Raw genomic sequence first — 57,671 nt, forward strand, 5'->3', positions numbered from 1 at the left:
CCCGAAAAAGAAAAAATATGCCACGATGCTGATGGTTTCCGGACCCGGAATCGACAAAGATGCCGTTGTGGAAAAGGGCAGGCTGATAGACGAAGGGCCGACTTTCCTGCATGCAATCGGACTGAAATTTCCGGAAGCCACGGACGGAAGGGTCATCAATAAAATATTTCTGTAGTCAGAAGGATTCAATCGCCGCGGAACTTTTTCGATTTGAAGTGGGCACCGGCAAATGTGCCTAAGGTTGAGCTGCTTCTCCGATGCTTGTAAATATCAAGTAAAAATAATCCTGAATTGTAAAAATTATGCCACAATCTTTGCAAATCAGGATTTTTCCACTATATAAATGTAAACGTCAACATTTGAAGCACGGTGGAACGCCTGGTTTGTGAAATAAATAACGAAAACTATCTGTGTATTTTCATGTTCCTATTTGTAAGCGAATGCAGGCGGAATGGTGTAACGATAGGCTTATCGGGAGTGTCTCTCATTGTTTTCTAACCAAATGTTCATTTTTATGGATCAAGTAGATTCTATATAGTGATATTCGTGGCATATTTTAGTATAGCGTTTACAATGTTGTTTTTATGTAAAAAAACTATTAAGACTGATAGATTATTACTATCAAGGAGAAAAATGAGTTTCAATATATTTATTATGAATTATGGCAAAATCATCTTTAAAATGGTATTATGGATATATATTAATGAAAGGGCCTGGCATGATTAAATAAATCATTATTGGATCGTTTTGTTACAGCAATATAATTGTAAGGGAAGTGTCTGGATGAGTGCAAAAATGAACATACTTAAAGAGTTGGAAAAAGAGATGTATTTGTTCAACATCGGGGAACATCTTGAAAGTTACCGCTTTTTAGGAAGTAAACAACGGACCGAAAATGGGATTGAAGGATGGCGTTTCACAGTCTGGGCGCCCCATGCAAAAACTGTTTCCTTGGTCGGGGATTTTACTGAATGGAAACCCGTAGAAATGCAAAAAATCGGCAAAACCGGAGGCTGGTCTCTTTTTACGGAGGCTGCGGCACAAGGGGACTGTTACAAGTATTATATCGAGGACAAAAACGGCAAAAAGAAATATAAAATCGATCCCTATTCTTTCGCGTACGAAGTTCCTCCAAAAGACGCTTCTGTCGTGTTTGACATGCCCGAGAAAAAATGGAAAGACGGCAGATGGGCCGCAAACAAAAAAAGAAAGTCCATCTATCAAAAACCGCTTAACATTTATGAAGTGCATTTCAGTTCATGGAAAAAGCATGATGATGGCAGCTGGTATTCCTTTAAGGATCTTGCTGAAACGTTGATTCCATATGTGAAGGAAATGGGCTACACGCACATCGAATTCATGCCTTTGATGGAACATCCGCTGGAAGCTTCTTGGGGCTATCAAATCACCGGATACTTCGCGGTGGCTGCCCGTTACGGCAATTTGCTTGAGTTAAGGGATTTCGTGGAAGAAGCGCATAAAGAGGGAATCGGCGTCATCATGGATTGGGTTCCCGGCCATTTCTGCAAAAATGATTATGCGTTGTCCTATTTTGATGGTACACCGACTTTTGAGTATGCCGATCCGAATCGCGCCATCAACAACCGTTGGGGGACGTTGAATTTTGACTTGGGAAAAGCACAAGTGCACAGCTTCCTGATTTCGAACGCCATTTTCTGGCTGCAAGAGTTCCATTTTGATGGAATCCGTGTCGATGCCGTTTCGAATATGCTTTATCTTGACTATGATGAAGGTCCATGGACACCGAATGAAGATGGCAGCAATCACAATCGCCAAGGCATCGAATTCCTGAAGAAGATGAACACAAAAGTCTTCGAACGCCAACCGGACACTTACATGATTGCGGAGGAAAGCACTGCTTGGGCCAACGTCACGAAACCGATCGAGACAGGCGGACTGGGCTTCAACTATAAATGGAATATGGGTTGGATGAATGATACCTTGCGTTTCTTCGAAATGGATCCTTTGTTCCGAAAAGACAATTTCAATCTGATCACCTTCTCATTCATGTATGCCTTCAATGAAAACTTTATTCTGCCGATATCCCACGATGAAGTGGTCCATGGGAAACAGTCCCTGTTGGGCAAAATGCCAGGTGACCGCTATAAACAATTTGCGGGCTTACGGACGCTGCAAGCCTATATGATGGCTCACCCAGGCAAAAAATTGAACTTCATGGGTAATGAAATCGGACAATTCCTGGAATGGCGCTTCTACGATCAAATCGAATGGGGTGTCCTGAACAACGAGTTCAATCCGGAGTTCCAGCATTACATCAAGACCCTGAACCATCTTTACAAAGATACGAAAGCTTTGCATGAAGTCGATGATGCGCATACCGGTTTGGAAATTCTGGACGCGGACAACAACTTGGAGTCAGTCCTTTCCTTCATAAGAACAGGTGAAAAACCGCGCGATTTCCTGATAGTCGTGTGCAACTTCACGCCTGTCGAACGGCGCAATTTCCGAGTAGGTGTGCCATACGAAGGACATTACGAAGTATTGTTGAATACTGAAATGCAGGAATTCGGCGGTACTTGGACAGAAAATCTTCCGGAAATGATCACTAGCCTCGATGGTATGAATCGCCAACCTTTCTCGATTGAATTCACGTTACCCGCTTTAGGAGTATTGTTCATCAAACCGAAACGCGTTTTTGGTGTTAATAAATAGATCCACACATAGATATGATGATAAGGAGGCGAAAGGAAGAGGCAATCTTCCTGATACTATGAAAAATCAAATGGTAGCAATGATATTAGCCGGAGGGCAAGGCACTCGGCTTGGAAAATTGACGCGCGAAACTGCCAAACCGGCCGTTCCGTTCGGCGGAAAATATCGAATAATCGATTTTGCTTTAAGCAACTGTGCCAACTCAGGCATCAATAAAGTCGGGGTTGTGACACAGTATCAACCTTTGGAATTGAATGAACACATCGGAAACGGTGAACCATGGGGACTGAACGGCGGAGACGGCGGAGCTACTATCCTGCAGCCGTATTCGAGTGCGGATGGGGAAAAGTGGTTCAAAGGGACCGCACATGCGATTTATCAAAACATCGCCTATATCGACAGATACAATCCGGAATACGTACTGGTGCTCTCCGGCGACCATATCTACAAGATGGACTACTCCAATATGTTGGAATTCCATATTGCACACAAGGCCAGTTTGACAGTCGGCGTCATCCCGGTTCCGATGGAGGAAGCACCGCGCTTCGGGATCATGAATACGGATCAGACCAACCGCATCATCGAGTTCGAAGAAAAACCGAAAGAACCGAAAAGCAATCTGGCATCAATGGGGATCTATATCTTCAATTGGCAGGTGCTGCGTAAATACTTGGTGGAAGATCAAGCGAAACAACGCGAGATGGAAGATTTCGGAAAAAATGTCATCCCGACCTATCTGGAAAATGGCGAAAACTGCTTTGCTTATGCATTTGATGGTTATTGGAAAGATGTCGGTACCATCGAAAGCCTGTGGGAAGCGAACATGGAATTCCTGGATCCTGACCACATCCTGAACATCAGGGATGAAGAATGGCGCATCTATTCGAAAAATCCGGTTTCCCCTCCGCAGTTCCTGACAGAGACATCAGATGTGACGGATTCCATGATCGTTGACGGTTGCTATGTGGCTGGTGAAATCACCCATTCAATTCTTTCCCAGAATGTTCGGGTCGGCAATGGGTCAGTCGTACGCGACAGTTTGATCATGGCGAATGTAACAATCGGAGAGAATGTTACAATCGAGCATGCCATCATTGGGGAAAATGCAAAAATTGCCGACAACGCGAATGTCATCGGCAAGAACGGTGAAATCGAAGTTGTCGGATATGCTGAAGTTATTGGAGGACTGAAAGATGAAGATGAATAGAATCTGTGCCATTTTAAACTTGACCGAGGACGAGACAGCGTTGAAACCTTTGACGCGTATCCGCCCGATTGCTTCATTACCATTTGCGAGTCGTTATCGCTTGATCGATTTCAATCTTTCGAGCATCAGCCATGCTGAAATCCAATCAGTGGGCATGTTCATCGCCGGCAGCGGCCGTTCGATCTACGATCATATCCGCAGCGGTTCCGTTTGGAATCTTGAATCCGGCTTGACCGGCGGGATCTTTACCTATTCCCAACAGATGCTGAAAGCAGTTCAGGAACGAAACGGCGATGCACTGGATTTCTACATGAATCATAAAGAGTTCATCTATCGTTCTCAAGCGGAGTATGTTGTCATCATGGGCAGCAAAATCGTGGCGAACATTGACATCAAAGCGGTTATGCAACATCATCTGGCAAAAGATGGCGATGTCACCGTACTCTATAAGAGTGTGCCCCGAGCTTTCCTTGAAAACAGACCGCATGAAAAAGTCCTTCAGATTGATCGCGATGAATACTTGCTTCATTTGGTGGATGCAAAAGACGCATCTTCAGAACTGGATCGTTTCGCCATGAGCATGAACATGTACTTCATGAGAGCAGACAAGATGCTGGAATTGATCCAGCGTGCTGAACTTGAAGGGCTAAACCTCGATGCGGACAAGCTGATCGAACACTATCTGCCGGAATACCAAGTCAATACCTATGAATATACAGGGTATTTGGCTAATATCGACTCCATCCCGGCTTACTTCAACGCGAACATGGAAATGCTGGAAAAGAATAAATTTTCAGCGCTTTTCCACGGCAGCCAAAACGTCATCACCAAAGTGAAGAACGGCGCGCCGACCTATTATGCTAAAGAGGCACATGTGAAAAATGCCCAGTTCGCTACCGGCTGCGTCATTGAAGGCACAGTCGAGGATTCCTTGATCCACCGTAAAGTGAATATCGCTAAGGATGCCGAAGTCCGCAAGAGCATCATCATGCAGGGCGCAAAGATCGGTGAAGGATCAGTCCTGGAATACTGCATCCTGGACAAGAATGTAACCATCGGACCCGGCGTCACTTTGAAAGGTACGAAGGATAATCTTGTTGTAATCGAAAAAAATAAAACAATCACAGTTTAGAAAGAAGGATGCGCACGATGAAAATTTTATTTGCCGCAAGTGAGGCTGCTCCTTTTTTCAAAACAGGTGGTCTCGGCGATGTCGCGTACGCATTGCCGAAGGAGTTAGTAAAACAAGGCGTGGATATCAGGGTAGTGCTTCCGTACTACTCGACCATGCCTGCAAAATACAAAGCAGACATCAAGGAATTGATTCATTTCCGTGTGCAAGTCGGTTGGAAAAGCATGTATTGCGGTATCAAAACTTTGGAATTGGATGGCGTAACCTATTACTTCATCGATAATCAGGCCTATTTCGATCGTCCTTCCCTGTACGGCCAAATGGATGATGCCGAACGATTCGGTTTCTTCTCCTTGGCGATCTGCGAAATGATGGAAAAAATTGACTTCATCCCGGATGTCGTTCATGTGAATGATTGGCATACGGCCATGGTTCCGGTCCTGCTTGTGGATAAATACCACTGGATCCAAGCATACCAAAGCATCCGCAAAGTCATCACGATCCACAACATCCGTTTCCAAGGTGTCTACGATCCGTCCATCCTGACGAGCATCTTCGGGACAGGCATGAACATCTACCATGAAGCCGGCGTAAAGTATTATGAGAACGTCAACTTCATGAAAGGTGGCATCAATTTCTCTGATGTCGTCACGACGGTCAGCCCATCCTATGCGAATGAAATCCAGACGCAGGAATTCGGCGAAGGGCTGGAAGGGACGCTGCGGTACAACAGCTGGAAAATCAAAGGAATCATCAACGGAATCGATTACGATGTCAATGATCCCGAGACCGATCCAAAACTGGAATACCATTTCTCTGCCGACGATTTGACCGGCAAAGCAAAAAACAAAGCGGCCCTGCAGGAGCGTTTGGGATTGGAAGTGAATCCCGATATCCCGTTGATCACGAGCGTCGGACGCTTGACGGATCAGAAAGGCTACCAACTTGTGCAGGAAAAGACCGAAGAACTATTGAATGCCCGTGATGTACAGGTTGCGATACTCGGGACCGGCGAAGCGGAATACGAGAATTCATTCCGTTACTTTGCTGCCAAATATCCTGATCGTTTCGCGGCGGTCATCGATTTTGACATCTCCTTGGCGCAGCAGATGTACGCAGGCGCGGATCTGTTCCTGATGCCTTCCGCATTCGAACCATGCGGCCTGTCGCAGATGATTTCTTTGCGCTACGGCACTTTGCCGATCGTGCACGAGACGGGCGGTCTGAAGGATACGGTTGTCCCTTACAATGCTTATACGGGTGAAGGAACCGGCTTTACTTTCATGGATTTCAGCGGCTATGCGCTGTTGGGTACGATCTACCGAGCGTTGGATGTATATGAGAACCAACCGAAAGCATGGGCAGAAATGGTTCGCGAAGCGATGAGCCGCGATTTCAGCTGGGAAGAACCCGCTAAGGATTACCTAGACGTCTATCAGTCACTGGTCAACGAATAGAAGGAGTTGAAGCATATATGGCATTTGACGTCCAAGAGTTCAAAAAGGAATACCAAAAAACATTCGAAGAATTATTCGCCTATAGTTATGAGGATGGCTCGAAAACTGAGCAGTTCATTGCGCTGGGGGACTTGGTCCGCGGGCGTTATTCCGAGGACTGGATACAAACTATAACGAATTATAACAAGAAAAAGGAAAAGCAAGTCTATTACTTTTCGATGGAGTTCCTGCCCGGAAGGATGCTGAAAAGTAACCTCCTGAATATGGGCATATTGGACTGTGTTAAGCAAGGAATGGAAGAGATGGGTCTTGACTTGGATGAGGTGGCACGTGCTGAAGTCGATCCGGCTTTGGGGAACGGCGGCCTCGGACGGTTGGCTTCCTGTTTCATGGATTCCATCGCGTCGACCGGTCTTGCCGGCAACGGCAATGGAATCCGTTACCGTTATGGTCTTTTCAAACAAAAATTCATAAACGGCTATCAGATTGAATTGCCCGAGAATTGGCTGCGCAACCGGAACGTCTGGGAAGTCCGCAAAGAGAACAAGGCCGTCATCGTCCGTTTCGGCGGAGATGTCAGCTTTACGCAGGATGGAGAAGGCAAGTTGCGTGTGCGTCACGAAAATACCCGTGATATCCTAGCGGTTCCTTACGATACCGCGCAGGTCGGCTACAATAACGGCATCGTCAATAACCTGCGGCTTTGGTCAGCGGAAATTCCTTACGGGGATGAAGCGCGTTTTTCCACAGAAGAACAACGTGAAGAAGTCAAACGCATTACCGAAGTGCTGTATCCGGATGATTCCAACTACGAAGGACGGCTTTTGCGTGTCCAACAGGAATATTTCTTTTCATCCGCCGGTGTCCAGAGCATCGTCCGTTATTTCAAACGTCTGAACTTGGACTGGAGTCTTTTCCCGGATAAAATCGCAATCCATATCAATGACACCCACCCGACTTTGGCAATCCCTGAATTGATGCGGATTTTGTTGGACGAGGAAGGGTTGACTTGGGATCAAGCGTGGGAAATCACGAAGAAAACAGTCAGCTACACCAACCACACGATCCTCCAGGAAGCGATGGAGCGTTGGCCGGAAACGATGATTTCGGATCTGTTGCCGCGCATCTACCAAATCATCCAGGAAATCAACCGCCGTCATATCGACAAAAAAACGCCGTTATATGGCGAGGAATTAACTCAGCGCACTGCCATCATCGCCAATGGCCAGATCAAGATGGCCAACCTTGCTATAATCGGCAGCCATAGCGTAAACGGCGTCGCCAAACTGCATACGGATATCCTGATGGCTGACACGCTGCATGACTTCTACGTGATGTATCCGCAAAAATTCAACAACAAAACGAACGGGATCACGCAAAGACGCTGGGTTCAGATCGCAAATGAGAATCTGACCGCAATGCTTGATGAGACGATCGGTGCGGAGTGGAAGAGCGATCCGGAAGAAATCAAAATTCTGAAGGCGCACCGCGACAATAAAGCTGTCCTGGATAAGCTGGAACAAGTCAAACTGGCAAACAAAAAACGTTTTGCGGCCTATGCGCTAAAAGAAATGAATCTCGAAATCGATCCGACGGCATTGTTCGACGTGCAGATCAAACGATTGCACGCCTATAAACGCCAACTGTTGAACGTTCTGCATATTTTGGATAGATATCTGCAATTGAAGGATAATCCGAAAATCAACCTGCAGAAACGTGTCTTCATATTCGGCGCAAAAGCCGCACCTAGCTATTATTATGCGAAACAGATCATCAAGCTGATCAATGCGATTGCGGACATGATCAACAACGATCCTGCCCTCAACGACAAAATCAAGATTGTTTTCGTTGAGAATTACGGCGTGTCGTTGGCGGAATTGATCATCCCTGCAGCTGATATCAGCGAACAGATTTCTCTTGCCGGCAAGGAAGCTTCCGGCACCAGCAACATGAAGCTGATGTCGAATGGTGCCGTCACGATGGCGACCTTGGATGGGGCCAATGTTGAAATCAGGGATAACGTCGGTGAAGACAACATCTTCATCTTCGGTCTGAAGAGTGATGAAGTGCAGGAATATTACCGCAATGGCGTATACAATTCAAGAGATATCTATGAAAAGAATCCACGTTTGAAACGGATCCTGAATCTGCTCATTGATGGGACGATTCCTGGCGTCGAGACTGAAGCGCGGGATATCTTCGATTCGCTGGTCATGTACAATGACGAGTATTTCCTGCTTAAAGATTTCGACAGCTACCTGCAAGCTCAATATGAAGCGGATAAGGCGTTTTCTGACAGAGACAGATGGAACCGCATGGCGCTGATGAATATAGCGAGCTCGGGGCCGTTTTCATCGGATTACACGATTCTGCGTTACGCGGATGAAATCTGGAAGATCAAACCACAAAACTAACCGACTGTGCGTACAGACAGCAATCAATTTTATCTAAAGAAAGCAAGGGCTGCCTCGGGAATGATATGGGGCAGCCCCTGCTTTTGTCGTTTATTTTTGTTTGTACAGCGAATACGCTGATGCACATCCGGCCACTGTCGCCGATTACTCAACAAAAAAAAACGCCCTGATGAGGGGCGTATGTGTTAATGCGCATAAGAGATTCGCTATTTGTCGGTTTCACGTTTGAAGTAGAATTCTTGTTCTTCCGCCTCATCATAGATGGTCAGAGTAGGGGATGTATCTTTTTTCAGAATCAAGTAATAGCCGAAATGGTCGCGGAAGACCAATTCGTTGGGTTTGGCTTCTTCAAGGGTTGCCTTTAATTTTTTGTTGTTCAGGAGAATCTCCAGATTATCAGTAATTTCAACCTTCAAGGACTGTGCGTCGTTTTTCCACGTGCCGATGTAAGGGGTGTACGTTGTTGATAGGCTTTTACCGGCATTGCGATTTGACTTGAACAAAGCAGAGCTGATGCTTGCGATTACGGATAATCCGACGACAATCCTCCAAGGATTATTTTTTTTCACTGATTTGAAACCTCCCACAATAAGTTAACTCATAGTATATTCCTTTTTTTGCAAATGGCCATAGCATTAACAATACAAATATGTTACAAATGATGTAAAGTTTGAAAAGGTAATTGCCATAGCTGTGATATGATGATATTCTAAAGCATAAATGAAAATACAATTACAAAATTAAAAATTCATTAAAGAAATCAAGCGAGGAAGTGTTCGGTTTGAAGGTTATTAAATTTGGCGGGAGTTCCCTTGCGAATGGGACTCAATTGAAAAAAGTATTGCAGATTGTGAAAGATGACGCAGACAGAAGAATCGTGGTCGTTTCAGCACCAGGAAAGCGCAATGACTCGGACGAAAAAGTTACGGATTTGTTGATCAAGCTGGCTGATGAGGTAAAAAATAAAGAAGATCACCAAAAAACGCTGAAGACGATCCTGAAAAGATATCAAGATATCGTCGATGAATTGGAAATCGATCCAAGTGTCATGGACATCATTTCCAAAAACTATGAGAAGTTGATCCAGACGAAATTCTACAACGAATTGTATGCGCTGGATGCCTACAAAGCCAGCGGCGAAGACAACAGCGCCATCCTTGTAGCTGCATTTTTCAATAAAGAGGGAATCCCTGCCAAATACGTCAACCCGAAGGATGCCGGCCTTTTGGTAACCGACAACCCAGGGAATGCGCGGGTATTGCCGGAATCCTTCAAAAATCTTTATGCATTGCGGGATTCGAAAGAAATCATCGTGTTCCCGGGGTTCTTCGGTTACACGAAAGATGGACAATTGCTTACATTCTCAAGAGGGGGATCGGACATCTCCGGCGCAATCGTCGCCAACGGTGTCAAAGCCAGCCTGTATGAAAACTTTACGGACGTTGACGCCATTTACGTGGCAAACCCTAAAATGGTCAAACACCCTAAAAAAATCAAACAATTGACCTATCGTGAAATGCGTGAATTATCCTACAGCGGATTTTCAGTCTTCCATGATGAAGCTTTGCAGCCGGCATTCAGCGCCGGAATCCCGGTAGTCGTCAAAAACACCAACAATCCGTCTGCTCCAGGTACCAGCATCACGAGAACGAAACCTGAAAACAAACAAATCGTTTCAGGTATCGCAAGTTCGACCGGCTTCATGAGCATCTACATCGGCAAATACCTGATGAACCGAGAAGTCGGGTTCGGCCGCAGAGTGCTGCAGATATTCGAAGATTTCAACTTGAACTTTGAACACATGCCATCCGGTATCGACGATTTGTCGATCATCCTGCGCGCCAATCAAATGACGATGCAGCAGGAACAAGAGTTGCTGTACCGCTTGAAGAACGAATTGGAAGCGGACGATGTTCAGGTCAAGGGCGGCATTTGCTTATTGATGATCGTCGGCGAAGGCATGGTCAATTCCGTCGGGACAGTAGCGAAGGCCTGTACCGCACTGGCTGAAGCGGACATCAACCTGGAAATGATCAACCAAGGTTCGTCAGAAGTCAGCATCATGTTCGGGATCGACGAAAAGGATGAAGCGAGAGCAGTCAAAGTACTGTACGATGCATTCTTCCCCGCAAAAAAAGACTAGACTAAAACAGCAACAGGCATCGATGAGAATGACTTCATCGATGCCTGTTTTCGTGTATTTTGTCTTTCCGGTGCAACTACTAAAAAGAAAGCGTTCGGGGTCATTGCCCGAACGCTTTCTTTTTTATATCTGAGACTTTGGGAAGATTACTTTTCTTGTACGAGGCTTGCGCTGGAAGGCTTTCCGGCCGGTTTTGCAGTGCCCTTGAAGTGGTGGGTAGGGATTTTCGCCAGGAGCCGTAGACTGTTCATTATGACCAGAATCGTGCTGCCTTCGTGTCCGATTACCCCAAGCGGAAGGTTGATGAGTTGGAACAGGTTTGACATGATCAAAATGAGGATGACGCTGATTGAAAAGATGATGTTCTGCATGGTGATCTTCTTCAGCTTCTTCGATAAGCCATAACAATATTCCAACTTGTCCAGCTCGCTCTTCATCAGAACGACATCAGCCGTTTCCATGGCGATGTCTGTTCCTTCGCCCATAGCGATGCCGATATCAGCATTTGCCAGTGCAGGGGCGTCATTCACGCCGTCTCCGACCATCGCGACCAGATTGTATTTCGCCTGAAGATCTTTCAGGATCGTGGTTTTATCTTCGGGAAGACAGTTTGCGCGGATTTCATCCACACCCAATTGCTTACCGATTGTTTGCCCTGTTGCTTCATTGTCGCCGGTGATCATGATCGTATGGACACCATTGGCTTTGAAAAAGGCGATCATGTCTTTTGCCTCTGATTTAGGGGTATCCAATAAAGCATAATAGGCCACGACCTTATCATCCTGTGAAACGTAAATGACGGTCTTTCCTTCATTTTGGAGCGCGAAAGCTTCTTTTACGAATGGAGGCTCATTCAGTTCATCATTTACAACGAAGGATTTTTTGCCGATTTTCCATTGGCTTCCGAATGCTTCGCCAGCCAATCCGAAACCGGTAAGATCCTGGATCGTATCCATTTGCGACTTCACATATTCCTTCGTGTCGAGATGTTGGACCAATGCGGAAGCGATCGGATGGGTCGAGGAGTGTTCCAAAGCATAGACGACGGACATGATGTGTTTTTCGTCGGTGCCTGCCAGATAGCTGGCCTCCGTCACTTTCGGTTTGCCTTCCGTCAGCGTGCCTGTTTTGTCGAGAGCGATGCAATCCATCGCCGAGAAGTTCTCGATCGGAATGCCGCCTTTGAACAGGATACCGTGCTTGGCTGCATTGGAAATGGCGGAAAGGACAGCCGGAGTGGCGGATGCCACCAATGCGCAAGGGGAGGCCACCGTCAACAGCACCATGCCGCGATAGAATGATTCATTCCAACCCCAATCCAGCAGGAAATAAAACACAGCGATCATGACTGGCACAAAAATTAGGACGATTTTGACATAGGTGTTTTCGATGCGGTTGATGAAGCTTGCCGTCTTCGAAGGGGTCTTTTGCGCTTCTTCGACCATGCGGATAATTTTGGCGAAGAGGGTATCCTTGGATTCTTTCGAGACGGTCATCGTCAACGCTTCGCTCAGGTTGATAGTACTTCCGAAGATATCATCGCCGACAGTCTTTTCGACAGGGACGGATTCGCCGGAAATGGCAGCTTCATCGATCAGACCTTGGCCCGATGCGATCGTGCCGTCGATGGGGATGCTGGCGCCTTTAGGTACTAATAAAGTATCGCCGACCTTAAGCTCTTTGACTGCGACGTCTTCGATTGAACCGTCCGGGTTGATGCGTTTTGCGATTTCAGGGACAATGTTCATCAATGCAGTGATCGCTTGGGTACTTTTATCGGTCGCGTATTCCTCCAGCGAACCGGATAGCGAGAAGATGAAGATAAGCAGCGCACCTTCCATCCAGTAGCCGATCAGCGAGGCACCGACTGCGGCAAGCACCATCAAAATATCGACGTTCAGATGTTTATGTTCAACTGTATCGATGAAACCTTCTTTAGCTTGTTTATAGCCGCCTATGATGAAAGATAGAACGAAAATGATGGCTGCAGCTGTATCAAAGTTTTGCCATTGCAACACAATGCCAAGAATGATGAGAACGCCGCTGATCATGGTTGCGATCATCGCTTTATTCTTGAATAAGTCTTTCATGAGTGACACTCCTTCCTTTTATGCCTTCATGATAGCACTAAAGAAGTCCAGATTATAATCATTATAATCAAACAGAAATGAATCTCATTCTCAATATCCATAAATCAGACACAATTTATGGACGCCCGAAATTGCGCACAGCAATAAAATCAGAAGGATACCTGGAATTTGCAGATTGTAATAATTATCAATAAAGAGTTTGAGCACAACAGCGCCCAAAACAAAAAGCCACCCTCTAGAGGATGGCCAAACTCATTATTCAGACAAACATGAAATAGATCAGGACAATTGCCCCAAGCACAATCCGGTACCAGCCGAATGCCTTGAAGTCGTTGCGTTTCAGGTAACCAATCAGGAATTTGATGGCGACGATCGAAACGAGGAAAGCCGTCAGCATGCCGGACAAAAGCACGGCGAATTCAAGGCCTGTAAAGTCGAAGCCGAATTTGATGATCTTCAGGAAGCTGATCCCGAACATGATCGGGATGCTCATGAAGAAAGAGAATTCCGTCGCGATGAAGCGGGAAGTGCCCAAAACGATGCTCCCCAGGATGGAGGAGCCGGAGCGCGAGGTGCCCGGGATGATCGAGAGCGCCTGGAACAAACCGATCTGGAAAGCCTTCATATAGGTCAATTGGCTGAAATCGGTGATGCTCGGTTCGCGATCCTTGTGCTTGTTTTCGATGACGATGAACAAAATCCCGTAGATGATCAGCGCCATCGCCACCACTGTCGAGTTCAGCAGGTTTTCGTCGGCCCAGTCGTTCAATGGCAAGCCGATGGCAGCCGCCGGGATACATCCGATGACTACTTTTTTCCAGATATCCCAAGTCTGCGTTTTTTCTTCCTTGCTTTTGCTTGGGGAGAAGGGATTCAGTTTGTGAAAATAAATGACGACTACGGCGAGGATGGCGCCGAGCTGAATCACATAGAAGAACATTTCCTTGAATGCCTGGGAAAGGTCCAGTTGGATGAACTCTTCAACCAGGATCATATGTCCGGTGCTGCTGATTGGCAGCCATTCGGTGATACCCTCAACGATGCCGAGGATGATTGCTTTCAGTATTTCCATAAATTCCATATAATATCCTTTCTGTTGTGCATTTTTTTGATACTCCATCATCTAGTATAGCGAAATGAAAAAGATTAGCCAATCCTTTTCAAGGATTCTTAAGGAAATGGCGGACGCTTTTTGATGTAAGCGGTGCAAAAAAAATTCACAATACGCGGCTGCTTATGTTAAAATGAAGTATACTAATTTTCACACAAGCTCATTTACATAAGGAAGAGGCGATAGCATGTTTGGCTTTTTTAAGAAGGATGATAAAAAGGGAAAACTGCCGGTTGAGAAGGAAATCTTGTATTCACCAGCCAACGGTGTAGTGGTACCTGTTTCGGATGTTGCAGACCCTGTGTTTTCCCAAAAAATGATGGGGGACGGATACGCGGTCATCCCTTCAGACGGAGACATCTATTCACCGGCAAATGGAAAAGTGTTGAGCGTGTTTCCGACGAAGCATGCGGTAGGCATATTGTTGGACAGCGGCTTGGAGATTTTGTTGCACATGGGATTGGATACGGTTGAGTTGAACGGGAAACCATTCGAAATATTCGTGAAGGAAGGCCAGGCTCTGACTGCGGATACATTGATCGCAAAAGTGGATCTGGCGCAACTGCAGGAAGCCGGCAAAGATTCCGCGATGGTCGTCGTGATCACAAATATGGACAAAGTAAAAAACTTCAGCCTGGATGTGACCGGGGAAGCTGCCGTAAAAGCAGAAATCGGAAGCGTCCTGCCGAAGGAATAACAGAAAATACGCAAAAAAGCTTCATCCGGATGATTGCCGGGTGAAGTTTTTTCGTCGTTATGGGTATAAATCGCTGCGAAAGCCGGATGTATCGGCTGAACGGTGCCGGTTGTTTTCCGAACAACTTCAGCCAACATATAGCCCGCTAAGGACGTTCCAGCGAAAAGATTTCCCCGAGCTTTGTATAATCGTTGCCGGCCAGTCTGGCGACAGGCTCCAATTTCTCTGCCAAAACGTATTGCTTCTCCTGATCGAACACCGATTCATCAAAAAGGAACTCTTCGACGCGCAAGATGAACAGATCCGTCAGCACATTGCCCTCCGCATCCGTCAGGGGCACATATTGGTGGACGGTGGTTTCCATCCGGATTTTTGCTTCTTTGATGGCGGGGACGGAGACTGTGAGGCTGGCGGTCAACGTCAATTCCGTCAGATCGATTTCGCTCTCCGTGTCCGGTAATTGGGCGGCCGTCCTGTTCATCTCCTCCACCAAGTCTTCGCTGACGATGTGGACGACGCCTTGCCGGGTAGCCAGCAGGTTTTTGGCGGAATCTTTGATTTTCCCGCCGTTCCTCAGAATGGCCACGCTGATCAGCGGCAGCACATTCGAGGCGACACTGAAGAAACTGAAGGGCGCTGCGTTGACGACCTGCGTTTCCTGATTCTGGGTGGTGATCCAGGCGATCGGGCGGGGGATGATGCTTCCTGTCAAAAATTTGTACATTTGTTTCGTGTTGAGGTCGTCGGTATTATAATGCTGCATAGGCTCACTTCTTTCTGTTCAGTATGTTGGCTTCAATCGTTTTTCGTTTCGTTTTCAGGAAATCAGGGAGGGCAAACGTTCCCCCGAGTTTTTCCAGCGGTTCGTCCAACGTGAAGCCCGGTTGCTCGGTCGCTATCTCGATGCGCAATCCGCTCGGTTCGCGCAGATACAGGCTCTGGAAATAACCGCGGTCGATTATTTTTTCTACGGTGACCTTGTACTCTCTTGCCTTACCGAGGATCAGATCCAAGTCTCCACGGTCCAAAACGCTGTAAGCGATATGGTCGATGGCGCCTTTTCCGAGACGGGAAGGCTTCAGGCTGGCGGATTGGATCAGCCGACTTTCCTCATCCGGGGCAAGGAGCGGATGGGCAGTGTAACCTTGCAGTTTCATGCCCAACACTTCGCGGAAAAAGGTTTCCGTTTTTCCAAGGTCGGCCACAGTGTAGTGGATGCCTTGGATTCCGATGATCTGGAATTCGGCAGGCACATCGCTGTGGCGGGTCGCCTGATCGGCCGCGATCACTTCGGGCACTTCGACCAGGCTGATTTTCAGGTCGTCGGGATCCAAAAAAGTGCAGCCGAATTGATTGCTTTCAATGGAGCTGATGGATCCCGCAGTGAGCCGGTCCCTCCAGAACTTCAGACTGCCTAGAGGGATCTTCAACAGCACTTCATGGATGAAGCTGTCTTCTTCATGACGTTGGCCGACTCTAGGCAACTCGAAAAAGGTCAGAATCGTACCAGGGGTTCCCTGGTAGTCGCCATAAAAAAGGTGGGGATCGGTCAAATTGTCCTGATTGACCGTCTGCTTGACAAGGCGCAACCCCAAAATTTCGGTGTAAAAAGTTTTGTTCTTCTCCGCATCTTTGGTGATGGCGGTGAGATGGTGAAAACCTGTAATCATGTCAGTTCACGCCTCCGTTCAGATAATCCATAAGTCGAGTATACAGGAGAGGGACTCGCCGAGGTAACTTATCTGCTCAGCCGTGTTGTGAAAACAAAAACCCCCACGCTCTATCCGAACGTGGGGGAAATGCTTTTCCTGATGATTTTAGTAGAATACGCAAACGCATTCTGGCGCGTAGACGTCTTTTTGCAGCAACGTCAATTTGCCCGTTTCAGCATCGCGTTCGAATAAAGTCAGGTTGTCGGAATCCTGATGAGCCACGATCACGAATTGGCCGCTCGGATCCAAGTTGAAGTCACGCGGTGTGTTCCCTTCGGTAGGGACGTATTCCACCAATGACAATGTTTCGCCGTCTTCGGATACCGCATAGACAACCAATGAATCATGGCCGCGGTTGGAAGCATAAACGAATTTGCCGTCAGCGGAAATGCGGATAGCCGCACCGCCGTTGAAACCGGTATGCTCTTCAGGGATAGTCGTGATGACTTGCAGCAAGGAGAAAGTACCGGCAGCCGCATCATATGCCAACACTTCGACATCGCTGCTCAATTCGCCGAACAAGTAAGCCACTTTGCCGTTCGGATGGAAAACCAGGTGACGCGGGCCTGTGCCAGGTGTCGCTTTATAACGGGCAACTTCCGCCAGTTTACCTTCACCAGAAACTGTGTAGGTGTAAACTTCGTCGGTACCCAAATCGCAGGCCAACAAGAATTTCTTGTCCGGGGAAAGCGCGCTGTAGTGCACATGCGGGATGGTTTGATTTTCATGGATGCTTGAACCCACATGTTGCGCACGGTCCGTCATCGTGAATGAACCGTCAGAGTTCTCTTTGTAGACAGTCAAGTAACCGCCATGGTAATTGGCAGTGAAAAGCAATTTTCTGTCTTCGTCGAAATAGATGTAGCAAGGCGCAGATCCCTCAGGAGAAATTTCGGCTACCTTATCATAGGTTCCGTTTTCATTTTTCTTGAAAGAGGTGATGCCGCCGCCTTCGTCCGTTTTGGAAATCGTGTACAGCATTTCTTTGTCGGCAGATAAGTCCAGGTAAGTAGGGCTATCGACTTCCGCAATCAAGCGATAATCACGCAATTCTTTTTTATCGGTGTCCAAAATGATTTGATGAACCCCTTTGCTTTCTCTTTTCGTGTAAGAGCCAAGATATAAAACTTGTTCCATCCAAAGACCTCCTAAATATTATGATAATTCCATTATAACAAATGCCCTAGACAATGACAGGAAAAAAAGCTCACCGAGCAAATAAACTTGGATTCAACGGCATAATCAATGGTTTGCCCAAAAAACTGTGATAGAATAGAAATTGTAATAAGTGTCTGAAAAGGAGATATGTCCATGCAAAGCAAAGTAATTCAAATTGGAGAAAAAGCAATAGATATAAAGGAACCGATGATCATCCTGTTCGATGACAGCGCAACGGAGCCGTTGCAGGAGGTTTCCGTCATCCATCGTTTTGTCGAGCCTCAGGAATGGTTCGAACTGGCGGACGGGGATCGGATTTTGTTTGACGATCAGGAATACCGCATATCCTATATCGGTACCCATGTCCTCAAAAATTTGCAGTCGATCGGCCACACAACCATGATTTTCAAAAATTGGGATGAAGAACGCCTGGAAACAAGCATTTATTTGACTCCTTACATTCTGCCGACTATAACGGACGGCACTACCATTACCTATAAGAAGAAAGATTGAAGGTGAGTCCAATGGAAAGAGCCCCGCGTAAAGGGACGTCAAGGAATCGTTTGTCGTGGTTCGAAAAATGGTTTCTGAACAACAAGTTCGTGACCGTTCTTTTGATCACTTTACTGATTCTTCTGATTGTTTTGGTATTTTCAAAAATCTCCTATCTTTTAGGTCCAATCGGCAGCTTCTTCAGTGTCATCGGCTTTCCGCTGATAATGGCGGGTATTTTCTTTTATATGCTGAACCCCTTGGTAACATTGATGGAGAAGAGGGGAATCAAACGATTTGTCGGGATTTGGATCGCATTCGTGCTGGTGCTGCTGATGATGATTTGGGGATTTGCAATTCTGATACCGATCATCCGCGATCAGACGATCGGGATTGTCCGCGAATTTCCTGCTTATTGGCAGGCAATCGAAAGCATGACGATCGAATTGATCAATTATGATTGGTTCACCTCTTTGCAGGAGCAGATCAATCAAATCAATTCGGACATATTCAACTCTGTTTCCGCCAAATTGAACGAAGTCCTGTCGAACACGGTCAGCGGGCTAGGCAGCGTCGTGGGGCTTCTGACGAATGCGTTTGTGGGAATCATCACGATGCCGATCATCCTGTATTATCTGCTGAAAGAAGGAGACAGGTTGCCTCTGAGCTTTCTGCAATTCTTTCCCACAAATCTGCGGGAATCGATCGGCGAACTTTTGAAGAAAATCAACACGCAGATCAGCCAATATGTACGCGGACAGATTACGGTCGCCTTCTTTGTCGGTCTGATGTTCGTCATCGGTTATGCCATCATCGGCATGAAATTCGGCATCGTGCTTGGGATTCTGGCTGGGTTCCTCAACATCATCCCGTACATGGGTTCCTTCATTGCGATGGTGCCCGCGGTGATCGTTGCGATAGTGGATTCTCCGCTGATGCTGGCAAAAGTGCTGCTGGTTTTCTCGATCGAGCAATTCATCGAGGGACGCGTCATTTCGCCGCAGGTACTCGGCAGCAATCTCGAGGTCCATCCCGTCACGATCATCTTCGTGTTGCTTACGGCTGGAAAACTGTTCGGTCTGACCGGCTTTATCTTGGGTATTCCCGGGTACGCTGTCCTTAAAGTCCTGTTAATGCATATCTTCGAATGGTACAAGGAAATATCCGGACTCTATTTGGATGAACCTGAAATCGAGGAAGAGCCGGCCGAGGATTATCCTCAAGAATAATCGAAATGAAAAGGGGAATGCTTGATGAACAAAAAGAGATGGATTGCGGTAGCGATCGCGCTAGTGCTTTTCGTGGCATCACTCGGTTCGCAATTTCTTTCGTCCCGTTTGACTGCCGAAACGGAAGATTCTCTCAGTCAACTTACGGGCAACCTGATTCCAGGAACGAGCCTGCAGGAAAATGTTCTGGAAAGCGGCGATGCCGCCAACCGGATTGCGGTTCTGCATATCGAAGGCACCATCCAATCAGGAACAGGCAGCATGCTGACGGACGGCTCCAGTTATGATCATGACCTTTTTTTGGAGCAGTTGAAAGCCATCGAAGAGGATGACACGGTCAAGGGGATCTTCCTGATAGTCGACAGCCCGGGCGGTGGAGTTTATGAAAGCGCGGAGGCACACGATAAATTGTACCGCATTGCTGCTGAGAAGGATCTGCCGGTCTATGCTTCGATGCAAGGAACGGCAGCAAGCGGAGGCTACTACATTTCCGCAGGTGCGGACAAGATTTATGCCACTGCCGAAACGACCACCGGATCGATCGGTGTCATCATGCAAGCGATCGAATATTCCGGGCTTCTTGAAAAGTTGGGGATCGAATACAACACAATCAAGTCTGGCAGCCTCAAGGACATCGGGTCGCCGGATCGGGATATGACAGAGGAAGAACGTGCGTTGCTTCAGGCTTACGTCGATGAGGCTTATCAGCGTTTCGTCACTGTCGTTTCAACGGGAAGGGATATGCCGGAAGAAGAGGTACGCGCTGTTGCGAACGGCATGATTTATTCCGGAACCCAAGCTCAAGCGCTTGGATTGGTGGATGAGATAGCCTACACTGACGATGCGTTGAAAGCGATGAAAGCTGCTTACGGCCTGGACGATGCTGAAGTGTTCGACTATACTTCGACACCTGGATTGTTTTCCGATTTTTCTTGGTTTTTCGCTCAGGCAGCTGCCAAACTGACGAGCCAGGACAATCAGACGCTTACTGAACTTCAGTTGCTACGGGATACTTTTGGGACAAGCGCTGCTCCGAGACTGCTTTATCTCTACGGAGGTGAGTGATGATGGAAGAGCAAATCACTACGCATGAAGAACGCTTGGAAGAAATCCGGAAAAAGAAAGCAGCCTGGGAGGAAGCCGAGCGATTTTCCGATCAGCAGGAACGCCCGTTTCACCGCTATCCGGATTACGTTTTCGCCGGTTTTTGGATCCGGCTCTTTGCCTACCTTGTCGATCTGCTGGTCGTTCAGGCCCTGATGGGGATCCTGGTCAAGCCGATCTTCGCTTTGGGCGGCATCAGTATGAGCGGGAGTTCTCCCTTAACCTTGTACGGATTTTTTCAGTTGCTGATCTTGGTAGGGTATTTCATACTGACAACAAAATACACGAACGGCCAAACGCTGGGGAAGATGATTTTTGGCATCCGCGTCGTTTGCTTCAAAGAAGAAAAACTCAGTTGGCAGACCATCCTGATCCGCGAGGGCGTCGGCCGCTATATCGGCAAAACTGTGGCTGTGATCTATCTGGTCGCTGCTTTCCAAAACAAGAAACAACATCCGATCGATATGCTTTGCGATACTTCGGTAGTGACGGAAAACAGCATCCGGGCTTTGCAAGAAGGTTACTAGAGATAACAAATGTGGAAAAACGTCGTGCGACTGGTAGGTATCGGTCGCACGACGTTTTTTGTGTTGTGCTGAATTTTTTCGCGTGGCGGCCGGAGGAGAGCGTGCATAATAATGTGGAACTCCGGCGAGGCCGTCGTTCACCGAAGAAACGCGGTAAAATGCAGCCTGTCCTCCGAGGAGGCAGTGCTCATCGGAGGACACATAGGAATGTTGATCTGTCCTCCGGCGAAGCTTGCGTTAACCGGAGGACAGAGTGAATATTAGTCGGTACCCAATTCCGGCCACCCCTTCCCGCTTGCAAATTCCGCCAGCGATGTTATACTTGTTATATAACGAACAGGAGGGGTAAATATGTTCATCGAAATTCTTCCGAACAGCGATACGCCGATCTATACACAATTGATGTACCAGATCAAAATAGGTATCCTCAAAAAGGAATGGTCGTATGGGGATGGATTACCGAGCGTCCGGAGTTTGGCCAGCGAATTGGGCATCAATATGCACACCGTGAATAAAGCCTATAATCTGTTGGTGGAGGAAGGCGTACTGGTAAAAAACCAGAAAGGCTATTTCGTCAGCGAACGCGCAATGATGGCTTCCAATGAGCACACGAAAGCGGCGATGCAGGATAAGCTCAAGGAAATCCTGATCGACAAACAGATTTTTGAGGTCAATGAAGAAACGTTCAACGGCTGGTTGGACGAAATCGAGAAAGAGCTGGAAGGGGAGGGGAAAGCACATGCTGATCTTTAGTTGGTTCATGGTGATACTATTTTTGATTATTGGGGTCGTCAACGGCATTACGCCATACTATAGCCGATTAAGTACGCCGTTTGGAGTGACGGTTCCGACATCGCATCAGAAGGACCCCTACGTTTTGAAGCTGAAAAAAGCCTACCTTTACCAAAATGTGATTGGTAGTATATTGATCGCTGCGCCAATTTTTTTCTTTCTTCTCTGGGATGATGAGGAGAAAGTTGAAATGGTCACCAGCATCTATGTGACGGTCGCGATGTTCGCCTTCATCTTCCTATCCTTCCTGCTTTACCTGCAGAAACGGAAACAGCTCCGCAGTTGGAAAGAAGCGAACGGGATCAGAATCGAAGCGAAAAAAGCCAAAATCGTCATCGATACTGCCTATCAAAAAGATTTGAAAGTAGTCTCCCATTCGATTTTCGTTTCGGCGCAACTGTTCATCCTGTTGGTGACGGTAGCGGTCACGCTTTATTTCTATGACCTGATTCCAGATCGGTTTCCTGTTCACTGGAACAGTTCGAACGAACCGGATCGGATCGTCGATAAAACGTATGTGAATGTATTCATGCTGCCGGCGATACAATTGTTGATGGTTCCGATGATGTTTTTCAGCCACTATTCCTTCATCAAATCGAAACAGAAAATTTCACCCTATCTGTCCGATCTCTCCAGCAAGCAGAGCAAATTGTTCCGCCAAGCCTGGTCCTATTACTTTCTGGTCGTGACGGTGATGACGCAGCTCTTGTTGAGCGGCATCCATTTCTTTTCCTTGTTCTTCGCAGACAAGGGTGCCCAGTGGATCATCGGCATGACGATTCCGTTCGTGGTCATCATAGTTGGGTACAGCGTCTATCTGACCTGGAAATATGGTCAAGGCGGCGAAAAACTGTTCCTGAACGAAGCGGGTGAATTGCCGGATGAAGTGACGGAAGCGGATGAAGAGCGTTACTGGAAGTGGGGCGTTTGGTATTACAATCCGGAGGACCCCTCGATATTCGTCGAAAAACGCTTCGGCATCGGAAGCACGCTGAATATGGCGAGATGGCAATCGTGGGCGTTCGTCGCCGGTCTGTTGGCATTTGTTGTACTGACGATTGTGCTTTCGTTCGCGATGGAATAGGGATCTGTATCAGCAAGGAACAGCAAGGCTGCATCATTCTGGTGCAGCCTTTTTTTGTGATATCATACTCAGCGGAATACAGGAAGTTGTCCGATAATGCGTAAGAATCGGACAACTAGGGCGCTAAAACCACAAAGAAGAGGAGCTAGTCCCATTTACAGGGATAGCTCCTCTTCTTTGTTTTATTTTTAGATTTTTTTGTTGTGTTGGGCAATGGCCAGATCAACGATGCGGTTTGCCAAGTGGATGTTGCGGACCAACAGGGGACCGTGGAAATAGGAACAGAAGACATTTTTGTAGCGGGCGCCTTCGGTCTTGTCTTCGCCATTGTTGCCCATCCCTTTTTCGACTTTTCCGAGCGGACGCATGTTTTCGCCAAGGAAAGTCCGTCCGTTATGGTTTTCGAATCCTTCGTAGGTTTCATTGAATTCCTCGCTGCGGATGGTGATATCGCCAATAAACCGGTTATTGTCCTGGCTCAGGGTATAGTGGTCCAGGGCGCTGATGCCGGGGATCTTATTGCCGGATGCATCCATATAATAATGCCCCAACAATTGGTAGCCGCCACAGATGGCCAATACAACGCCATCATTTTCGATGTATTCCTTGATTCCTTCTGCTTTAGCCTGAATGTCTTTGGAAACGATGAACTGTTCGTAATCCTGGCCTCCTCCGAAAAAGACGAGGTCATATTTATCGGGATCGAAGGGTTGGTCCAAACTGATGATTTCCGTTTCGAAATCGATGCCTTTTTCACGGGCGCAGTACTGGAGCATCAACAGATTCCCATTGTCGCCGTATGTGTTCAGCAGGTTGCCGTACAAGTGGCAAATACGTAGTCGCATTTATTTCATCCTTTCCGCTATATAGCCTTGGTTCGCCAGCTCTTTACGGAGTTGCAGCACAGCGGTGTAAGTTGCCATCACATAGATTTTTTTCGTTGGAGCATTTTTGAAGGCTTTGATGACATCTGTGATATCTGGCAAAACTTCAAGTTTTTCTTCCGGAATACCGGCAACCTTCATCCTTAATGTCAACTCTTTTTGGCGGATGCCGCTGACGGTTACTTTTGGGATATCAAAATCCAAAAATTTCTCATAGTTCCCGTCCCAGATCCAGCTGACATCGGTTCCGTCTGCCGGCCGGTCATTCAGGATGGAGACGACGCTGAATGGTTCATCTTCGTAATGCAGAAGGTCGATGACCTGATTCAGGCCGACCGGATTTTTGATCAGGTTCAGGATGATATCCTTGTCGTCGACGGTGATCGTTTCTTGACGGCCGAATTTTTGCTGGGCCGCCGAGAAACCGGCTTGGATCTCTTCGGGGGTCAAGCCGAAATGTTTGCCGACTGAGTAGGCCGCCAAGGCGTTATAGACATTGTAGAGACCTGCGACATTCGTGTGGAACGGATGTCCATCGATCTCAAAGGAAGAACTCTTATGCGTCAGTTTGTTCACTTTGGTGACAGCGTAGGCCAGTTCCGGACGTTTGAAATCGCAATGCGGGCAGTAATATTTCCCAAGGTTGCTGTAGGTGTTGAATTTGTAGCGCAAAATGTGTTGGCATTTCGGACAAAGAACGCCGTCCGTGTTGTAATGCGCCAAAGTGTCGCCATCCGGTTCATGATTGAAGCCGAAATAGATCTGCTTGTTTACCAACTCTTTGGAGTTGAAGATCGGGCTGTCCCCATTCGCGAGGATGACGGCATCAGGTGCCAAAGCAGCACCATCGACCATTTTTTGGTAAATCGTATAGATTTCTCCGAATCGGTCCATCTGGTCGCGGAATACATTCGTGTTCACGATGACTTTCGGCTTGATGAACTTCGTCACTTTGACAAGGCTGGCTTCATCGACCTCAAGTACAGCAAAGGCTCTTTCCTTTTTGACTTTGCGCGAATAGCCTTCCAGGAACGTGGAGATGATGCCTTGCTCCATGTTGGCTCCGGTCGGATTCGTCAAAATATGCGGAAATTTTTGTTGCAGGACATGATAAGTCAACGATGTCGTCAGCGTTTTGCCGTTCGTGCCGGTGATGATGACGACATCAAAATTTTCGGAAAGGTGTTGCAATACGTCGGGATCCAATTTGACGGCCAGTTTGCCGGGCAGACTGGTTCCGCCTTTGGTGAATGTCTGAAGACCCCACTGGGCGATTTTGCCGATATTGATTGCTAGTGAACCGCGGATAGTCAAATAAATTCGCTCCTTACTTATGTATCTCTTGCCATCATAGCATATAACAAGGCTTTTTTCGATAGCGTTAGTATAGCAGAATTTGCCGGGATTGAATATTTTTAGATTCCGTATCGTGTCAGAAGAGGGGCTTCCGATTGCTGAAGGACAGCCGATAATCGTGAATTTTATTGACTTTGGAGCCATTTCCTACTATCATTATACGGGATGTTATTCAGTTTTTTTATCATTCGGTAATCTTACCAGAACGGAATGATGAAAGTGAGATAATAGCGGGTCGGAAGCAGGATGACACAAGGGCATCCTTTCTTTTTGCAGGAAATTCCGGCCGATGCACGAAAAGTAGGCAAGACGCTGTTGGAAAGGTGGACATGATGGCACAGTTATTTTTTAAATATGGGGCGATGAACAGCGGGAAATCGATCGAGATCCTGAAGGTCGCCTATAATTATGAAGAGCAGAACAAATCGGTGATGATTTTTACAAGCGCGCTTGATGATCGTGATGGTGTAGGTTATGTCTCGAGTCGGATCGGATTGAAGCGCGAAGCCACTCCGATCGCGGATGATACAGATGTATTCTTGGAAGTCAGCAAAAATCCGAAAAAGCCGGCTTGCATATTGATAGATGAATCCCAATTCCTGTCCAAAGCGCATGTCATCCAATTGGCGCGCATCGTCGACGAATTGGCAATTCCGGTGATGGCGTTCGGATTGAAGAATGATTTCCAGAACGAATTGTTCGAAGGCTCAAAATATCTGTTGCTGTACGCAGATAAGATAGAAGAAATAAAAACCATCTGCTGGTACTGCCATAAAAAAGCAATCATGAACATGCGTGTCGTGGACGGAAAACCAGTATATGACGGCGAACAAATCCAGATCGGCGGAAATGAATCCTATCTTCCTGTCTGCCGTAACCATTACCACCATCCGCCATTGGCCTAGAACAGATACTCAGAAACAAAAAAAGAGGAGTTTGAAAAAGTTATGTATGATCAATTAGATGCATTCATTATCCGTTATGAAGAACTTTCCGAATTGTTGAGCGATCCGGAAGTCCTTTCCGATACAAAACGATTCTTGGAATTGACCAAAGAAGAAGCGGGGCTGCGTGAAAAAGTTGCGACCTTCAAGCGTTATAAAGAGGTTGAAGGAGAAATCGCCGACACGGAAGAGCTGTTGTCGGAAAAGTTGGATGATGACATGGCTGCTATGGCTAAAGAGGAATTGACCGATTTAAAGAAAGAGAAGACCGAACTTGAAGAGCGCATCAAGGTTTTGCTGCTTCCTACTGATCCGAACGATGACAAGAACATCATCATGGAAATACGCGGGGCAGCCGGCGGGGATGAAGCTGCATTGTTCGCTGGAACGCTGTTCACGATGTACAGCAAATATGCGGAAAGCCAAGGCTGGCGGGTCGAGGTCATGGATGCCAACATCACCGGCATCGGCGGTTACAAAGAGATCATCCTGATGATCAGCGGCCAAGGCGCCTTCTCCAAACTGAAATATGAGAGCGGCGCGCACCGTGTCCAACGTGTTCCGGAAACAGAATCACAAGGGCGTGTGCACACATCCACTGCTACCGTGGTCGTCATGCCGGAAGCGGAAGAGGTCGAATTGAACATCGAAGATAAAGACATCCGCACGGACATCTACCATGCCAGCGGAGCCGGCGGACAGCACGTCAACAAGACTGCTTCAGCGGTCCGATTGACTCACTTGCCGACGGGAATCGCCGTTGCGATGCAGGATGAACGTTCCCAAATCAAAAACCGCGAAAAAGCGATGAAAATTTTGCGTACGCGTGTATACGACAAAATCTCTTCAGAAGCACAATCCGAATATGATGCGACGCGTAAATCCGCAGTCGGGACGGGTGATCGTTCTGAACGGATCCGTACCTACAACTTCCCGCAAAACCGTGTTACGGATCACCGGATCGGCTTGACCTTGCAAAAGTTGGATACGATTTTGAGCGGAAAATTGGATGAAGTCATCGATGCTTTGATCATGGCAGATCAAACGCAAAAATTGGAGTCCCTGAACAATGGATCAATCTAACGAGCTCAGTTACCAGCAAGCTTTGCAGAATGGCGCACTTTTTTTGGAACAGCACGAGAAAAGTCCGTTAGCTGCTGAAAGACTGCTTTTGGATCGTTTGGGTTGGACGAAGACGGATTTGTTGATGCGTTTTGCCGATCCGATTACGGAACAAGAATACAAGCAGTATTTCAGCGACATAAAAGAGTATGTTTCGGGCAAACCGATACAATACATCGTAGGCGTCGAATGGTTTTACGGTTATCCTTTGAAAGTAACGGAAGCTACGTTGATTCCGCGTCCGGAAACGGAGGAGCTCGTGCAACGGGCCTTACAATGTCTGGAAGGGAAAGGGCCGCAGAAGGTCCTGGACATCGGGACAGGATCCGGCGCTATTGCCATTGCGATGAAAAAGGAACGCCCGCAGGATGAAGTGACTGCCACCGATCTTTCTGAAGAAGCCTTGGCCGTCGCGAAAGAGAACGCGGATCAACTGGATGCGGACATCCGTTTCCTGCAAGGGGATCTGCTGGAGCCCGTGCAGCTGGAGACGTTCGACTGCATTCTCAGCAATCCGCCCTACATCAGCGAAGATGAAATCGGCTTGATGGACAGCTCGGTCTTGGAGTACGAACCGCATTCGGCATTGTTCGCTGATCACGACGGGTTGGATCTTTACCAAAAGATGGCATTCACGCTTCCGTTCCATTTGAAAACGGACGGCTGCCTGTTCATGGAGATTGGCTTCAACCAAGGCGAAAAATTATTGGAACTCTACAAAAAAGCTTTCCCGGACAAAACGGTCACGATCGAAAAGGATCTGTCCGGCCTCGATCGCATGCTGATAGTAAAATAAGAAAAGAGTCGCCTGTTATCCATGGGCAAAAAATGGCTGCGGGCAATTGCCCCGGCTATTTTTTTAACCTGAGCAGCGTCCATGCCAGTCAAAACATTCAGAAAGGAGCATATATTATTATGGAAACAAAAATATACGACGCCTCAACGATCGATGAGGCAGCCGAACTGCTGAAAGTCGGAGAATTGATCGCTTTCCCGACAGAGACTGTCTACGGTCTGGGCGCTATCGCATCAAATGATGAAGCCGTAAAAAATGTATACAAAGTGAAAGGAAGACCCAGCGACAACCCATTGATCGTTCATGTCTCCGACCGGAAGATTGCCCAATATGTAGCCTTTGTTCCGCAACAGGCTGAAGCCTTGATGGAGGCTTTTTGGCCAGGGCCTCTGACTCTGATTTTTCCGATGAAGGAAGGGGTTTTTGCGCCGACCGTCACTGCAGGACACAACACCGTCGCGCTGCGGATGCCCGCTCAGGAACAGACGCTGGAATTGATCAGAAAAACCGGCTTTCCTTTGGTCGGACCGAGCGCGAATACGTCTGGCAAACCAAGCCCGACGACAGCCCAGCATGTGTTGCACGACCTTTCGGGGAAAATTGCAGGAATCCTCGATGGAGGCGAAACCCAGATCGGTTTGGAATCAACCGTACTGGATTTGACCAATGCCGATGGGCCAGTCATTTTGCGTCCAGGAGCCATCACCGAAGTGCAGTTGGAGCCGATCATCGGCAAACTGGCAGGAAGTGCGCAAACAACAAATGAAGCAGAGGCTCCTAAAGCGCCAGGGATGAAGTACCAGCACTATGCTCCCGCTCAGCCGGTCATTCTGATCGATGGAACGGCTGCCGATTGGGAAGGCGTCATTGAGGAGTATCGCGGTAAAGGCAAAGCGATCGGCATTTTGGCTTCCGAAGAACAGCTGGCTGTTCATAAGGCGGCAGCGCGAGCCACCTATTCATTGGGATTGAAGGATGATGTGGCGGCTGCATCTCAGCGTCTTTATGCCGGATTGCGCTATCTCGATGAACAACCGATCGATGTGATTCTGGCTGAGGCCTATGACCTTTCCGGACTCGGGAAGGCATTCATGAATCGTCTGGAAAAGGCTGCTTCCTCAAAATATCCGAAAAAACAGGCGAAATGATCGCCTAATATCCGTCTTTAGCTTACTTTTTATACAAAATATTCAAATCCAGGAGCTTATATGTTTTATTTCTGAAAAATTATGCTATACTCAACTTACATTTTTTTATGTTTAAAATTTTGGAATAATGTGATGGAAGGGTGCAAACATGGATAAAGAATTATTTGCAGCAATTGATAAAGAACGCGAAAGACAAGAGAACGGAATCGAACTGATTGCTTCCGAAAACTTTGTATCTGAAGATGTAATGAGAGCGCAAGGCAGCATCTTGACAAACAAATATGCTGAAGGCTACCCTGGTCGTCGTTACTATGGTGGTTGCGAATTTATCGATATCATCGAAAACTTGGCGATCGATCGCATTAAAGCAATCTTTGGCGCAGAATATGCCAACGTACAACCGCACTCCGGTTCGCAAGCAAATATGGCAGCTTACCGTGCATTAGTTCAACCCGGCGACAAAATCTTGGGTATGGACCTTAGCCATGGCGGCCACTTGACGCATGGCGCATCCGTGAATTTCAGCGGTCAGACCTATGACTTCGTTGCCTACGGTGTAGAAAAAGAATCAGAAACAATCAATTATGACACTGTCAGAGAGATTGCCCTGAAAGAACAACCAAAATTGATCGTTGCCGGCGCCAGCGCTTATCCGCGCGCAATCGACTTCAAACGTTTAAGAGAAATCGCTGATGAAGTCGGCGCCTACTTCATGGTCGATATGGCTCATATCGCAGGCCTTTGCGCAACAGGACATCACCAAAATCCGGTTGAATATGCCCACATCGTAACCACTACTACACACAAAACGTTACGCGGCCCACGCGGCGGCGTCATCTTAGCCAAAGAAGAATTCGGCAAAAAGTTGAACAGCGCTGTGTTCCCAGGCATCCAAGGCGGTCCTTTAGAGCACGTCATCGCTGCTAAAGCTGTATCATTCTTTGAAGCTGCAACACCTGAGTACACTGAATATATCGGACAAGTCATCAAAAATGCCCAAGCTATGGCTGATGTCTTCAATGCATCCGACTTGCGCGTCATCAGTGGCGGAACAGACAATCACTTATTGTTGTTGGATGTTACAAGCAGCGGCTTGAACGGAAAACAAGTAGAAAAATTATTGGATACAGTTGAAATCACTGTCAATAAAAATACGATTCCTTTCGAAACGCTTGGCGCCAACAAAGCCAGCGGCATCCGTATCGGCACACCTGCCATCACTACAAGAGGCCTGAAGGAAGCAGAAGCACGCAAGATTGCTGAATTGATCGTGGAAACTATCCAAAACCACAATGATGAAGCGAAATTAGATGAAGTCCGTGCGGCTGTCAAAGCCATCACGCAAGCTTTCCCATTGCACAAAAAACTAGCTGCTACTGAAGCTTAAATAGATTACCGAAGAGCTGTCTCTCCATGAGGCAGCTTTTTTAATGTTTTCTCATTGTTTTATTTCTGGTATTTGTAGCGGTTTTCAATTACAATAGGTTGAGCAAAAATAGGAAAGTGGGGCAAAAGTATATGGGAGAATTCCATGTAATGAATCATCCGTTGATTCAACACAAATTAACAATCATCCGTGAGAAAGACTGCGGAACAAAAGTGTTCCGTGAAGTAGTAAGCGAAATCGCAATGTTGATGGCTTATGAAGTAACAAGGGACATGCCTTTGGAAGACATCGAGATCGAAACGCCATTGGTGAAAACGACTCAAAAAACATTATCAGGTAAAAAGGTTGCCATCATTCCGATCTTGCGTGCAGGTTTAGGGATGGTCGATGGTTTCTTGGCTATGTTGCCTGCAGCAAAAGTTGGCCATATCGGCATGTACCGTGACCATGAAACATTGGAACCAGTTGAGTATTTCGTGAAACTTCCGACTGACATCCAAGAACGTCAATTGTTCATCGTTGACCCAATGTTGGCGACAGGCGGATCAGCTATCGCAGCTATCGAAGCTTTGGAAAAGAGAGGCGCATCGCCATCATCCATGAAATTCATCTGCCTTGTGGCAGCTCCTGAAGGAGTTGAAGCATTGCACGCGGCTTATCCTGATGTGGATATCTATGCAGCTTCATTGGACGAAAGATTGGACGAAAACAGCTACATCTTGCCTGGATTGGGAGATGCTGGTGACCGACTGTTCGGCACAAAATAATCGTTCAAAAAGGCGTTCAGGCAATTGTGTCCGCAATTGTCAAAACATCAATATTATCATGAGAACGTCCTTCCGATTTACATAATCTCGGAAAGTGGACTTAAAGAGCTGAGCCAGAAATCCGATGTGGATTTCTGGCTCGTTTTTTTTGTCCAAGTTAAGTTAGTTATACTTCAACTGCTTAAGGCTACAGTGTCCAAGGTTTTTAAGGGTAGCATGAAGGACAATAAATTTGCTTTTTTTTCCCCAGTCGGATCACTTTTTGGTCAGCGTTCGGATTTTCATAATCCTATAAGTATATTTATGTATTGAGTATCTATGATTATGAAGGCGGTATCTTTTCATCATTTTCATGAAAAGGCCGAAAATATCCTTATAAACCGTATATTTGCTTTGAATTTCGATAAAGTTGGTGTTATGATTAGCGATGTTGAACAGATATGCAAAGAAACTTATGAAATAGCCACTTATTGTGACTAGAGTATGGGAGGTCCAGCTAAATTAGTTGTCTACTTTTACGAATGTCTTTTAAAATAATGTAGCATGGACTAGGTTTGGCATAGCTGTTTTTTTATTTGTATTGAAAAGAGGTGAAAATATTGGAAGCTGAATCTAAAGTCATCCATTTTATGGGATTGGGTTTCAGTTTGAATATCATCATAAGTGTATTGGCGACTTGCATCATTGTTTTTTTATTTTGTTTTATTGCTACCCGGAAGCTGGCGGTGAGGCCAATATCCAAAAGCCAATTGGCTATTGAATATTTGGTTGATTTTATCCGGAACATGATTTCTAGCTCGCTTCACTGGAAAGTCGGACAACAATTCCACTTGTTGGGATTCACTTTGTTCCTGTTTGTGTGGGTTGCCAATATGTTGGGGCTTGTGTTCATCTTGAACATCGATGGCCACTCTTATTGGAAGAGTCCTACAGCCAGCCCGATCGTCACATTAGGCTTAGCCTTGATGGTGATTTTGCTGACGCATTACTTTGGTATTAAGGAAAATGGGTTCAAGGAATATTTCATGAACAGTTATATTCGCCCAGTTGCACCTCTTATGCCGATCAAACTTTTGGAGGAATTTACGAACACTTTGACATTGGCGTTGCGTCTTTACGGAAATATTTATGCCGGTGAAATTTTGTTGGGGTTGATTGCTTCATTAGCGAATTCATACGGCTTATTGACTTGGGTGGTCGGGATTCCTCTCCAAATGGTTTGGCAAGGATTTTCCATCTTTATCGGATCGATCCAAGCTTTCGTCTTCACTACGTTGACTATGGTTTACCTCGCCCATAAGATCGAAGCGGAATAAACTGCTGATCCATGAGCTTAATAAGTATGCATTATTATATGAGAAAAAGGAGATTATTATTATGAACTTTATAGGAGCTGCTATTGCGGTTGCCGGTGCGGCCATCGGAGCATCATTAGGAAACGGAAAGGTTATTTCTACTACAATCGAAGCGATCGCAAGACAACCCGAATTACAAAGCAAATTACAGACTTTGATGTTCATCGGTGTCGGCTTGATCGAAGCTGTTCCCATCATGGCAGTAGTTATAGCTTTCTTACTGATTTTCCAATAATAGGGACCAGAAAGACAGATAACTACAGGAGGGATGAGAATGACAGCCAATCTCGTATTGGGAGAGATCACCGCATTAGGTGATACGATTGTCACGCTGCTGTCATTTCTGATATTGATGGCTCTTATCAAAAAGTTCGCATGGCAGCCTTTGATGAAGATCTTAACGGATCGGGAAGAAATGATACATGCGAATATTGATAAAGCGGCAAGTGCGCGAGAGAATGCCGAGAAGAAACAAGCTGAAGTCGATGCGCAGCTGATAGAAGTCAGAAATACAGCGAGCGATATTTTGAACCGGGCTCAAGCGGAAGGCAATGAAATACAACAAGAAATCATCAAAGAAGCAAAAGAAGATGCGCTACGGATCAAACAAGTGACCCAAAAAGAGCTCGAACTCGAAAGAAAACAAGCTCTTGAAGGATTACGCGCCGAAATCGGAGTCATATCAGTGGAAATCGCTGAAAAGATCCTCGGCAAGGAGATCAATCAAGCAGATCAACAAAATTTGATCGAAGCTTTCATTGAAGGGCTGGATGATTGATATGGTTAAGGACGGTAAAGCAATCACTACTGTAGAAGCCTATGTGCAAGCCTACTATAACCGCCTGACAGACTCGAAGACTGCGGATAGACTCTATCTCGATCTGTCGCAGTTGAAGGATGCCTTCAATCATGCAGACGCCGCTGAGGGCGAGAAGCCAAATCTTGATTTGGCAGTGAAGTATCTCGCTCCTGAGACGCTTCTTTTTCTCGAGGGACTCCAAGATAACCTTGATAACGAAGGTATCTTGGCTTCCGTCAAGGCGTTCAATGAGCTGTATGAAAATAAAAAAGTATTCGTGAATGTGAAGTTGACTTCTGCGGTTCCTTTAACAGCGGAACAAAAAACGCGCATCATGGACAAAATGGAAAAAAGAATCGGGGAAGCGACCTTCTTTGTGAAAGAGGTGGTCGATCCCTCGGTGATGGGCGGCGTCCGGTTGGAGTCGGAAAACCACTATTTTGACAATACCATCGCTACGAAGTTGAAAGAAATGAAGAGACATATCCTAAAAGATTAATAGGGTTGAAGAGGTGAATAATGTGGCTACTGAAAACGAAGATTTGAGTTCATTGATCAAAAATAGGATCAACACTTTTCAATCTGTATCAGAGTTTGAAGAAATTGGAAAAGTTACCTACATCGGTGATGGAATCGCACGCGCGAAAGGTTTGGAGAACGTTATGTCCGGTGAATTGCTGGAGTTCTCCAACGGTTCCATCGGTATGGCCCAAAACCTGGAGATGACCGATGTCGGTATCATCATTTTTGGAGCTTATGAAAATATCCATGAGGGCGATATCGTCAAGCGTACAGGCAAAATCATGGAAGTGCCGGTCGGAGATGCGTTGATCGGGCGCGTTGTGGATGCGTTAGGCAGCCCAGTCGACGGTTTAGGCAGCATCGAAACTACCGGTACAAGACCGGTTGAAAACGCAGCACCAGGCGTTATGGATCGTCAATCCGTCAGAGAACCTCTTCAGACCGGCCTTAAAGCATTGGATGCTTTGGTTCCGATCGGTCGAGGCCAACGCGAGTTGATCATCGGTGACCGCAAAACCGGGAAAACAAGCATCGCAATCGATGCGATCCTGAACCAACGCGGAAAAGATGTCATCTGCATCTACGTCGCAATCGGACAAAAGGAATCAACAGTCCGTAATATGACGGAAACCTTGAAAAAACATCATGCAATGGATTATACGATTGTGGTGACCGCCAGTGCCTCGCAATCCGCGCCTATGCTCTATATCGCGCCTTACGCTGCTACAGCGATGGCAGAAGAGTTCATGCACAACGGCAAACACGTCCTGATCGTATATGATGATCTTTCCAAACAGGCAGCTGCATACCGCGAAATGTCCTTGCTGTTGCGCCGTCCGCCAGGTCGTGAGGCGTATCCAGGGGATGTCTTCTACTTGCACTCCCGTCTGTTGGAACGTTCAGCAAAATTGAACGATGAGTTGGGCGGCGGTTCCATCACCTCCCTGCCGATCGTAGAAACGCAAGCCGGGGATATCTCCGCTTATATTCCGACGAACGTCATCTCCATCACGGATGGTCAGATCTTCCTGGAAAGCGATCTGTTCTTCTCGGGAATCCGTCCGGCTCTATCTGCTGGTTTATCCGTTTCCCGTGTCGGCGGATCTGCTCAAATCAAAGCCATGAAAAAAGTATCCGGAACGCTGCGTATCGATTTGGCCAGCTATCGCGAACTGGAAGCATTCACACAGTTCGGTTCGGACTTGGATGTTTCAACACAGAAACGCCTTAGCCGCGGCCGCAGAACCGTGGAAATACTGAAGCAGGACTTGCACAAGACCTTGGATGTCGAAAAACAAGTTCTCATTCTCTATGCATTGACGCATGGATTCATTGATTCCATTCCGGTGCAGGACATCGAACGATACGAGTCTGAACTGTTCAAATTCGTCAAAATGTCCTATCCAAATCTGTTCTCCATCATTACGGAGACAAAAGACTTACCGCCTACGGAAGACCTGGATGAAGCGCTGAAAGCATTCGCGGGCATCTTTATTCCGCACGTCGAGTAGATTGGTCAGCATGAACAGATAATATTGAGGTGATAATATGGCAGAGTCTTTAATAGACATCCGGAAACGCATTGCTTCCACAAAGAAGACAAGTCAAATAACAAGCGCCATGCAAATGGTATCTGCCTCCAAACTGATCCGCGCCGAGCAAAAGGTGCGGGGATATCAGCTTTATGCAGCAAAAATACGCGAAATCGTAACCCACATAGCCAGCACGCAATTATCTTTGCTTGAAGAGCATGGTCATGTGTCAGCGAGCGATCAAGTTTTGGTCGATTTTCACGATATGTTGATTGAACGCCCGATCCGCAAAACCGGCTATCTGATCATTTCTTCCGATAAAGGCTTGGCGGGAGGATACAACAGTTCGATCCTTAAAGCGACAAAAGATATGCTTGCGGTCGACCACGCTTCAAACGATGAGTTTGTTGTGCTGTCGGTAGGCGGAGCGGTCGCTGATGATCTCAGAAAGAGCGGCATCGAAGTCGCATTCGAAATTAGGGACCTGAATGACCAACCAAGTTTTACGGAAGTCAGCGATATCGTAGTGAAGGCAATCCAACTCTACCGTGATGGTGCTTTTGATGAGTTGTACGTTTGTTACAAACATCATGTCAACGCTTTGATCTCCGAGTATCGGGCTGAAAAAATGCTGCCGTTGACGGACTTGGATTCCCATGAAGCGGTCGGTTACGAAGTCGATTATCTTTTTGAACCGAATAAAGAAGAAATTTTGGAAATTTTACTTCCGCAATATGCGGAAAGTTTGATTTACGGCGCTATTATCGACGCTAAATCATCCGAGCATGCTTCCCGCATGACGGCCATGAAGAGTGCCACCGATAATGCGACCAATATGATCAATGATATGACGATTCAGTATAACCGTGTGAGGCAGAGTGCAATCACGCAAGAAATCACCGAAATCGTCGGTGGAGCTTCTGCTCTGGAAGATTAGAAAATGGGAGGAAAAGGCATGAAAAAAGGTCATATTGTACAAGTAATTGGGCCGGTAGTCGACGTTGGCTTCCCATTGGAAGAAGGTGTCCCGGACATCCGCAATGCGCTGATCGTACATAAGGCACCCGCAGCTGGGAGTAATGAAGAAGGGGAGACCATCGTTTTGGAGGTTTCGCTTGAACTGGGGAATGGCGTTGTTCGAGCAATCGCAATGGAATCGACCGATGGCCTGCAAAGAGGATTGACTGTCGTCGATACCGGTGCACCCATCAAAGTGCCGGTCGGTTTAGGAACTCTGGGCCGTGTGTTCAACGTGTTGGGTGAGGCAATCGATTTGAAGGGCGCTGTCCCTGCCGATTTCCGTCGTGAATCCATCCACAGAAAAGCACCGACTTTTGATCAGTTGAGTAGTAACTTTGAAATCCTGGAAACAGGCATCAAAGTCATCGATTTACTGGCGCCATATCTGAAAGGCGGAAAAATCGGTCTCTTCGGTGGAGCCGGTGTCGGTAAGACGGTACTGATCCAAGAATTGATCCATAACGTAGCGGAACAGCATGGCGGTATCTCGGTATTCACGGGTGTCGGCGAGCGTACGCGTGAAGGAAATGACCTATACCACGAAATGCAGGAGTCAGGCGTCGGCGAAAAGACAGCCATGGTATTCGGTCAGATGAATGAGCCGCCAGGTGCACGTATGCGCGTCGCCTTGTCCGGTTTGACGATGGCGGAACATTTCCGTGATGAAGAAAAACAGGATGTGCTGTTGTTCATCGATAATATTTACCGGTTCACTCAAGCTGGTTCCGAAGTTTCCGCGCTATTGGGCCGCATGCCTTCCGCGGTAGGCTATCAACCGACATTGGCGACAGAAATGGGCCAACTGCAGGAGCGGATCAGTTCCACTAAAGATGGTTCGATCACTTCCATCCAAGCAATCTATGTACCGGCGGATGACTATACCGATCCGGCACCGGCAACAACCTTTGCCCATCTGGATGCAACGACCAACTTGGAGCGTAAACTGACGGAACAAGGGATTTATCCTGCTGTGGATCCGTTGGCTTCTTCTTCCAGTGCGTTATCTCCGGAAATCGTTGGGGATGAACATTACGACGTAGCCACAAAAGTGCAACGCATTCTGCAACGTTACCGTGAACTGCAGGACATCATTGCTATCCTTGGGATGGACGAACTGTCCGATTCCGAAAAAATCACTGTTAACCGTGCAAGAAGAATCCAATTCTTCTTATCCCAAAACTTCCATGTGGCCGAAGCCTTTACCGGCGTTCCGGGATCTTATGTCCCTGTAGCGGAAACCGTCCGAGGCTTCAAAGGGATTGTGGAAGGCAAATACGACGGGGTGCCGGAAGAAGCGTTCCGCAACGTCGGCACGATCGAAGAAGTTCTGAAAAAAGCGAAAGAATTAGGCTATAAAGGAGGGGAATGAGATGGCATACCTGCAAGTCAATGTGGTGACGCCGGATGGTATCGCCTTTCAGCATCGCGCTAAAGCGGTGACCGCAAAGACAACGGACGGCGGCATTACGATCATGCCAAACCATACCCCGATCATTGTGCCTTTGGCGATCGCCGACCTGATCGTAACGCGTGTGACCGATGAGTTGGCGCAGAACCATATTGCCGTCAATGGCGGCATCATGGAAGTGCGTGATAACGTGGTAAACATCATTGCCAACAGCGCGGAACGCGCACGGGATATCGATATCGACCGTGCAGAAGTCGCGAAAGAACGCGCCGAAAAACGTATGGCAGAAGCGCGTGATTTCAAAAATGAAAAAGAATTCCAACGCGCGAAGATTTCGCTATCGAAAGCTATCAACCGTATCGGTGTTTCGAAAAACAAATCAAGCTAAAAAAGAGGCCATCGTTGGCCTCTTTTTTAGCTTGATCTGTTTATTTCCTGACAATTAATTAGTGGATGGGATAATATGCACAAATTATCTACAGAAATAGCCCACAATTTCATTTCGATGTATTGTAACATATTATTATACCTGATTAAGAAAACAAATGTAAACGATTTTCTTATTAAATTCTTAGGGGATGGTCAGACAAAAACGAGCTTCCTGGTTTTTTTTTCAAAATATTTATGTTAGTATAGTTTGAGAATATGGGAGGAGTGCGTCGCTTGGACATAACAATGTTTAACGGTATAATAGTATTGCTATCCCATATGATATTCATTTTCATTTCTTTCTGGTCGATGAAAGCCATCAGATTGGAGAAATGGATCAGGAAGGGGCACATACGCGAAGCACGAGTGCTCTATTTCTTTCTGTCGATTGCTTTAGGCTATACGGTAAGTACGTTTCTGCTTGAGTTGGTGACGACTTCGCGGAATATCAGTTACTTACTGTTCTCATGATCCGCTCACGGTTGCACAGTAGAGTGTGCCTGCACGGGCAGATCAGAGTTCCGTTTTTTTAAATAGTTGCATACAACCATACAAATGAGATCACATTTGACTTTCGGAGGGATTTTTAATGGAAAAAATAATTGTTCGCGGCGGTAACCGCCTTGAAGGAACAGTTAAAGTTGAAGGCGCGAAAAACGCAGTTTTGCCGATTTTGGCTGCTACACTTTTGGCAAGCGAAGGGCAATCTGTATTGACGAACGTTCCGATACTGTCCGATGTATTCACAATGAATAATGTTCTGAAACATCTGAATGTCGGCGTTGAATTTCAAGAAAACAACAACACCATCTTAGCGGATGCATCAAACGACATTAATTTTGAAGCACCATTTGCTTATGTCAGCAAAATGCGTGCATCAATCGTCGTCATGGGTCCGCTATTAGCACGTCTGGGGCACGCGCGCATCGCTTTGCCGGGCGGATGTGCCATCGGAACAAGGCCTATCGACCTTCACCTGAAGGGCTTCGAAGCAATGGGAGCCGACATCAAAATCGAAAACGGTTTTGTTGAAGCAAAAGTCGACAGATTAGTCGGCGCACGCATCTACTTGGATTTCCCGAGTGTCGGTGCTACCCAGAACATCATGATGGGCGCTACTTTGGCTGAAGGGACCACCATCATCGAAAACGTCGCACGCGAACCTGAAATCGTCGATTTGGCGAATTTCCTGAACCGCATGGGCGCTAAAGTGATCGGAGCCGGAACAGAAACAATCCGTATCGAAGGCGTTTCGTCCATGAAAGGGACGGAACATTCGATCATCCCGGACCGTATCGAAGCAGGAACATTCATGATCGCAGCCGCAGTCACGAACGGAAATGTGTTCATTGAAGATGCGATTGCCGATCACAACAAACCGCTGATTTCAAAACTGAAGGAGATGCATGTTGCTTTCCAGGAAGAAGACAATGGCCTGCGCGTTATCGGTCCACGTTCTTTAAAAGCAACTGACGTCAAAACAATGCCGCATCCAGGATTCCCTACCGACATGCAGTCGCAAATGACGATCGCGCAATTGGTGTCCCAAGGCACGAGCACAATGACCGAAACAGTATTTGAAAACCGCTTCATGCACTTGGAAGAGATGCGCCGTATGAATGCTGATTTCAAAGTCGAAGGGCAGACGGTCCTGATTCATGGAAATACTGATCTGCAAGGCGCGGAAGTATCCGCATCGGATTTGCGAGCGGCAGCTGCCTTGATCATCGCTGGCCTTGTTTCCAAAGGCTATACGCGCGTCACAAACCTATCGCATTTGGACCGCGGTTATTATGAATTCGATAAAAAATTGCAGGCATTAGGTGCTGATGTGGAACGTGTAACGGAAGATGAAAAGAATGTCTTCAGCGATGCAGATGTTGAAGCACTTTTCACAAAATAAGCCGGACAACTGTCGTCCGCAAGATAGCTGATGCTAAATGATGAATGTTTGAGAGGGGAACAACGTGGCCAGAGATATAGGAATCGATTTAGGTACAGCGAACGTACTGATTCACGTTAAGGGGAAAGGTATCGTCTTGAACGAGCCTTCCGTTGTCGCAGTAGACACAAAAACCGGAAAAGTTTTAGCAGTTGGGGAAGAAGCCTATATGATGGTTGGGCGTACGCCGGCAAACATCAGAGTCATCCGTCCGTTGAAAGGCGGCGTAATCGCAGACTTTGACATCACAGAAGCAATGCTGACCCACTTTATTGATCGCTTGAATGTGAAGGGCTTTTTGACCAAGCCGAACATTTTGATCTGTTGTCCGACGAACATCACTACAATCGAACAAAAAGCGATCATCCAAGCCGCGGAAAAAAGCGGCGGCAAGAATGTGTATCTGGAGGAAGAACCGAAAGTTGCGGCTGTCGGAGCCGGACTTGACATTTTCCAGCCGAACGGAAATATGGTCATCGATATGGGTGGCGGAACGAGTGATATCGCAGTCTTGTCATTGGGCGGCATCGTAACGAGCAGCTCAATCAAAACGGCCGGTGATAAACTGGATGCCGACATCATGAACTTCGTGAAAAGAGAACACAAATTATTGATCGGCGAGCGGACAGCTGAAAAGATCAAAATCACAATCGGAACCGCTTTGGAGCCTGAGAAGGAAGAGAAGATGGAAATCCGTGGACGTGACATGGTGACAGGTCTTCCGCGCACCATCTATATCACTTCCAAAGAAGTGTACGAAGCGATGCACGAGACCTTGGTTCTTGTCGTGGAGCAAGCGAAGGAAGTTTTGGAAATGACGCCTCCCGAGTTGGCTGCGGACATCATCAATACCGGAATCGTGTTGACAGGTGGGGGTGCCTTGATCAGCGGGATCGAGAAACTCTTCTCGAGCGAGTTGAAAGTTCCTGTGTTCGCTGCAGAAAAACCTTTGGATGCTGTCGCATTGGGAACGGGTATCCTCCTGAATAACATTGACCAGAAGAATCGTCCATCCAGCGGGCTTTTCGGATTATTGGCGCGACTGATCCAAAAAACAAAAATCAAAAAAGGAAGATAGGTGAGCGCTGTGAAATTTGATTTCAAACCTGTACTATCAACGGTGATGTGGGTTTTGATTTTCATGTTGATGGCCTTCATTCTGTTCGGAGCCGGTCTGATGGTCGGATATGGCGTCCTCGGTGACGGCAATCCGATGCTTGTCTTCAGCAGACAGACTTGGGAACATATCTTCAATTATATCCGTTAAGGAAACAAAAAAGGCAGACAGGAACGATTGCGTTCCGTCTGCCTTTTTTGTTGAATTAGAGGAGGGTGGTGGGGAGCCGGATCCTTTTCGCTGCGGACTCCCTTCAATCTACGGCTGTGCTCCGATCAACGACGGCCACAGCCTTGCTGCCAAACTACCACAAAACAAAAAGCGAAGACGATCAGCATCATTCTGCTGGTCGTCTTTGCTTTTTCCGGACATTCTTATTTCAATGATTTTGAGTTGACCATTACTTCGTCGATCAAGCCGTATTCTTTCGCTTGTTGGGCGGTCATGTAGTTGTCGCGGTCGGTATCGCGTTCGATGACTTCCATCGGTTGACCTGTGCGTTCCGCCAAAATTTTGTTCAGGCGTTCGCGTGTTTGCAGGATGTGACGGGCTGCGATTTCGATTTCGGTTGCTTGACCTTGAGCGCCGCCAAGCGGTTGGTGGATCATGATCTCAGCATTCGGCAATGCGAAACGTTTGCCTTTCTCGCCGGCAGTCAACAAGAAGCTGCCCATGGAAGCTGCCATACCCATTGCGATCGTCTGAACGTCCGCCTTGATGAAGTTCATTGTATCGTAGATGGCCAAACCGGCAGAGACGCTGCCGCCTGGAGAGTTGATGTAGATGTAGATATCTTTTTCTGAATCCTGTGCATCCAAGAAAAGCAATTGCGCGATGACAGAGTTCGCTGTGTTGTCATCGATCGGGCCGCTCAGCATGATGATGCGATCCTTCAGAAGACGGGAATAAATATCATACGCACGTTCACCACGGGATGATTGTTCGATTACTGTAGGGATTAAATTCATATGTGTTTCCTCCTCGTTCGTTTGAATGAACAGTTTTTCTTTACATGGTTTATTTTAACGCATTGGTCAGAAAAGGTCAATTGTAATGTTTGCCCAGAAGGCCAGCGATTTCTGATGAAATATACCTTAGTCAATCATATCGTTTCAGCCAGCAAATGTCCAAAAATAGATTTTGAAAATGCTTATCGGATTCAGGGCGGAAAATAAAGCGAATAAAAAAATCTCCTCTTCCGCTTGGGAAAGGAGATTTTTTTATTCGCTTTTGCATTCGGAAGCTGAAAACGTAGATGCATCAATAAAATAATACGTCTCCTGAGGGAATCGAACCCCCATCTCAAGAACCGGAATCTTACGTGATATCCATTACACTAAGGAGACAAGCAACATTAAAATTATAACCCATAGCGTGAAAGATGGCAAGGGGGAAATTCAATTTCGAATTATTCGGAATATTTGGAACGCCGTTTCAGATCATCAGAACCTCCTTGAATCTTCAGATACAACAATTTTGTCCCGGCTGAAATTAACCGCATCGGTTGAAAACGATTTCAATCGATGCGTGTGTGTGATAAAATGATTCTGAAAAGGTGAGGAGGGATTGGTGTGTCGGTTATATCAAATGTGCATATGGATAAGGAAAGCTTGGAGGAATCGCTGAAACTGGTGGGTTACGACAATGAAGAATTGTTCACTTATCTTCAACAAAAAGCGTTAGGCAATCCTCTGATCGAAGTGAGAATCAATAGAGAATTCGATGAACGGGCTGTAAAAGAGAAAACGGTAGTGTATAAGCCGGATAAGGACGATCCGATGGACACGGTTTCCGCCATGGATCAGGTATTTGAAGAAGTGCCGGCGTTGGATACATTTTTATTGGAGCAAATCTATGCAAATATGCGGGATACACCCTTGCGCGAGCTGGTTTTATTTTTGGTGGCTTTCATCAATCCGGAAGGGTACGTCACCATCGATCTGAATGAAGCAGCGGAACAGAAGGGTGTCGAACCGATCGTAATGCTGGACGCGTTGACGCTGCTGCATCAATTGGATCCCCCAGGTGTCGGGGCCCGGAATCTGCAGGAATGTCTGATGCTGCAGACGGAGCGCGATGAATATGCGCCGGAAATCGCCTATTATATTCTGGAAAATTACTTTACGGCCCTCAGCGATAAAAACTGGCAAGCGATAGCGGACGAGCTGGATGTTGAGCTGGCTGACGTGAAGGTGGTATTCGAGTATGCCCAAACCTTGGACCCAACACCAGGATCGGCATTCGGTGATGACAGTCTCTCTTTAACGAGACCGGATCTTTATCTGCAACTAGTGGATGGGCAGCTGGCGGTGAAATACAATGAGTGGGCTTCTCCGTTTGTCGTTTTCCAAAAAGACTACTATGAAGAGATGATGCTGCATGATGATGAGGACGTGCAACAATTCCTGGCAGCGAAGAAAACGGAATGGGAACTGCTGCGGTCGGCAGTGGCATTCAGAAAAGAGTTACTGCTTGCGGCAGGCGAATTGATCAGCAGCTTGCAGAAAGGCTTTTTCCTTGAAGGCCGTGAGTTGGAACCCCTCGATGTGAATCGTTTGGCGGAAGATTTGGCGATCCCGGTCACTGTCATGCGCGAAGGTGTCTTGGATAAAATGATCGAAACGGACCGTGGGACATTTTTGTTGCACCAATTATGCGGCGAATAGGCTCTAAAAGCGCTAATGATAAGTAAAAAGATGCGAAACGCTAAACAATAACGGGACATATATCGACCCTTGTGTAATGGTTGCTGTATCAAGGTTTTCTGAAAGCGTACATCTAAAAGACAATCGGATTATAGGTTACTCGTGATATATTGAACGAATCTATTTTGAGGGAATTCGAATTAATTTGCCAAAACGCTTGAAACGTCTAGTGTTTACTGTTAAAATAATGAAGTAAAGACGAGGGAGAATAGACGGAAGTAAAAAATATTTACAGTCTTATTCCATCTCTCCTGATATGAAATAAACGAGGACCGCCTAAGATTGCAGCGGGGCGAAAAGCGTCCACGTGCAAATGGAGAGGGTTTTTATGGAAGAGTCTATTTCAGTCTTACAGCAAATAGTCCCGGACATTATGTCAGTCCTTCAAAATCGTTACCATATTATGCGTAATATCCAAATGTACGCTCCAGTCGGGAGACGCGTCCTGGCCGATAAAGTTTCCTTATCAGAAAGGACTTTGCGGACTGAGACAGATTTTTTGCGGAAACAAGGTCTTCTTTCCAGTTCGAAGAACGGGATGGAACTGACCGAGGAAGGCGAAAATATTTTCCGTCAGCTGGAAAGGTTCATGCGGTTATTGCTGAATATGGATGCGAAAGAAAAGGCGCTAGCGGATTATCTGAACATTCAGTTTTGTAGGATTGTTCCTGGTGACAGTGATGAAGATGCATCCGTACTGGATGAAATCGGAAAAACAGCCGCCAAAGAACTGCATGCACTATTGCCGGCAGGCGAATTTATCGTTGCTGTTGCTGGCGGAAGCACAATGGCACGGGCTGCCGAACATTTTTCACCTGAATTGTCCCAAAACAGGGAGTTCATTTTTGTTCCGACGCGAGGCGGTTTGGGCGAATCCATGTCGATACAAGCCAACAGTGTCAGCGATCGTATGGCGCAATTGGTCGGCGGTGAGAACATGGCGCTTTTCGTTCCCGATAATTTGAGCGAAAAAGCTTATGCGTCCATGAAATCCGAGCCATCAATCAAACATACTCTATCCGTCATGAAAAAGGCAAACTGCTTGTTATATAGTATCGGTAATGCTAAAGTAATGATGGAAAGACGCAGGATGTCGCACGGGTTGATTTCGTCCCTGGAAGCGCATAATGCGGTAGGTGAAGCCTTTGGTTGTTACTTCAATGAGAACGGCGAAATCGTCTATCGATTGTCCCGGTTCGGACTTCAGATTGAAGACATCGAAAAGATCCCGTACGCGATGGCCATCGCAGGGGGAAGCACGAAAGCCAAGGCTATTAAAGCGTTCATGAAATATGCCCCGCATCAAACATGGCTGATTACGGATGAGGGCGCAGCTAATCTGATTTTAAAAGGGGTAACCCTTTAAAATAAAAATTTTGACTTATCCTAAGGAGGAAATCTCAGTATGACAGTAAAAGTTGGTATTAACGGTTTTGGACGTATTGGACGTTTAGCATTCCGCCGTATTCAAGAAGTAGAAGGAATCGAAGTTGTAGCAATCAATGACTTGACTGACGCTAAAATGTTGGCTCACTTATTGAAATATGATACAACTCAAGGCAGATTCAATGGTGATGTAGAAGTTAATGACGGATTCTTCACTGTAAACGGAAAAGACATCAAAGTGTTATCACAACGTAACCCAGCAGATCTTCCATGGGCAGAACTTGGCGTAGAGTTCGTATTAGAATGTACTGGTTTCTTCATGAGCAAATCAGGCGCTCAAGCTCACGTTGATGCAGGCGCTAAACGTGTTCTATTATCTGCTCCAGCAGGCAGCGACGTTAAAACAATCGTTTATAACGTTAACCACAACATTTTGGATGCTGAAGATGTTATCGTTTCAGGCGCATCTTGCACAACTAACTGCTTAGCTCCAATGGCTCAAGTATTGAACGATCAATACGGAATCGTTGAAGGCTTAATGACTACAATCCACGCTTACACTGGCGACCAAAACACTTTGGATGCTCCACATCCTAAAGGTGACTTCCGTCGTGCACGTGCTGCTGCAGAAAACATCGTTCCTAACACAACTGGTGCTGCTAAAGCTATCGGTGACGTATTGCCTGAATTGAAAGGCAAATTAGACGGAGCTGCTCAACGTGTTCCTGTTGCAACTGGTTCATTGACTGAATTAGTTACTGTATTGGAAAAAGCTGTAACTGTAGAAGAAATCAACGCTGCTATGAAAGCTGCTGCTAACGAATCTTACGGCTACACTGAAGACCAATTGGTTTCAAGTGATATCGTAGGCATGAACTTCGGTTCATTATTCGATGCAACACAAACTAAAGTAATGACAGTTGGAGACAAACAATTAGTTAAAACTGTTGCTTGGTACGACAACGAAATGTCTTACGCTTCACAATTAGTTCGTACTTTAGTACAATTTGCTAGCTTATAAGATCAAGTCTTTCATCTATTGAAAGCTGAATCGTAGAAGATAACAAAAGCGGGGAGGCAACGCGCTTCCTCGCTTTTCTTATGTAGATACACATATCAGGAGGCGACGTAATGACAAAGAAAGTTGTAACAGATTTAGATGTAGCTGGAAAAAAAGTATTGGTTCGTGCTGATTTCAATGTTCCTATGAAAGATGGAGCAATCACTAACGACAACCGTATCGTTCAGGCTCTTCCTACAATCAACTACTTGATCGAAAACAACGCAAAAGTTATCCTTTTCTCTCACTTGGGAAAAGTAAAAACGGAAGAAGACAAAGCGAAGTTGAGCTTGAAGCCTGTAGCTGACCGTCTAGCTGAATTATTGGGCAAAGAAGTCACTTTCGTTCCTGAAACACGCGGCGAAGCTTTAGAAGCTGCAGTTGCAGCTTTGAAAGATGGAGATGTTTTGGTATTCGAAAACACTCGTTTCGAAGATGTTGACGGCAAAAAAGAAAGCAAAAACGATCCTGAATTGGGCAAATACTGGGCTAGCCTGGGCGACCTTTTCGTAAACGATGCATTCGGTACGGCTCACCGTGCACATGCTTCTAACGTCGGAATCGCTTCTAACCTTGAAAGCGCAGCTGGATTCTTGATGGAGAAAGAAATCAAGTTCATCGGCGGAGCTGTTGACGAGCCTGTTCGTCCGTTCGTAGCTATCTTAGGCGGAGCGAAAGTAAGCGACAAGATCGGTGTCATCAAACACTTGTTGAACAAAGCTGACAAAGTACTTATCGGCGGCGGCATGGCTTACACATTCATGAAAGCACAAGGCTTGGAAATCGGTAAATCCTTATTGGAAGCTGATAAAGTCGAATTGGCTAAAGAATTGTTGGAGAGCGCTGGCGACAAATTGATTTTGCCTATCGATGCTAAAATGGCTCATGAGTTCGGCAACGATGGAGAAATCACAATCGCGAAAAACGAAGCATTCCCTGCTGACCAAATGGCATTGGATATCGGACCTGCTTCCGTCGAATTGTTCACCAAAGAGCTTGAAGGCGCGAAAACTGTCGTATGGAACGGACCTATGGGCGTGTTCGAATTATCTAACTTTGCTCAAGGAACAATCGGTGTCTGCGAAGCGATCGCTAAATTAAGCGATGCTGTAACAATCATCGGCGGCGGAGACTCAGCTGCAGCAGCAATGCAATTGGGCTTTGCTGATGATTTCACGCACATCTCAACAGGTGGCGGAGCATCATTGGAATACCTTGAAGGTAAAGAATTACCAGGTGTAGCATCAATTTCTGACAAATAAGCAACCTATCTTAAGGAGTGATTATATTGCGTAAACCGATTATTGCCGGTAACTGGAAAATGAACAAAACAGCTAAGGAAGCACAAGCATTCATCGAAGCTGTAAAAACTAAGGTTCCTGCTTTTGATAAAGTAGAAGCTGTTATTGGATCACCGGCTTTATTTTTAGAAAACATGGTAGCAGCTACAGAGGGAACTGATTTGAAAGTTGCCGCGCAAAACTGTTACTTTGAAGAAGAGGGTGCCTTCACTGGCGAAATCAGCCCGAAAGCTTTAGGCGACTTAGGCGTCGACTACGTCATTATCGGACACTCTGAAAGACGTGAGTACTTCCACGAAACAGATGAAGACATCAACAAAAAAGCACATGCTATTCTGCGTAATGGCATGACACCTATCGTTTGCTGCGGCGAAACGTTGGAACAACGCGAATCAGGCGTAACAAACGAGTGGGTTTCAGGACAAATTACAGCAGCTTTGAAAGATCTGACTGCAGATCAAGTGGCTAACCTGGTCATCGCTTATGAGCCAATCTGGGCAATCGGTACAGGCAAATCTTCTTCAGCACAAGATGCGAACGACACTTGCGGCGTAGTACGCGCAACTGTAGCTTCAATCTACGGCCAAGAAGTGGCTGACAAAGTGCGCGTTCAATACGGCGGCAGCGTAAAACCTGAAAACATTGCAGAGTACATGGCTGAAGAACACATTGATGGCGCGTTGGTCGGTGGTGCTAGTTTGGTTCCTGATTCATTCTTAGCATTATTGGAGGCTATTAAATAATGAGTAAAAAACCGGTAGCAATAATTATTTTGGACGGTTTCGGCTGGAGAAACGAAATGATGGGCAATGCGGTTAAGCTAGCAAAGAAACCGAACTTTGACCGTTATTGGAACAATTTTCCGCATGCAACGATGCTGGCTTCCGGATTGGCTGTAGGACTTCCTGAAGGCCAAATGGGTAATTCCGAAGTAGGGCATACAAACATTGGTGCCGGACGAGTTGTCTACCAAAGTTTGACCAGAATCGACAAAGCCATCATCGATGGCGAATTCTTGACGAACGAAGCGCTTGTCGGTGCTTACGATCACACGAAAGAAAATGATTCTGCTTTGCACCTTTTCGGTCTGCTTTCTGACGGTGGTGTGCATAGTCACATCAACCATATCATTGCATTGATCAAGAGCGCAAAAGAAAAAGGCGTCAAAAAACTTTATCTGCATGCTTTCCTTGATGGCCGCGACGTGGATCCGCACGCTGCACCAGGCTACATCGAAACAGTAGAAAAAGCGATGGAAGAAATCGGACTTGGCCAAATCGCGACTGTATCAGGTCGTTACTACGCTATGGACCGTGACAACCGTTGGGAACGTGTGGAATTGGCATACAACGCCATCGCACACGGCGAAGGCGAAAAATTTGAATCTGCGCAAGCTGTTGTAGAAGCAAGCTATGCAGATGGCAAAACGGATGAATTCGTCTTGCCGACGGTCATCGTCAAAGATGGCGAACCGATCGGAACTCTGAAAGATAATGATGCTATCATTTTCTTCAACTTCCGTCCTGACCGCGCGATTCAATTGTCGAATGCGTTCACGAATGAAGAATGGAGCAACTTTGATCGCGGGGAACGCGCTAAAAATGTGAAATTTGTGACGATGACTTCTTACCAAGATACAGTAATCGCGGACATCGCCTTCAAGCCGATCCCGATGACAAACGTTTTGGGTGAAGTTCTGGCTCAACATCAACTTTCACAATTGCGCATTGCGGAAACCGAAAAATATCCGCACGTAACTTTCTTCATGAACGGCGGACGCCATGAGCCTTTCGAAGGCGAAGGACGCATCCTGATCCCTTCACCGAAAGTTGCAACCTATGATTTGAAACCTGAAATGAGCGCTTATGAAGTGGGCGAAGCATTAGTGAAAGAGATCAATGACGACAAATACGACGCCATTATCCTTAACTTTGCGAACCCTGACATGGTAGGTCATTCAGGTATGTTGGAACCTACAATCAAAGCGATTGAAGCAGTAGATGAGAACCTGGGTGCAGTCGTTGACGCTATCCATGCAAAAGGTGGCTATGCCATCATCTTCGCTGACCACGGTAACGCGGATACTATGTCCACTGAAGACGGACAACCGCATACTGCGCACACAACCGTACCGGTTCCTGTGATCGTTACTAAAAAAGGCGTCACGTTGCGCACAGACGGCAAATTGGCCGATGTTGCCCCAACTATGCTTGATTTATTGAACGTAGAAAAACCAGCAGAAATGACAGGCGAATCGCTGATCGTTAAAGCATAAGCAAAACGGTTCAGCTATTGCATAAAGTAAGAAAATTGTCTAAAATGATACTTGGTAACACAAGTAATTCAGCCAACTAAAAGGAGAGAAAACCATGCCATACATTACAGATATTTTAGCTAGAGAAGTACTTGATTCACGCGGTAACCCAACTATCGAAGTTGAAGTCTACACAGAGAGCGGCGCTTTCGGACGCGGAATGGTTCCATCAGGAGCTTCTACTGGCGAACACGAAGCAATCGAATTACGTGACGGAGACAAAGCGCGTTACCTTGGAAAAGGTGTTTTGAAAGCTGTAGAAAACGTAAACGACATCATTGCTGACGCTATCTTAGGTTTCGATGTACGTGACCAATTAGCGATCGACAAAACAATGATCGACTTAGATGGCACTCCTAACAAAGAAAAATTAGGCGCAAACGCAATCTTGGCAGTATCTATCGCAGTAGCTCGCGCTGCAGCAGATTACCTGGATGTACCATTGTACCAATACTTAGGCGGATTCAACGCTAAAACATTGCCAACTCCAATGATGAACATCATCAACGGCGGATCACATGCTGACAACAGCATCGACTTCCAAGAATTCATGATCATGCCTGTAGGCGCTCCTTCATTCAAAGAAGCTCTACGTATGGGTGCTGAAGTATTCCACGCATTGGCTGCAATCTTGAAATCTAAAGGTTACTCTACTGCTGTAGGTGACGAGGGTGGATTCGCTCCTAACTTGGGTTCAAACGAAGAAGGTTTCGAAGTAATCATCGAAGCTATCGAAAAAGCTGGCTATGTACCTGGTAAAGACGTTGTTCTTGCTATGGATGCTGCTTCTTCAGAATTCTACAACAAAGAAAAAGGTGTTTACGACTTAGCTGATTCAGGCGAAGGCGAAAAGACTGTCGATGAAATGATCGAATTCTACGCTGACCTATGCAAAAAATACCCAATCATCTCAATCGAAGATGGCTTGGACGAAAATGACTGGGAAGGTACTAAGAAATTAACTGAAGTTTTAGGCGACAAAGTTCAAATCGTTGGTGACGACTTGTTCGTTACAAACACTGAAAAACTTTCTAAAGCTATCGAATTAGGCGTTGCTAACTCAATCCTGATCAAAGTTAACCAAATCGGTTCATTGACTGAAACTTTTGAAGCTATCGAAATGGCTAAAAAAGCTGGTTACACTGCAGTTGTTTCTCACCGTTCAGGCGAAACAGAAGATGCTACAATCGCTGACATCGCTGTTGCAACAAACGCTGGACAAATCAAAACTGGTTCATTGAGCCGTACTGACCGTATCGCTAAATACAACCAATTGTTACGCATCGAAGATCAATTAGGTGAATTGGCTGTATACGATGGTTTGAAATCTTTCTACAACCTAAAAAACAAATAATTTTAATTGATTAACAGGAAGGCAGTGCTTGGAACACTGTCTTCACATAAAGACCGTCTGGGATGACCAGACACGAGAAAAGTCCGGCGCTTGGAACGCCGGACTTTTTTTGTTGCATAAAGCTACAACGTTCGGGTTTTGGTCGATAAATTCGATTTGGGTACCAATATTATGATATTTTCGAGGTTTGTTCCTAACATCCGTATGTAATTATTTTTGGGAAATAGGCATTTTCGCTTTCATTCGTCGCGTAATCTGCTATAATAAGATTAAATTATAATTAATAAATAATGAGGACAATTGATAAGGGGGAGACAAAAGGATGAAAAGAGCAAGAAATTTTTCCGCTGGTCCAGCAATACTACCAGAATCAGTCTTAGAGAAAGTACAGAGTGAAATGCTATCCTACAAAGATAGTGGCATGTCAGTTATGGAGATGAGCCACCGCTCCTCCTTGTTCGAAGAGATCATTTCAGATGCAGAGCAATTATTAAGGGAATTGATGAATATTCCTGAAGGCTATAAAGTCTTGTTCTTGCAAGGTGGCGCAAGCCTACAGTTCTCCATGATTCCGATGAATCTTGGAAAGGGCGGCAAGGTCGGTTACATCAACTCCGGATCATGGGCTAAGAAAGCCATCTCTGAAGCTAAGATCTTAAAAGTACCGAATATTGAAGTATTGGCTAGTTCCGAAGCGGATAATTTCACTTACATTCCTGAAATTCCGGAAACAGACGAAGCGTATGACTACATCCATATCACAACGAACAACACAATCGAAGGAACAGCTTTCCAAACAATCCCTCGTTTCGTGAATGCACCGATCGTTGCCGATATGTCTTCCAACATTTTATCCAACCGTTACGATGTCAACGACTTCGGTTTGATCTACGCTGGCGCACAAAAAAATATCGGGCCTGCAGGATTGACGATCGTAATCGTGAAAGAAGACCTGATCCAGACCGAGAATACATTGCCAAGCATGCTTGATTACCGTACGCACATCAAAAACGACTCTTTATACAATACACCACCAAGCTTCTCCATCTATGTAGCCAAATTAGTCTTCGAATGGTTGAAGGATTTGGGCGGCGTGGAAGCTATGGTAAAAATGAACGAAGAAAAAGCGGGCTTACTGTACCGTACGATTGAAGAATCAGACTTGTTCTCTTCCCCTGTTGCAGTCAATTCCCGTTCATTGACGAATATCCCATTCGTTACCGGAGACAAAGACTTGGATGCGAAATTCGTCAAAGAAGCTACAGCATTAGGCTTCCTTAACTTGAAAGGCCACCGTTCTGTTGGCGGTATGCGCGCAAGTATCTACAATGCATTCCCGTATGAAGGTGTTAAAGAATTAACAGAATTTATGAAAGCTTTTGAAGCTAAGGAAGGGAAATTCAAATAATGTTCGAGATTAAAACTTACAACGCGATTGCCCCAGAAGGCTTAAATTTACTGAATGCAGACCAATTCGCCCTTAACTCAGGCGCAAATCCAGACGGCATCATCCTGCGCAGCGAAAAACTGCACGGAATGGAATTCCCTGAAAGCTTGAAAGCCATCGCCCGTGCCGGCGCCGGCGTCAACAACGTACCCGTTGAAGAGTGTTCCGAAGCAGGCGTCGTTGTCTTCAACACACCTGGTGCGAATGCCAATGCGGTTAAAGAGCTTGTTTTGGCAGCTATGATCATGGCTGCCCGTCCAATCAAAGAAGGAATGGAATGGGTCCAAACATTAAGCGGTGACGATGTCGAGAAGCAAGTCGAAAAAGGCAAAAGCCAATTTGCGGGGACAGAAATCTCCGGAAAAACATTGGGTGTCATCGGTTTGGGTGCTATCGGCGCAATGTTGGCCAATGACGGATTCCGTTTGGGCATGGAAGTCATCGGTTATGACCCATATGTTTCTGTGGAAACAGCATGGAACATCAACCGCCGGGTCCAAAAAGCTGCTTCAATCGCTGAAGTATTGGCTAAAGCGGACTACATTTCCATTCACGTGCCAGTCAATGCCGAAACAAAAGGCATGGTTGACGCAGCCTTCCTGGCTCAAATGAAAGACAATGCTGTTCTTTTGAACTTTGCCCGCGGCGAATTGGTCAACACGGCTGATATGCTGGCAGCATTGAAAGAAAAGAGCATCCGCAAATACGTAACGGATTTCGCCGACGAAGCTTTGCTTCACAACGATGATATCATTGTAATGCCTCACTTGGGAGCTTCCACTGAAGAAGCCGAAGTGAACTGTGCAATCATGGCAGCCCAAACATTGAAATACTTCCTGGAAACCGGGAATATCGTGAATTCCGTGAACTTCCCGGGAGTCGATATCGCGATGCAGTCACCGATCCGTTTGACGATCGTCAACAAGAACATCCCGAACATGGTCGGCCAGATTTCTTCCGGCTTGGCTAAATACTTCATCAACATCGAAGATATCCTGAACCGCAGCCGTGGCAACTATGCCTACACTGTCATCGATATCGCCGAAACAGAAGAAGCAGTACTGAATGAAGTAATTGAAAAAATCAAAGAAATCGACGGCGTCGTAAACGTCCGCATCATCAGAAGATAAGAGTGCGAATCAGAACACGTTTCAAAGAGAGTGTGATGGATCCCGGGTCAGAAATCGAGCACTAAGAGGATTACCACAAAGCGGACGCTTTATGTCCGTGTGTGGTAGTCAGCTTAGGCACAGATTTCTGGGATCCAGAACACGTTTAAAGAGTGCGAAAGCGTCCGGACTGTTCCCTCCAGTGGAGGCGAGCGGGTCCGGACGCTTTCTTTTCTGAAATTGCTAGCAAAACCCTATAATTTGTGCTAAAGTTAGTAGTAGAAAATTATTATAGGGAGGTCCATCCTTTGTCATTATACGATGTACTATTAACGGCCCTGTTGGTTGTTTCTGTGCTGTTGATCATTGTTGTGCTGATGCAGCCATCAAAAACAAATGCAGCCAGCACGCTTACAGGTGGAGCGGAGCAATTATTCGGTAAACAAAAGGCAAGAGGTTTTGAAGCGGTATTGCGTCAGATCACAGTCGTTCTGGGAGCGCTGTTCATCTTGATCGCCCTGGCTTTAACTTATCTATCCTCAAATTAACTATTGCAGGCAGAAACCACATTTCCGGGTTCTGCTTTTTTTTCGTCCGAAAAGAGCGTCGTCCCAACCGTGCGGCACAATGCAATCATTACTTGGGGATTCCGTCCGCAAAAATTTGATATATTAGGAAAAAAGCTGTAAATACAGTAAAATGAAGATGAACGAGTTGGGAGGAATTTTATGAAAGCAATCAATTTACCAGAACCCTTTTTCTTCGAAGCTGGCCCGCGCGCGGTCCTTTTGCTGCATGCCTACACCGGCAGCGCAAATGATGTGCGTTTGTTGGGACGCTTTTTGGAACGGAACGGGTATACTGTATATGCACCGAATTTTACAGGACATGCGACCGGCCGTTTTGAGGACATCCTCGATTTGGGCGGCCCGGATGTCTGGTTCGCTGATGCCATGCGCGCAAAAGCAGAACTGATGGAAAAGGGCTACGATCAGCTTGCCGTATTCGGGTTGTCAATGGGCGGCATCATGGCAACAAGAGCCGTCGAAACAGGCGGATTCATCGGTGGAGGCTCCTTCAATTCACCGATCATCAGTTTTGAGGACTCCCGGGTGCCGGTCAGTTTTATGCATTTCGCCAAGCTGTCGAAAAAGAAGCTCGGCATGGCAAATCTGGAAATCGAGCATGAATTGGCATTGATGAAGCCAAAATTGAATGCCCAGCTTGCCCAATTGGATGAGTTTACGGAGCTGATCAAGGCAAATCTGGCCGATATCACAGTTCCTTATTACATCGCGCAATCCGGCAAGGATGAAATGATCAGCGCCGATTGCGGGAAATTGTTGGCGGATCGCCTGGTGGAAGCGGAAGTGGATTATCATTTCTTTCCGGAAGCAACGCACGTCATCACCGTTGGGAAAGACAGAAACGTATTTGAAGAAACAGTTTTGGCATTTTTGAACCGACTAAATTGGAATGAGGGATAAGCATGAGAAAGATAGATCAGATCCAAATTGACGTTCTAGCCTATTTTCAAGAGCACGCCGCAAAGAGCATGACCTTGAAGGAAGTAAGTGAAGCGTTGGGATACACGGATTCCGACGAATTCAAAGCATTAGTAAAAGTCTTTGCCCAATTGGAAGAAAGAGGAATTCTGGTGCTGAACAAGACCGGACAATTCCGTCTTAAAGCGCAAAGTGCCACTATGACGGGAACTTTCCGCAGCAACGACCGCGGTTTCGGCTTTGTGACCATCGACCCGAATGAGAGTGACCTCTTCATCCCGCGCGGCAAAACAGGAAGCGCTATGGAAGGGGACACGGTCGAGGTGAAGATCACCCGCGAGGCGGAGCCTTGGAATGACAGAGGCGTCGAAGCCGAGGTAACCGCTGTTTTGACCCGCAAATCGAATCAGGTCGTCGGCGAGTTTGTTCCTTACGATTCCGATCGCCGTGAAGAAACCGGCTTTTTGGGCTTTGTCATCCCGCAGGATACGAAAATCAACAGCATCGTCGTCTACATCAAACCGGAAGGCATCCATCCTGTGGAAGGCAGTGTCTGTCTGGTTGAAATCACCAGCTATCCGACACCGCAGAATCCGATCAAAATGGAAGGTCTGGTAACAAAAGAAATCGGCCACAAGGACGCACCAGGCGTTGATATCCTGGCCATCCTTTATAAATTCGGCATCCCTTCCGAATTTCCGGAAGATGTGCTTGCCCAGGCTGAAGGCATTCCTTTGGAGATTCCGGCTGAGGCGTTGGAAGGCAGACGGGATTTGCGCTCGGAACAGATCGTCACGATCGACGGCGCCGATGCCAAAGACTTGGATGATGCGATTTCCCTGAAACGGCTCGAAAATGGCAATTATCTTTTGGGCGTGCATATCGCGGATGTTTCCTATTACGTGACGGAGAATTCCCCGATCGATCGCGAAGCCTATGAACGCGGCACCAGCGTCTATTTGACGGACCGCGTCGTGCCGATGCTGCCCCAAAAATTATCGAACGGCATCTGTTCCTTGCTGCCGCATGAAGACCGTTTGACGATGTCCTGTGAAATGGAATTGGATGCGGATGGGGAAGTGGTCGCCTATGATATTTTCCCGAGCATCATCGAGTCGAAACAACGGATGACCTATTCCGACGTCAATGCGATCTTGATGGACCACGACAAGAAACTGCGTGAAAAATACAACGATTTTGTGCCGATGTTCGAGGAAATGGGGATCCTTCATGAAATCCTCCTGAAGAAACGCCAAAAACGCGGCGCTATCGATTTCGAATCGGATGAAGCGAAAATCATCGTGGACGAAAATGGCCATCCGCTGGACATCTATGTGCAGGATCGCGGTGTCGGCGAGCGCCTCATCGAATCCTTCATGTTGAGCGCGAATGAAACGATCGCCCATCATTTCACGAAGGCAAATCTGCCTTTCATCTACCGGATCCATGAGCAACCGGACCCGACCAAAATGATGCGCTTCCTGGAATTCGTGACGACATTCGGCATTCTGGTGAGCGGCACGCATGAGAACGTCAAACCGAAGCAACTGCAGGCCGTTTTGGCGAAAGTCAAGGACGAACCATACGAAGCCGTTGTTTCGACCACGCTGTTGCGCAGCATGCAGCAAGCGAAATATGATGCGGTACCGGTCGGCCACTATGGCCTGGCTGCGAAAGATTATACCCATTTCACTTCACCGATCAGAAGGTACCCCGATCTGATCGTCCACCGTTTGATCCGTACGTATGGAAAAGGCATCGCCGATCCGAAGGTGGTCGAGAAGTGGAAAGGCCAGTTGCCTGATATCGCCGTTCAGAGTTCGCAGATGGAACGCCGCTCGGTAGATGCGGAACGCGAAACCGAATCGCTCAAGAAGGCAGAATTCATGATGGACAAAATCGGCCAAGAGTTCGAGGGC

General features: G+C 46.6%; 52 protein-coding genes, 1 tRNA gene and 1 pseudogene (2 of these 54 running past the window's edge). 44 read left to right on the plus strand and 10 right to left on the minus strand.

The features are described 5' to 3' along the window. The 6 genes from BM184_RS05710 to BM184_RS05735 all read left to right on the plus strand — a co-directional run. Positions 1–175, plus strand: the 3' portion of a protein-coding gene (locus tag BM184_RS05710) for an alkaline phosphatase family protein (protein ID WP_086942548.1). 1,109 nt of this gene lie to the left of the window's left edge; 175 of the gene's 1,284 nt are visible here — the last part of the coding sequence; its start codon lies off the left edge, out of view; its stop codon occupies positions 173–175. A gap of 608 nt (positions 176–783) precedes the next feature. Next, on the plus strand, positions 784–2,694 hold the full coding sequence (gene glgB / locus BM184_RS05715) for a 1,4-alpha-glucan branching protein GlgB (RefSeq protein WP_245830656.1): 1,911 nt from the start codon (positions 784–786) through the stop codon (positions 2,692–2,694). Between the two features lie 58 nt (positions 2,695–2,752). Then, a complete protein-coding gene (locus tag BM184_RS05720; RefSeq protein ID WP_086942549.1) occupies positions 2,753–3,901 on the plus strand; it encodes a glucose-1-phosphate adenylyltransferase in 1,149 nt (382 codons plus the stop codon). Further along, positions 3,888–5,033, plus strand: a complete 1,146-nt coding sequence (gene glgD / locus BM184_RS05725; protein ID WP_086942550.1) for a glucose-1-phosphate adenylyltransferase subunit GlgD — start codon at positions 3,888–3,890, stop codon at positions 5,031–5,033. The genes BM184_RS05720 and glgD overlap by 14 nt, the downstream gene beginning before the upstream one ends. Positions 5,034–5,050: 17 nt before the next feature. After that, positions 5,051–6,490, plus strand: coding sequence for a glycogen synthase GlgA (gene glgA / locus BM184_RS05730; RefSeq protein WP_086942551.1), 1,440 nt, complete (start codon positions 5,051–5,053; stop codon positions 6,488–6,490). A gap of 17 nt (positions 6,491–6,507) precedes the next feature. Further along, positions 6,508–8,904, plus strand: coding sequence for a glycogen/starch/alpha-glucan phosphorylase (locus BM184_RS05735; RefSeq protein ID WP_086942552.1), 2,397 nt, complete (start codon positions 6,508–6,510; stop codon positions 8,902–8,904). 206 nt (positions 8,905–9,110) lie between these two features. Here BM184_RS05735 and BM184_RS05740 read toward each other — a convergent pair whose 3' ends face one another. Next, positions 9,111–9,473: a DUF4828 domain-containing protein gene (locus BM184_RS05740; RefSeq protein ID WP_177208558.1), complete on the minus strand. Its 363-nt coding sequence runs from the start codon at positions 9,471–9,473 to the stop codon at positions 9,111–9,113. Between the two features lie 212 nt (positions 9,474–9,685). Between BM184_RS05740 and BM184_RS05745 the strand changes: the two genes are divergently transcribed. Beyond that, complete coding sequence (locus tag BM184_RS05745; protein WP_086942554.1) at positions 9,686–11,047, plus strand: aspartate kinase; 1,362 nt, start codon at positions 9,686–9,688, stop codon at positions 11,045–11,047. 146 nt (positions 11,048–11,193) lie between these two features. Here BM184_RS05745 and BM184_RS05750 read toward each other — a convergent pair whose 3' ends face one another. Together BM184_RS05750 and BM184_RS05755 are read right to left on the minus strand one after the other, a co-directional pair. Then, entirely contained in the window at positions 11,194–13,137 is a 1,944-nt protein-coding gene (locus tag BM184_RS05750; RefSeq protein WP_086942555.1) for a heavy metal translocating P-type ATPase, read from the minus strand. Between the two features lie 259 nt (positions 13,138–13,396). Then, complete coding sequence (locus BM184_RS05755) at positions 13,397–14,218, minus strand: undecaprenyl-diphosphate phosphatase (RefSeq protein ID WP_086942723.1); 822 nt, start codon at positions 14,216–14,218, stop codon at positions 13,397–13,399. Between the two features lie 217 nt (positions 14,219–14,435). Between BM184_RS05755 and BM184_RS05760 the strand changes: the two genes are divergently transcribed. Then, a complete protein-coding gene (locus BM184_RS05760) occupies positions 14,436–14,945 on the plus strand; it encodes a PTS sugar transporter subunit IIA (protein WP_086942556.1) in 510 nt (169 codons plus the stop codon). Between the two features lie 145 nt (positions 14,946–15,090). Here the strand turns inward: BM184_RS05760 and BM184_RS05765 are convergent, their stop codons facing one another. The 3 genes from BM184_RS05765 to BM184_RS05775 form a co-directional block, all read right to left on the minus strand. After that, the gene (locus tag BM184_RS05765) at positions 15,091–15,708 is read right to left on the minus strand and encodes a flavin reductase family protein (RefSeq protein WP_086942557.1); all 618 of its coding nucleotides are present in this window, start codon (positions 15,706–15,708) and stop codon (positions 15,091–15,093) included. Between the two features lie 4 nt (positions 15,709–15,712). Then, entirely contained in the window at positions 15,713–16,615 is a 903-nt protein-coding gene (locus BM184_RS05770; protein ID WP_086942558.1) for a VOC family protein, read from the minus strand. 147 nt (positions 16,616–16,762) lie between these two features. After that, positions 16,763–17,794, minus strand: coding sequence for a lactonase family protein (locus BM184_RS05775; RefSeq protein WP_086942559.1), 1,032 nt, complete (start codon positions 17,792–17,794; stop codon positions 16,763–16,765). Between the two features lie 174 nt (positions 17,795–17,968). Between BM184_RS05775 and BM184_RS05780 the strand changes: the two genes are divergently transcribed. From BM184_RS05780 to BM184_RS05805, 6 genes are all read left to right on the plus strand, one after another. Further along, positions 17,969–18,328 (plus strand): PTS glucitol/sorbitol transporter subunit IIA, encoded by a 360-nt coding sequence (locus BM184_RS05780; protein WP_177208559.1) that lies wholly within the window; start codon positions 17,969–17,971, stop codon positions 18,326–18,328. Between the two features lie 11 nt (positions 18,329–18,339). Continuing rightward, positions 18,340–19,536 (plus strand): AI-2E family transporter, encoded by a 1,197-nt coding sequence (locus BM184_RS05785; protein WP_086942561.1) that lies wholly within the window; start codon positions 18,340–18,342, stop codon positions 19,534–19,536. A gap of 24 nt (positions 19,537–19,560) precedes the next feature. Further along, positions 19,561–20,601 carry a signal peptide peptidase SppA gene (sppA, locus tag BM184_RS05790; RefSeq protein WP_086942562.1) on the plus strand — a complete coding sequence of 347 codons (1,041 nt, stop codon included), beginning with the start codon at positions 19,561–19,563 and terminating at the stop codon, positions 20,599–20,601. Further along, positions 20,601–21,167, plus strand: a complete 567-nt coding sequence (locus tag BM184_RS05795; RefSeq protein WP_245830658.1) for an RDD family protein — start codon at positions 20,601–20,603, stop codon at positions 21,165–21,167. Before sppA ends, BM184_RS05795 begins: the two co-directional genes overlap by 1 nt. A 351-nt stretch (positions 21,168–21,518) precedes the next feature. Beyond that, a complete protein-coding gene (locus tag BM184_RS05800; RefSeq protein WP_086942563.1) occupies positions 21,519–21,920 on the plus strand; it encodes a GntR family transcriptional regulator in 402 nt (133 codons plus the stop codon). Continuing rightward, positions 21,907–23,043, plus strand: a complete 1,137-nt coding sequence (locus BM184_RS05805; protein ID WP_177208560.1) for a DUF1648 domain-containing protein — start codon at positions 21,907–21,909, stop codon at positions 23,041–23,043. The genes BM184_RS05800 and BM184_RS05805 overlap by 14 nt, the downstream gene beginning before the upstream one ends. A 188-nt stretch (positions 23,044–23,231) precedes the next feature. Here BM184_RS05805 and BM184_RS15260 read toward each other — a convergent pair whose 3' ends face one another. After that, entirely contained in the window at positions 23,232–23,888 is a 657-nt protein-coding gene (locus BM184_RS15260) for a type 1 glutamine amidotransferase (RefSeq protein WP_177208561.1), read from the minus strand. Next, positions 23,889–25,241, minus strand: coding sequence for a Mur ligase family protein (locus BM184_RS15265; protein ID WP_177208562.1), 1,353 nt, complete (start codon positions 25,239–25,241; stop codon positions 23,889–23,891). Between the two features lie 374 nt (positions 25,242–25,615). On the opposite strand from BM184_RS15265, the gene BM184_RS05815 reads away from it, so the two are divergent. The 18 genes and pseudogenes from BM184_RS05815 (at position 25,616) to BM184_RS05905 (ending at position 41,721) form a co-directional block, all read left to right on the plus strand. After that, entirely contained in the window at positions 25,616–26,188 is a 573-nt protein-coding gene (locus BM184_RS05815) for a thymidine kinase (protein WP_086942565.1), read from the plus strand. A gap of 42 nt (positions 26,189–26,230) precedes the next feature. Then, the gene (prfA, locus tag BM184_RS05820; protein WP_086942566.1) at positions 26,231–27,310 is read left to right on the plus strand and encodes a peptide chain release factor 1; all 1,080 of its coding nucleotides are present in this window, start codon (positions 26,231–26,233) and stop codon (positions 27,308–27,310) included. Next, the gene (gene prmC / locus BM184_RS05825; RefSeq protein WP_086942567.1) at positions 27,297–28,145 is read left to right on the plus strand and encodes a peptide chain release factor N(5)-glutamine methyltransferase; all 849 of its coding nucleotides are present in this window, start codon (positions 27,297–27,299) and stop codon (positions 28,143–28,145) included. Before prfA ends, prmC begins: the two co-directional genes overlap by 14 nt. 119 nt (positions 28,146–28,264) lie before the next feature. Continuing rightward, positions 28,265–29,293, plus strand: coding sequence for an L-threonylcarbamoyladenylate synthase (locus BM184_RS05830; RefSeq protein ID WP_086942568.1), 1,029 nt, complete (start codon positions 28,265–28,267; stop codon positions 29,291–29,293). Positions 29,294–29,441: 148 nt separating this feature from the next. After that, positions 29,442–30,680 (plus strand): serine hydroxymethyltransferase, encoded by a 1,239-nt coding sequence (gene glyA, locus BM184_RS05835; protein WP_086942569.1) that lies wholly within the window; start codon positions 29,442–29,444, stop codon positions 30,678–30,680. Between the two features lie 131 nt (positions 30,681–30,811). Beyond that, positions 30,812–31,447 (plus strand): uracil phosphoribosyltransferase, encoded by a 636-nt coding sequence (gene upp / locus BM184_RS05840; protein ID WP_086942570.1) that lies wholly within the window; start codon positions 30,812–30,814, stop codon positions 31,445–31,447. Positions 31,448–32,046: 599 nt separating this feature from the next. Then, the gene (gene atpB, locus BM184_RS05850; RefSeq protein WP_086942572.1) at positions 32,047–32,763 is read left to right on the plus strand and encodes a F0F1 ATP synthase subunit A; all 717 of its coding nucleotides are present in this window, start codon (positions 32,047–32,049) and stop codon (positions 32,761–32,763) included. A 61-nt stretch (positions 32,764–32,824) separates the two neighbouring features. Continuing rightward, positions 32,825–33,037, plus strand: a complete 213-nt coding sequence (gene atpE / locus BM184_RS05855; protein ID WP_086627433.1) for a F0F1 ATP synthase subunit C — start codon at positions 32,825–32,827, stop codon at positions 33,035–33,037. Positions 33,038–33,076: 39 nt separating this feature from the next. Continuing rightward, positions 33,077–33,580 carry a F0F1 ATP synthase subunit B gene (gene atpF / locus BM184_RS05860; protein WP_177208563.1) on the plus strand — a complete coding sequence of 168 codons (504 nt, stop codon included), beginning with the start codon at positions 33,077–33,079 and terminating at the stop codon, positions 33,578–33,580. Further along, complete coding sequence (locus BM184_RS05865) at positions 33,573–34,100, plus strand: F0F1 ATP synthase subunit delta (RefSeq protein ID WP_086942574.1); 528 nt, start codon at positions 33,573–33,575, stop codon at positions 34,098–34,100. The genes atpF and BM184_RS05865 overlap by 8 nt, the downstream gene beginning before the upstream one ends. A gap of 22 nt (positions 34,101–34,122) precedes the next feature. Then, entirely contained in the window at positions 34,123–35,634 is a 1,512-nt protein-coding gene (atpA, locus tag BM184_RS05870; RefSeq protein ID WP_086942575.1) for a F0F1 ATP synthase subunit alpha, read from the plus strand. A 37-nt stretch (positions 35,635–35,671) separates the two neighbouring features. Further along, on the plus strand, positions 35,672–36,592 hold the full coding sequence (locus BM184_RS05875) for a F0F1 ATP synthase subunit gamma (protein ID WP_086942576.1): 921 nt from the start codon (positions 35,672–35,674) through the stop codon (positions 36,590–36,592). 18 nt (positions 36,593–36,610) lie between these two features. After that, positions 36,611–38,044 (plus strand): F0F1 ATP synthase subunit beta, encoded by a 1,434-nt coding sequence (gene atpD, locus BM184_RS05880; protein WP_086942725.1) that lies wholly within the window; start codon positions 36,611–36,613, stop codon positions 38,042–38,044. A gap of 1 nt (position 38,045) precedes the next feature. Further along, positions 38,046–38,471 (plus strand): F0F1 ATP synthase subunit epsilon, encoded by a 426-nt coding sequence (locus tag BM184_RS05885; protein WP_086942577.1) that lies wholly within the window; start codon positions 38,046–38,048, stop codon positions 38,469–38,471. 275 nt (positions 38,472–38,746) lie between these two features. After that, a complete protein-coding gene (locus BM184_RS05890) occupies positions 38,747–38,983 on the plus strand; it encodes a DUF1146 family protein (protein ID WP_233436831.1) in 237 nt (78 codons plus the stop codon). 118 nt (positions 38,984–39,101) lie between these two features. After that, positions 39,102–40,415 (plus strand): UDP-N-acetylglucosamine 1-carboxyvinyltransferase, encoded by a 1,314-nt coding sequence (gene murA, locus BM184_RS05895; protein WP_086942578.1) that lies wholly within the window; start codon positions 39,102–39,104, stop codon positions 40,413–40,415. Positions 40,416–40,479: 64 nt separating this feature from the next. After that, a pseudogene (gene mreB, locus BM184_RS05900) lies at positions 40,480–41,451 on the plus strand (rod shape-determining protein MreB); the annotation flags it as partial. An 81-nt stretch (positions 41,452–41,532) separates the two neighbouring features. After that, positions 41,533–41,721 carry a DNA-directed RNA polymerase subunit beta gene (locus tag BM184_RS05905; RefSeq protein WP_245830665.1) on the plus strand — a complete coding sequence of 63 codons (189 nt, stop codon included), beginning with the start codon at positions 41,533–41,535 and terminating at the stop codon, positions 41,719–41,721. 224 nt (positions 41,722–41,945) lie between these two features. On the opposite strand, the gene clpP is transcribed toward BM184_RS05905, so the two are convergent. Next, positions 41,946–42,566, minus strand: coding sequence for an ATP-dependent Clp endopeptidase proteolytic subunit ClpP (gene clpP, locus BM184_RS05910; RefSeq protein ID WP_256213046.1), 621 nt, complete (start codon positions 42,564–42,566; stop codon positions 41,946–41,948). A gap of 279 nt (positions 42,567–42,845) precedes the next feature. Next, a tRNA-Arg gene (locus tag BM184_RS05915) sits at positions 42,846–42,917 on the minus strand. A 225-nt stretch (positions 42,918–43,142) separates the two neighbouring features. Between BM184_RS05915 and BM184_RS05920 the strand changes: the two genes are divergently transcribed. The 12 genes from BM184_RS05920 to rnr form a co-directional block, all read left to right on the plus strand. Further along, complete coding sequence (locus BM184_RS05920) at positions 43,143–44,237, plus strand: RNA polymerase factor sigma-54 (protein WP_143091115.1); 1,095 nt, start codon at positions 43,143–43,145, stop codon at positions 44,235–44,237. A 367-nt stretch (positions 44,238–44,604) separates the two neighbouring features. Further along, positions 44,605–45,642: a sugar-binding transcriptional regulator gene (locus tag BM184_RS05925; RefSeq protein WP_086942581.1), complete on the plus strand. Its 1,038-nt coding sequence runs from the start codon at positions 44,605–44,607 to the stop codon at positions 45,640–45,642. A gap of 39 nt (positions 45,643–45,681) precedes the next feature. Next, complete coding sequence (gene gap, locus BM184_RS05930) at positions 45,682–46,683, plus strand: type I glyceraldehyde-3-phosphate dehydrogenase (RefSeq protein WP_086942582.1); 1,002 nt, start codon at positions 45,682–45,684, stop codon at positions 46,681–46,683. Between the two features lie 110 nt (positions 46,684–46,793). Then, a complete protein-coding gene (locus BM184_RS05935) occupies positions 46,794–47,984 on the plus strand; it encodes a phosphoglycerate kinase (RefSeq protein WP_086942583.1) in 1,191 nt (396 codons plus the stop codon). 26 nt (positions 47,985–48,010) lie between these two features. Further along, entirely contained in the window at positions 48,011–48,766 is a 756-nt protein-coding gene (gene tpiA / locus BM184_RS05940; protein ID WP_086942584.1) for a triose-phosphate isomerase, read from the plus strand. Then, positions 48,766–50,298 (plus strand): 2,3-bisphosphoglycerate-independent phosphoglycerate mutase, encoded by a 1,533-nt coding sequence (gene gpmI / locus BM184_RS05945; RefSeq protein ID WP_086942585.1) that lies wholly within the window; start codon positions 48,766–48,768, stop codon positions 50,296–50,298. Before tpiA ends, gpmI begins: the two co-directional genes overlap by 1 nt. 94 nt (positions 50,299–50,392) lie before the next feature. Next, on the plus strand, positions 50,393–51,691 hold the full coding sequence (gene eno, locus BM184_RS05950) for a phosphopyruvate hydratase (protein ID WP_086942586.1): 1,299 nt from the start codon (positions 50,393–50,395) through the stop codon (positions 51,689–51,691). Positions 51,692–52,013: 322 nt separating this feature from the next. Beyond that, a complete protein-coding gene (serC, locus tag BM184_RS05955) occupies positions 52,014–53,099 on the plus strand; it encodes a 3-phosphoserine/phosphohydroxythreonine transaminase (RefSeq protein ID WP_086942587.1) in 1,086 nt (361 codons plus the stop codon). Then, positions 53,099–54,268: a phosphoglycerate dehydrogenase gene (locus BM184_RS05960; protein WP_086942588.1), complete on the plus strand. Its 1,170-nt coding sequence runs from the start codon at positions 53,099–53,101 to the stop codon at positions 54,266–54,268. The genes serC and BM184_RS05960 overlap by 1 nt, the downstream gene beginning before the upstream one ends. Positions 54,269–54,555: 287 nt before the next feature. Further along, on the plus strand, positions 54,556–54,795 hold the full coding sequence (gene secG, locus BM184_RS05965; RefSeq protein WP_068561081.1) for a preprotein translocase subunit SecG: 240 nt from the start codon (positions 54,556–54,558) through the stop codon (positions 54,793–54,795). A gap of 180 nt (positions 54,796–54,975) precedes the next feature. Continuing rightward, positions 54,976–55,734, plus strand: a complete 759-nt coding sequence (locus BM184_RS05970) for an alpha/beta hydrolase (protein WP_086942589.1) — start codon at positions 54,976–54,978, stop codon at positions 55,732–55,734. A 2-nt stretch (positions 55,735–55,736) separates the two neighbouring features. Continuing rightward, positions 55,737–57,671: the 5' portion of a ribonuclease R gene (rnr, locus tag BM184_RS05975; protein ID WP_086942590.1), read on the plus strand. It continues 432 nt past the right edge of the window; the window shows 1,935 of its 2,367 coding nt (coding positions 1–1,935); it begins with the start codon at positions 55,737–55,739; the stop codon falls past the right edge of the window.

The sequence above is a fragment of the Trichococcus pasteurii genome, from assembly GCF_900112935.1.
Lineage (GTDB): Bacteria > Bacillota > Bacilli > Lactobacillales > Aerococcaceae > Trichococcus > Trichococcus pasteurii.

Bases quoted from the DNA above. Each gene is read 5' to 3' on its own strand.
- glgD (WP_086942550.1), top strand. From the start codon at position 3,888: ATGAAGATGAATAGAATCTGTGCCATTTTAAACTTGACCGAGGACGAG.
- BM184_RS15260 (WP_177208561.1), bottom strand. From the start codon at position 23,888: ATGCGACTACGTATTTGCCACTTGTACGGCAACCTGCTGAACACATAC.
- BM184_RS05760 (WP_086942556.1), top strand. From the start codon at position 14,436: ATGTTTGGCTTTTTTAAGAAGGATGATAAAAAGGGAAAACTGCCGGTT.
- BM184_RS05925 (WP_086942581.1), top strand. From the start codon at position 44,605: ATGGAAGAGTCTATTTCAGTCTTACAGCAAATAGTCCCGGACATTATG.
- prmC (WP_086942567.1), top strand. From the start codon at position 27,297: ATGGATCAATCTAACGAGCTCAGTTACCAGCAAGCTTTGCAGAATGGC.
- BM184_RS05755 (WP_086942723.1), bottom strand. From the start codon at position 14,218: ATGGAATTTATGGAAATACTGAAAGCAATCATCCTCGGCATCGTTGAG.
- BM184_RS05960 (WP_086942588.1), top strand. From the start codon at position 53,099: ATGTTCGAGATTAAAACTTACAACGCGATTGCCCCAGAAGGCTTAAAT.
- BM184_RS05935 (WP_086942583.1), top strand. From the start codon at position 46,794: ATGACAAAGAAAGTTGTAACAGATTTAGATGTAGCTGGAAAAAAAGTA.
- eno (WP_086942586.1), top strand. From the start codon at position 50,393: ATGCCATACATTACAGATATTTTAGCTAGAGAAGTACTTGATTCACGC.
- BM184_RS05770 (WP_086942558.1), bottom strand. From the start codon at position 16,615: ATGATTACAGGTTTTCACCATCTCACCGCCATCACCAAAGATGCGGAG.
- gap (WP_086942582.1), top strand. From the start codon at position 45,682: ATGACAGTAAAAGTTGGTATTAACGGTTTTGGACGTATTGGACGTTTA.
- gpmI (WP_086942585.1), top strand. From the start codon at position 48,766: ATGAGTAAAAAACCGGTAGCAATAATTATTTTGGACGGTTTCGGCTGG.
- murA (WP_086942578.1), top strand. From the start codon at position 39,102: ATGGAAAAAATAATTGTTCGCGGCGGTAACCGCCTTGAAGGAACAGTT.
- serC (WP_086942587.1), top strand. From the start codon at position 52,014: ATGAAAAGAGCAAGAAATTTTTCCGCTGGTCCAGCAATACTACCAGAA.
- atpD (WP_086942725.1), top strand. From the start codon at position 36,611: ATGAAAAAAGGTCATATTGTACAAGTAATTGGGCCGGTAGTCGACGTT.
- glgA (WP_086942551.1), top strand. From the start codon at position 5,051: ATGAAAATTTTATTTGCCGCAAGTGAGGCTGCTCCTTTTTTCAAAACA.
- BM184_RS05765 (WP_086942557.1), bottom strand. From the start codon at position 15,708: ATGCAGCATTATAATACCGACGACCTCAACACGAAACAAATGTACAAA.
- BM184_RS05830 (WP_086942568.1), top strand. From the start codon at position 28,265: ATGGAAACAAAAATATACGACGCCTCAACGATCGATGAGGCAGCCGAA.
- BM184_RS05720 (WP_086942549.1), top strand. From the start codon at position 2,753: ATGAAAAATCAAATGGTAGCAATGATATTAGCCGGAGGGCAAGGCACT.
- atpE (WP_086627433.1), top strand. From the start codon at position 32,825: ATGAACTTTATAGGAGCTGCTATTGCGGTTGCCGGTGCGGCCATCGGA.
- BM184_RS05795 (WP_245830658.1), top strand. From the start codon at position 20,601: ATGATGGAAGAGCAAATCACTACGCATGAAGAACGCTTGGAAGAAATC.
- BM184_RS05780 (WP_177208559.1), top strand. From the start codon at position 17,969: ATGCAAAGCAAAGTAATTCAAATTGGAGAAAAAGCAATAGATATAAAG.
- upp (WP_086942570.1), top strand. From the start codon at position 30,812: ATGGGAGAATTCCATGTAATGAATCATCCGTTGATTCAACACAAATTA.
- BM184_RS05750 (WP_086942555.1), bottom strand. From the start codon at position 13,137: ATGAAAGACTTATTCAAGAATAAAGCGATGATCGCAACCATGATCAGC.
- atpF (WP_177208563.1), top strand. From the start codon at position 33,077: ATGACAGCCAATCTCGTATTGGGAGAGATCACCGCATTAGGTGATACG.
- BM184_RS05885 (WP_086942577.1), top strand. From the start codon at position 38,046: ATGGCATACCTGCAAGTCAATGTGGTGACGCCGGATGGTATCGCCTTT.
- sppA (WP_086942562.1), top strand. From the start codon at position 19,561: ATGAACAAAAAGAGATGGATTGCGGTAGCGATCGCGCTAGTGCTTTTC.
- glyA (WP_086942569.1), top strand. From the start codon at position 29,442: ATGGATAAAGAATTATTTGCAGCAATTGATAAAGAACGCGAAAGACAA.
- BM184_RS05800 (WP_086942563.1), top strand. From the start codon at position 21,519: ATGTTCATCGAAATTCTTCCGAACAGCGATACGCCGATCTATACACAA.
- BM184_RS05875 (WP_086942576.1), top strand. From the start codon at position 35,672: ATGGCAGAGTCTTTAATAGACATCCGGAAACGCATTGCTTCCACAAAG.
- glgB (WP_245830656.1), top strand. From the start codon at position 784: ATGAGTGCAAAAATGAACATACTTAAAGAGTTGGAAAAAGAGATGTAT.
- BM184_RS05815 (WP_086942565.1), top strand. From the start codon at position 25,616: ATGGCACAGTTATTTTTTAAATATGGGGCGATGAACAGCGGGAAATCG.
- BM184_RS05865 (WP_086942574.1), top strand. From the start codon at position 33,573: ATGATTGATATGGTTAAGGACGGTAAAGCAATCACTACTGTAGAAGCC.
- BM184_RS05735 (WP_086942552.1), top strand. From the start codon at position 6,508: ATGGCATTTGACGTCCAAGAGTTCAAAAAGGAATACCAAAAAACATTC.
- BM184_RS05785 (WP_086942561.1), top strand. From the start codon at position 18,340: ATGGAAAGAGCCCCGCGTAAAGGGACGTCAAGGAATCGTTTGTCGTGG.
- BM184_RS05970 (WP_086942589.1), top strand. From the start codon at position 54,976: ATGAAAGCAATCAATTTACCAGAACCCTTTTTCTTCGAAGCTGGCCCG.
- BM184_RS05775 (WP_086942559.1), bottom strand. From the start codon at position 17,794: ATGGAACAAGTTTTATATCTTGGCTCTTACACGAAAAGAGAAAGCAAA.
- BM184_RS05805 (WP_177208560.1), top strand. From the start codon at position 21,907: ATGCTGATCTTTAGTTGGTTCATGGTGATACTATTTTTGATTATTGGG.
- prfA (WP_086942566.1), top strand. From the start codon at position 26,231: ATGTATGATCAATTAGATGCATTCATTATCCGTTATGAAGAACTTTCC.